The organism is Bradyrhizobium roseum (genome assembly GCF_030413175.1).
Classification (GTDB): Bacteria; Pseudomonadota; Alphaproteobacteria; order Rhizobiales; family Xanthobacteraceae; genus Bradyrhizobium; species Bradyrhizobium roseum.
Map to the genome: position 1 here is coordinate 3,007,814 of NZ_CP129212.1, position 55,864 is coordinate 3,063,677.

A 55,864-nucleotide genomic window follows, 5' to 3' on the forward strand; every position below is an offset into this window, starting at 1 on the left:
GCTCGAGGCTGGCGTAGAGCGCGGCCTGTCCGCCGCGCGAAAATCCCATCAGTACGATGCGATCAGGGTCGACACGCGGGTGTTTGGCGAGGATCTCCAGCGAGCGGTAGATGTCGACGATGAAATTGAGCCGGCCGAGCAGGGCCTGGTTGGGGCCGACCGCCGTCAGCCCGCGGCCGCTGAAACCGTCGATCACGAAGGTCGAAATCCCCATCGTATTGAAATGGCGCACCCAGGGATCCATACCGGCGCCGACACCGCTCGATCCGTGCATGAGCACCACCACGGGGAGTTTGCCGCTGCCCTGCGCGATGCGAAATTCGCCGGCCACCGTGACCTGTTTGCCGTTGGCGTCGCCGGTGAGGAATTGCTGGTCGGAAATCGTCAGCGACGGGATCGCATAGATTTCGGTGCGGGCCGCAACGTCCTTCGGCAACGACTGCGCATTGGTTTCGATGCAGGTGATCAATAGTCCGATGCAGAAGGCCGCAGCCGCGGCCGTAACGCGCCAATCCGTCAGCATTTTGTTTCCCCCATGTTTTCGTTTTGGGGAAATAGATCAAGCGCCGATGGGGCTGTCAAACGTCCGGCGCGCCGCACGAGCTGACGCCGCGGGGGCGGAATTCAGCGATCTTTAAGTAATTTGTTCAAAGAGTTTCAGTCCGGTCCCTGCTTTTGAATTCGACGATGGCTCTCAAATTCGAACCGCACTGGAAGATCAGGTCGCCCAGCCAGCTGGCGCTCGCGACCTATTGGGATCAACTCGCCGCCGGGCGGCGCTTTCCGGCCTTCACCGAGTTTCAACCGCCGCCCGGCCTACACGACCCGAAGCAGCTGGTGGCGTGGGGTATCGAGGGCTCGGGCCGGCTGCGCAAGTTTCGCGCGCTCTACCAGGGCGAAAGCATCGCCGACGTGTTCAACGCCGCCTGGGCCGGCAAGACCATGGAGCAGGTCGTTCCAATGTCGCTGCGGAAGATCACGCTGGAAGTCGCCAAGGAATGCGCCAACAGCGGCTGCATGGTCTATTCGATCTTTTCAACCATCGATGCCAGCGACACGCGGGTCGATTGCCATCGTATGCTGCTGCCGTTCGGACGCGACGGAACGCGGGTCGAACAGATGCTGGGCTCGCTGCAACTGACGGCGGTCCAGAACCGAAGCCGGGTGCTCAATCATTTCGACATGCAGACCGACGTGCAGTTCGTTGGCCGCATCAAGTCCGGCTTCACCCAGCCGAAGCCCGAGCCAGTCAGCGCCGCGCCGGTCGAGGACGACAAGCGCAAGATCGCCAGCCGCAAGGTCAAGCGGGCGGCCAAGATCAGCTTCGCCAAGCAGCATATCACCTGTACCGTCCGCAGCCTTTCGTCGACCGGCGCGGCCATCGAGGCGACGAACATTGCCGCCATCCCCGACCACTTCAACCTGCTGATGGAGATGGAATCGACGGCGCGACGCTGCGCGGTCGTGTGGCGTGAGCCGACCCAGATCGGTGTCGAGTTCAGGTAGGCAACGGGCTCGCTACTGCGGTTTGCCAATTCGTCCCAGATGGGTAAAGCCGAACCCGTCGGCGTATTTCAGGCCGTAGCCGAGCGCGCGGTCGAAGCCGATATGGGCCAGCCAGATCATGGCGAGCGAGAGAATGAGCGGCGAGGCGGTGCCAAAGCCTGTCGTCATCATCGCCATTGGTGCGAGGTAGCTGTGGGCGGCGTTGTAGATCATGGCGCCGAAACGCGGTCCCGACAGGTAGGCCGCAAAGCTCAGATCGGGCACGAAGAACAGCAGGGCGTAGACCAGCCAGTCGCCGTCCCAGATGTAATAAAGTGAGGTCGTCCCGATAAAGAGCGCCAATCCTTCGAGCCGAAGCACGGCGCGCACGCCCCCGGTAACGGCGCCTGGTATTCCGGCGCTGGCCGTATCGGTCATTCCATTCCCCTGATCAGGAGGGGCATATAGGGCCTGGCGGATGGCGGTACCAGAGGGCGGAAGGGGTGTTTCCTGTCCGGAAAATGCCGTGTTAGAAGGCCCTCAAATCGTTACCCAAAAGGCGGGCGGAAGCAGCATGAAGGACATCCTGGATACCCTCGAAGAACGGCGCGCCGGCGCCAAGCTCGGCGGCGGCGAAAAGCGCATCGAGGCGCAGCACGCCCGCGGCAAATTGACGGCGCGGGAGCGTATCGAACTGCTGCTCGACAAGGGCTCGTTCGAGGAATTCGACATGTTCGTCGAGCACCGCTCGACCGAATTCGGCATGGAAAAGACAAAAGTGCCGGGCGACGGCGTGGTGACCGGCTGGGGCACCGTGAACGGCCGCAAGACCTTCGTCTTCGCCAAGGACTTTACCGTATTCGGCGGCTCGTTGTCCGAGACCCACGCGCTGAAGATCACAAAGCTGCAGGACATGGCGATGAAGGCGAGGGCGCCGATCATCGGCCTCTACGACGCCGGCGGCGCGCGCATCCAGGAAGGCGTGGCCGCGCTGGCGGGCTATTCCTACGTGTTCCGCCGCAACGTCATTGCCTCGGGCGTGATCCCGCAGATCTCCGTCATCATGGGCCCGTGCGCCGGCGGCGACGTCTATTCGCCCGCGATGACCGACTTCATCTTCATGGTGAAGAACACCAGCTACATGTTCGTCACCGGCCCCGACGTGGTGAAGACCGTCACCAACGAGGTGGTCACGGCCGAAGAACTCGGCGGCGCCTCGGTGCACGCCACGCGCTCCTCGATCGCCGATGGCGCGTTCGAGAACGACGTCGAGACGCTGCTGCAGATGCGCCGGCTGATCGACTTCCTGCCGTCCAACAACACCGACGGCGTGCCGGAATGGCCGAGCTTTGACGACATCGAGCGCGTCGACATGTCGCTCGATACGCTGATCCCTGACAACCCGAACAAGCCCTACGACATGAAGGAATTGATCGGCAAGGTCGTGGACGAGGGCGACTTCTTCGAAATCTCCGAGACGTTTGCGAAAAATATCGTCACCGGCTTCGGCCGCATCGCCGGCCGCACGGTCGGCTTCGTTGCCAACCAGCCGATGGTGCTGGCCGGCGTGCTCGACAGCGATGCGTCACGGAAAGCCGCGCGCTTCGTCCGCTTCTGCGACGCCTTCAACATCCCGATCGTCACCTTCGTCGACGTGCCGGGCTTCCTGCCGGGCACCGCGCAGGAATATGGCGGCCTGATCAAGCACGGCGCAAAGCTGCTGTTTGCCTATTCGCAATGCACGGTGCCGCTGGTGACGGTCATTACCCGCAAGGCCTATGGCGGCGCGTTCGACGTCATGGCGTCCAAGGAAATCGGCGCCGACATGAACTACGCCTGGCCGACGGCGCAAATCGCTGTCATGGGCGCCAAGGGCGCGGTGGAAATCATCTTCCGCTCCGACATCGGCGACGCGGAGAAGATCGCCGCGCGCACGAAGGAATACGAAGACCGTTTCCTGTCGCCGTTCATCGCCGCCGAGCGCGGCTACATCGACGACGTCATCATGCCGCATTCGACCCGGAAGCGGATCGCCCGCGCGCTGGCGATGTTGCGGGACAAGAAGGTCGAGATGCCGGCGAAGAAGCACGACAATTTGCCGTTGTAGACGGTGCGCAGGGTGGGTTAGGCGAAGCCGTAACCCACCCTGCGAAACCAGCGCAACCCGGCAACGCGGTGGACCTTAAGCCGCCGAGCGCCTGGTCGCGCAGCGCGATGCGAGATTCAATCGCCGCAACAGATCGGTCCATCGGCTTGACGATCCGCATGCCCTTGCGTTGGCCGTGCGCCGCTTGGCGGGCATTTGCGCGTTGCTGTTTTGGGGCTTTCGGGCTGGCCGGGCGGCGGCTTCTGGCGGCTTGACCTCCGCCTTGGAGTCTTGCGCGGGTTTGCCGGCCATGGCCATGGCCACGGTCGTTGCCGGCGCAATCGGGTAGGGCGCGATCAGCGCATCGGCGGTGCGCGGCGAGGGCGATGTGCCGGCTTCGACAAGCCAGCGCGCCGGTGTCTCGGCTTTGGCAGCCGGCGGTGCGGCAGGCCTGGGCGGCACGTCATCGAGCATCGCCACGGGGACATCCGGCTCGGCCGGTTTCACGCTCGCAGCGAAGACGGGCTGCATCGCCTCCATGTGGGTCGCTGGCGCTGGCACGGGCGTCTCGGCCGTGGCCGCCGGTCCGAATGAATCGGCGGTGAACGAGAGGGTGATGCCAATCGCGAACAACAGCGCCAATGCCAGCCATATGACGGTTTGCTTCATCGCCGCTTCCCCCGAAGCAATCAATTAAAAAATCGCCGTATCCCCGAGCCCCGGGACCTGCGGCGCTTTGCAGCTTCAAAAGCAATTCGGGCTGGTTAGAGGCGGACTGATGGCGCTGGCGGGTCGACCTTGGGGCAGGCATCTTGCGGTTGAGGTAAGCGCATGACGGGTAAGGCATCCTGCGAAGCTTGATTCGCTTCCAGCAGCGGCACGAAATCGTATTCGCCGACGCCCCTGCATCAGCGTTGGGGACTACGGCCCCGCGGCGGCCTTCTCCCGCAATTCTTCCTTCTTGCGCTGTTCGCCTTCGCGCAGACGCTGCGCGATCGAGGCGCGTCGTCCGATCAGCGCGGCTTCGTCGGCCAATCGCTGCGCGAGATCAGCGTGATACTGCGTTACGACATCGAGTGCGGCTTCCCGGGCGAGCTTGCGGTGGTGCTCGGCCAGGAAGCGGTGCATGTCGACAAGCTCTTCGTCCATCGTCCTCACACCTTTGAAAGTACTACTTAAAATATATAGCAACCCGTTGATCTCGGGCCGGTCTTCACCTCACTTGGTTACCACCCAAGAATGGCGTCGCCGTGGCCTTCTCGGGTCCGCCGCATGGCCGAAGCGGCGGCCCACCATCGGCCGTTAACCGCCCGTTAACCATGCCGGCCTAGCCTGTGGTCATTGCCGACCTGTCGTCATTGCCAGTGAAAATAGCGGGTTACCGCCGGTTCGTTCGAGGAGAACAGCCGATGTGCGTAGAGAATCTGACCTACGGCGCCCTGGGCGCCCGTTTGAACATTTCGGCGGCGGCAGCCCGTTCGCTGGCCCGACGGCTCCAGTTGCCACGCTCGCGGTCGGAAGACGGCAAGGCGCTGGTGAGCGTCGACCTCACCCAGATCAGACACACGCCGCATCCGCCCGGCCGTCGCCAGGCAGGCGAACTCGCCGAGTTGACGGCACAGATCGCGGCACTGCGGGCGAACAATGTTCAGCTCGAAGCGATGTCGGCGGGTCATCGCGCCGACTTCGAGCGCGAACGCGAGCGCGCCGACCGGCTGGTGACCGAGCTGCTGCAGTCAAGATACGAAGTCACGTCCGCGCGGGAGACGGTGGCGCGGCTTGAAGGCGAGATCGCCTTCCTGCGCGCCCGCGCCCGCACCGACAGCTCGATCGACAATACGGAACGCCGGTTGGGGCAACTCGCCGCGACGTTGGTGGAATCCGACCGCAAGGCGGCGCGTAGGTAAGCTTTCCCAGTCTTCTCATCCGCCGCGCGGCGGAGCAATCGTGGGGCAACGATGACGGACATCACCGGTATTCGCGAACTGAAGGCGCGCATCGTCGTCTGTGGCGTCGGCGGCGCCGGCGGCAACGCCGTCAACAACATGATCGAGGCCGGGCTCGAGGGCGTCGAGTTCCTCGTCGCCAACACCGATGCCCAGGCGCTGACCAGTTCGAAAGCCGGGCGCGTCATCCAGATGGGCGTGCAGGTGACGGGCGGCCTCGGCGCCGGCGCGCAGCCCGATATCGGCCGCGCGGCGGCGGAAGAGGCCATCGAGGTGGTCCGCGATCAACTGGCCGGCGCCCACATGGCGTTCATCACTGCCGGCATGGGCGGCGGCACGGGCACCGGCGCAGCCCCCGTCATCGCCAGGGCCGCGCGCGAGCTCGGCATTCTCACCATCGGTGTCGTCACAAAACCGTTTCAGTTCGAGGGCCAGCGCCGCATGCGCTATGCCGAGGCAGGGATCGCTGACCTGCTGAAGGAAGTCGACACGCTTCTGATCATCCCGAACCAGAACCTGTTTCGCGTCGCCAACGAGAAGACCTCGTTTGCGGACGCGTTCGCCATGGCGGACCAGGTGCTCTATTCGGGCGTGGCCTGCATCTCCGACCTCATCGTCAAGGAAGGCCTGATCAATCTCGATTTCGCCGACGTCCTTTCGGTGATGCGCGAGAAGGGCAAGGCGATGATGGGCAGGGGCGAGGCTTCCGGTCCGAAGCGCGTGCTCAACGCCGCGGTGGCCGCGATTTCCAATCCGCTGATCGAGGATCCCTCCATCAAGCGCGCCAGCGGCCTGATCGTCTCCATCACCGGCGGCAGAGATCTGACGCTGTTCGAGGTCGACGAAGCCGCGACCCGGATCCGCGACGAGGCCGATCCGGACGCCAACATCATCGTCGGCGCCACCTTCGACGCCAGTCTCGACGGCGTGGTCCGCGTTTCCGTGGTGGCGACCGGCATCGACAATCTGGCCGCCACGCGCGAGAAGCAGCCGGCGGAAAGCTCGCTGACGGACCTCGCCGGCCGGCTCAGCAACGATCGGCGCCGCGTTCCCGACCGCGCACCGCCGCAACAGTATGTCAGCGCGCCGTCGCTGATCCCGACACGACAGGCAAGGCCGGTCGCGGACCATGCGCGCACCGTGGCGCCACAGCGCCTCGATCCGTTCGGCCGCGCCGCGCTGGTCCGCAACCCGGTCGAGGATAAGGTGCTCGACGTCCCGGTATTCCTGAATCGCAGGGCCAACTGAGCCGTCGACGGAAACCGGATTGCGCGTCGAGGTGCGGGGGGCGACGCGCAGAAGCGTCCTCGTGTTTCATTGGGATGCGGCGCGTCGCATATATTCGCCTTGCGCGGGATACATGGTTGCAGAAGCGTTAACTGCACGCCCGAGGAGCTGTGGCTGGCGTGCACGAATTTTGATCGATGCGCCAATCTGTCCCGCTCTTTGTTTGTAACAGTCGCGAGACGATGCGCTACGCTCCCTGAAAAATAGGGAGAGAATCATGTCCATGAAAGTCAATCGCCGTCACTTCATTGCCGCCGGTTCGGCGGCCGTTGCGACGCCGTTCCTGTTGCGCGGGGCCTCGGCGCAAGCCGCATGGCCGTCGCGCAATATCCGGATGGTGTGCAGCTACCCGGCCGGCGGGCAGACCGATTTGCTCGCGCGCGCGTTCGGCGATTTCATCACCCGGCAGGTGGGAAAGACCGTGGTCAACGAAAACAAGGCGGGCGCTTCAGGTTCGATCGGCGCGGCGGACGTTGCGCGCGCGGAGCCGGATGGCCATACGATCCTGTGCTCCATCTCCACCACCTATGTGATGAACCGGGTGATGATCAAGAATCCCGGCTACGACATGGACAAGGATCTGACGCTCGTCAGCGTCATTCCGGGCGCCGGACTGCTGCTGTGCGCGAGCCTGGCGTCGGGGGTCAAGACGCTGGAAGATTTCGTCGCTTTCGCGCGCAAGAAGGGCCAGGTGAACTTCGGCACCTATAGCGCGGGTTCGGCCCCGCACATGACCATCAATGAACTCAACAAGCAGTACGGCCTCAAGATCGAGCCGATCCACTACCGCGGCGAAGCACCGATGTGGACGGGATTGCTGGACGGTACGCTCGATGTTGCGATGGGCAGCTACACGGCCGCACAAACCGTCCTGCAGGGCGACAAGGCCGTCGTGTTCGCGGTGCATTCGAAGAAGGTCGACGCGATCCCAGAGATCAAGACCCTGCCCGAACAAGGTGCGACCTCGAAATTTTTTACCCTGAGCGGATTCTCCGGCTGGGCTGTGCCGAAGGCGACACCGCAGCCGATCGTCGATCGGCTGTCCGAACTCTGCGTGGCGGCCAACAGCGATCCCAAGGTGAAGGAAGTTCTCCGCACTTTTGCGCTGGAACCGGCAATCGGCTTCAAGGAAAGCAATGCGCTGTACCAGCGCGAATTGCCGACCTGGATCGAAACCGCGCAGGCGCTCGGCCTGGAGCCGGCCTAGCGCGAAAGGGGGATCGACGTGTAGGATGGGCAGAGCCAACGGGGCCAGCCTTGGGCCGGCTCCGTTGGCGCAACCGATCTTACGAGCCGCACTTGGTGTTCGATCTTGAATGTACTGGCTGAGGACGACCCGACCGACGACATCTCGCTGATCGAGGAGCGGCTCGAGAGGCTCGCCGAAGTCGCGGAGCGCTGCCGGAAGATCATCCTGGTTTCCAAGGCGGTTATCGCTGGCGGTTTCGCATTGCTGCTGGTGACCCTGCTCGGTCTGCTTGGCGCCAATCAGGCCGTGGCTCTCGGTTCGATCGCCGCGGTGCTGGGCGGCATCGTATCGCTTGGCTCGAATGTCAGTACGCTGCGACAGACGACGGACGCCATCAGCGCCGCCGAGGCGCTCCGTTCGAATCTGATCGGTCGGATCGATCTCCGTGTGGTAGGCGATGCGCCCTTGAAATTGATGTAAGGTGGCGATCACCAGATAAGCTGAAAGCGAGGTTGCCCCATGAGAAAGTCGCTGTTGCTGGTTGCGGCGATTCTCGTCGCCTTCACTCTCACCCCCGCCTTGGCCGACGAGACCGTCACCATCGGCGGCTCGCGCGCGGTGCTGATCAAACCCAAGGCGGCGCGCGGCAGCGTGATCCTGCTGCCGGGTGGCGACGGCGCCATCCGGGCCGGCGACAATGGCGATATCAACGGTCTGCGCGGCAACCAGTTGGTTCGGACGCGGCACGCTTATGCCGCGCGGGGACTCGCGGTGCTGGTCGCAGACGCCGGGACCGACCTGAAGAACGCTGTGGATTACATGGCAGCGATCAAGCGGCCGGTGACGGTGGTCGGCACCAGCCGCGGCACGCTCCGCGCCGCGGAAGGCATTGCGCGCGGCGTGCGGCCCGATGCGCTGGTGCTCACCTCGGGATTTCTCAGCCCGGACTCCGGTAGCGGCAGCAACGTGATGTCGATCCTGGGCTCATCGTCCGCGCTGCCGCGCACGCTCGTCATCCATCATCGCCAGGACGGCTGCAAGGTCACGTTGCCGGCCGGTGTCGATCCCTTCATCAAATGGTCCGCCGGTCGGGCGCGGGTCAGTTGGCTGACCGGCGGCGCAGACGAGGGCGATCCTTGCCAGGCAGCCGGCCACCACGGGTTTGCCGGCCTCGACGGGCAGGTCGTGGCGCTCGCGGCGGGTTTCCGGTGACGGTGGGTGGGTTAGCGCAGCGTAACCCACCGACTTCTCTATATCCGCACGTTCGGCTGGCGGGTTACGCTTCGGCTAACCCACCCGACGATTCCTCTCACTTCATCCCCATGCAACTCGCATAGAACGTCGTCGTGGCCGGCCAGTCCGAGAACATGGCGCGGATTCCGACCTGCTTTGCCAGCACATCCAGCACCGTCAGCGTATCGCCGTCGCGATCGATGGCCGATCTGATCGATTTGTGATAGAAACCACCGCCTTTGTGCAGCGGGCCGTCGCGCTCCAGCGACCAGCCGATCAGATCGAGGCCGGCTGCCTTCGCCGCCTTGGCGTATTCGGACGGCACGATTTCTCCTTTGTCGTTCAGCGTCAGCATGGTCCAGATCGGTGGGCCAAGGATCGCGACGCCCTGCGCCTTCAACTCCGCCATCGAGGGTTTCCAGGTCTCGGGCTTGCCGGGATCGAGGCCCTGCTTCTCGTAGCGCTCTTCGAGATAGACCGCGTGTTTGGCGAATTCCGGCTCGGTCTTCACCCAGTAGAGCACGTCGGCAAGATTGAAGCTTTGCGCGAACACGTCGGAGGGCGGAATGCCGGCCTTCTTGTAGGCGTCCAGCATCTGCGACGCGTACTTCTGCTGGGTGTAATCGCCGTCGAACGGCATCGGCACTTCGGGCGCCTTCAGCTCCGGCGTGAACTTGGCGCCGAGGCTTCTGATCAGCGCGATGCTTTCATCATGCGTCATCAGCGTGCCGGAATTGGCGTAGAGATCGGTGCGCCAGCGCGGCGTGCCGTTCTGGTATTCCTCCGGCGTCCTCGCATCGGCGTTGAATCCGTCCATCTTGGCGGTGAGCCGGCGGAACTCGGCAAGGGTGATGTCGGACGTGCAACATTTTGCCGACGCGGCATCGGCGGGGCTGAACGCCTGTGAGCATTTGGCAGCAAGCTCCGGCACGGTCAAAATGTTGGTCGTGGTGTGCAGGTCGCATTGTGAATGCCGACAGACCAGTTCGCGGTCTCTTGTGAACGTGACGTCGCATTCGATGATGCCGGCGCCCATCCGGGCCGCTGCTACGTAGGACTCTTTCGTGTGTTCGGGAAATTCCAGGGCGGCGCCGCGGTGGCCGATCGAAAAATCGGTCTTGCGAAACGGCCCGGTGCACTGGCTGAGCTGTTGCTTCAGCGGCCCGTCCTTCATCTTGTCGACCAGATGGAAAGGCCGCGGCCCGACCTGCGGCTCGCGCGGCATAACCATGTCTTGCGCCATTGCGGACATGGTTGCGGTCAGGAGGCCGAGCGCGGCGATCAGGGCGGAGCGATGGCGGGCAGACATGGGTGGCACCTCTAATAACGCATTGCACGCGCCCTTGATATCACGGAGCATGTGATAGTTTGAATAATGTGCATGGTGGACCGAACACAGCGGGCCCGCCATACAAGAAACAATCTTGGGGAGAGAAACATGCCAGCAGCCGTCTTCGTCGTCCGCGCCACCGTCACCGATCCCGCCAAGCGCGAGGCCTTCGGCACCTGGTATTCGCGCGAGCATCTGCCCGATGCGATGAAATCGTTCGGCGCCGTGAAGGCATGGCGCTACTGGAGCGCCACCGATCCGTCGCTGCACCATGCGATGTATCAGTTTACCGACAAGGCGGCGCTCGAGCGCGCGACCGGAGGGCCGGAGATGAAGCGTCTGGTCGACGACTTCAACCGCGACTGGCCGGATGTGACGCGGACGCGCGAGGTGCTGGTGCTGGCGGAAGAACTCGCCGCTTGACGCCATCGCTCCGAACGAAGCAGGCTGCGCGACGTCGCTCGCGCAGCGGAGCCCGATCGTTGCCAGCATGCGCGATGCAAAAAAGGCGCAGTCGCGATAATTGCTCAGCTGCACCGCGTCAGCCGGCGAAATAATTCCCGATCGGCGTCCCTCGCAACCAAGATGAACGCACAGTTCATCGCGCATTCATCCCGTCAACTCGAAACTCATCTCCTCACGCACAGCAGACGGAGGAGGAGATGTGATGGAACGCCGCCATTTTCTGAAACTCGCTTTTGGATTCGCCGCGGGGGGCATCGCGCTCGCAGCGAGCGCGCAGGCCGCACCGCTGATGCCAGCGCCGCTCGCCGACGACGCCAAGCTGCCCGTCAATCCGGATGCCCGGCCCGCCGTTACGTCAGGCGAGGAGGCCGATCGCCTCACGCCGGAAGAAGTGCGCTGGGGCCGCGGCCGTCATCGCGGCTGGGGCCGAGGGCGCTGGGGCTTTCGTCGCCGGCATGGGGGCTGGCGCCGCCGCCGCTTTCGTCGCCGGCACTGGGGCTGGCATCGCCGCCGTCGTTGGCGCCGCCGCTACTGGCGTCGTCGTTACTGGTGAGACTTCGGCCGTGACCATCCCGAAGGAATGAAAAAAGCCCCGCGCGAGCGGGGCTTTTGTCGTGACCTAGAAAAATCAGTAAGCGCGGCAGCGTCCATAGCGCCACACGGTGCCGTAGGGGCACACGCGGCCGGGGCGCACGACCACGACAGGCGGTGCGACGACGACCGGGGCCGGACGAACCACGACAGCCCTGCCGATGGGTCGGCATTTGCCATAGGGGCCGCGTGCCCAGCCGGGGCCGCATCCTTGTGCCGCTTCCGCCGCGCTGAAGCTGGCAACGGTGCCCAGGGCCAAAATTGCTGCGAAAAGGTACTTCATGATTTCTCCCGTTTTCAGCCGCAAGGGCGGCGCGGTTCCGAACCTATTCGCGGCAGCTGAATGGAACATGAATGCCGTGATCGTCATATCGGGGCTACGGCCGAGCCGCTGAGCACACCAATCGAATTAGTCTGAGCTGCCGCCGGATTGGTTCATTTCGGTTAAGCCGGCTGGCCTCCGAACAGCGCGGCAAAGCGTTTTTCGCCGGTGCGGGTGAAATTGACCACGCGGCTGCCCGCCGCGGAGTCGCGCGCCGCCCAGTTCAATTCGGTGAAACGGCTCATGACGGCGGCGCCCAGCGTGCCGGCGAGGTGGTGGCGGCGTTCGCTCCAGTCTAGACAGGCCTTGCAGACCGGCCGTCGCGGATGGGCCAGCGCTTCCGTGTCGATCTGCAGCGCCTCGGCCATGAAGCGTTTGCCCTCGCCGGTAAGTTCGATCGACTGTTTGGTTTGCCTCACCAGCCGCTGCGTGCGCAGGCTGTCGAGCATCTGCACGCCGAGGTCTCCGGCGAGATGATCGTAGCAGATCCGCGCCCGCCGCAGCGCAGGCTCTTTCGGCCCGGTGCGCACGCGGGTGTGGCCGGCGCGCTCGGCGAGGCCTGCGAGGCCTTCGAGCACATGGGCGACATCCGAACCAGTGAGGCGGTAGTAGCGGTGCCGGCCCTGCTTTTCCGGCTCGATCAGGCCGCCGGCCTCGAGCTTCGACAGATGCGAACTCGCGGTCTGCGGCGTGATGCCGGCCTGTTGCGCCAGTTCGCTCGCGGTCAGCGCGCGGCCGGTCATCAGCGCGGTCAGCATGTTGGCGCGCGCGGGGTCGCCGACCAGCGACGCGACCATAGCGATATCGGGACCTGCTTTCATGGTTCGATGGTAACCGAAGCATTGACGACAGACAAGCGGGCATTCTCACGGCTGCAAATACCGGAGCTCAACAATGACCATCACCGTTTTCATCCGCTACCAGATCGATCCGTTCAAGCGCGCCCAGTTCGAGCAGTATTCGAAAAACTGGCTTACCATCATCCCGAAATGCGGCGGCGACCTGATCGGCTACTGGATGCCGCATGAGGGCACCAACAACATCGCGTTCGCGCTGATCTCGTTCGAGAGTCTCGCCGCCTATGAAAGCTATCGCGCGCGGCTGCGCGCCGACAGCGAGGGCAGGGCCAATTTTAGTTTTGCCGAGGAGAACCGGTTCATCCTCGCCGAAGAGCGCACGTTCCTGCGCAGGGTCGTGGCGTGAGGCGTCTGGCGCAATGGACGCGGCGTCATTATGTTCGCGGCGCCGACAACCATCGAGGGGAGCGACCATGCTAACACTTGCTGACAAACGCGCCGCATTCAGAAAATTGCACGAGAGCGGCTGCTTCATCATTCCCAATCCCTTCGATGTCGGCAGCGCGGTCGCCCTGCAGCATCTCGGCTTCAAGGCGCTGGCGTCGACCAGCGCGGGCTTTGCCTGGACGCTGGCCAGGCCCGACAACCGCGTCACCGTCGACGACGTCTGCGCGCATCTCGCCGCGGTCTGCGCGGCGGTCGACATTCCCGTCAATGCCGACTTCGAAGACGGCTTTGCGCATGAGCCGGAAAAGATGGGAATCAATGTCGCGCGCGCGGTGAAGGCCGGCGTGTCCGGTCTGTCGATCGAGGACTATACCGGCGACAACGCCAAACCACTGTTCGATCGCGAACTGGCTGTGGATCGCATCCGCGCGGCGCGCCAGGCGATCGATGCCGACAATAGCGGCGTGCTGCTCACCGGCCGTTGCGAGGCGTTCCTGCGCGGGCAGAAGGATCTGAAGCTCGTGATCGACCGGCTCACGGCTTATGCGGAGGCCGGCGCCGACTGCCTTTACGCGCCGGGGATATCGACGCCTGAGGAAATTTCCGCGGTCGTGAAGGCGGTCGCGCCAAGACCCGTCAACCTGCTGGTCGGCGCGGCCGGTCCCTCGCTCAAGATCGCCGGCGATCTCGGCGTGCGCCGCATCAGCGTCGGCGGTGCGTTGGCGCGAATGGCGTGGACCGGCTTCATGAAGGCGGCAAAGGAGATGGCGGAGCAGGGTACGTTCACGGAATTCGCCAACGGCTATCCCGGCGGCGAGCTCAACAAGATGTTCAGCTGACCGCGAACTTGAAGCCATACGAAAGCAGCGGGCCGCTGGGCCCGCTGCGCGTCTTCTTCGCAAGTGTCGATGGTTACTGCTTGCTGGCCGGCGTGGTCTTGTTCATGTCGGTGTTAGCCGGCGGCGTCGGGCGGCTCGGCGCCGCGCCGGTGGTCGTGCCGCTTTCGGTGTTGGCGCGTGGCGTCACGTCACGCATGCCGGGAGGCGCGGTGGGAGTCGCCGGGTTCGTCTGCGCCGTCTGGCCGGCCGGCGTCGTGCCGGCCTGGTTCACAGTGGTGTTGTTCAGGCCATAGAACAGGGCGCCCATCACCAGCGCAATGGCGACCGCGAACATCGCGACCTTGGAGCCGCCTGAGCGACCCTCGGCCAGTTCGGGATCGGGTTGCAACTCGCTGTCGAGGCTATTGGGACGGGCCTGCGGACGAATTTCTTCATTGCTCAAGCCGGCGCGGTAGGGATCGTTCGGGTTGGGTTGGTATGCCATGAATGGGTCCTCCGTTAGCACCCCGCTGATAGGTGCGAGGACAATGGCTGGCGGCAGCGGATGTTCCGCGCCATGTTGCAACCCCGTAATGTGGAACCGATGATTCCCCGGGTTCCTGAGCGAGGTTGCGATGTGGAACTTGCCGCCCAGCGATACCGTGCTGCACTTGCTGACGTATGTAGCGCTCACGTCCAATGCGATGACCGCGGCGCTCGCCGCCGGCCGCCGCAGCATGGACTGGGCCGGCGTGTGCATGCTCGGCTGCATTACCGCGCTCGGCGGCGGCACCATCCGCGATGTGTTGCTCGGGCACTATCCGCTGGTCTGGGTGCAAAACCCGTCCTACCTGGCGCTGACGGCGATCGCCGCCTTCGTCACCATCCTGATCGCGCGGCATGTGCACCGGCTCAATACGGCGTTCCTGGTGCTCGACGCGATTGCGCTCGTCGTTTTCACCATGGCCGGCTGTGATGTCGCCTGGCAGATGAACGCCTCGCTGCCGATCGTGATCGTGGCGGGCATGATCACCGGCTGCGCCGGCGGCGTCCTGCGCGACATCCTCTGCAATGACGTGCCGCTATTGTTCCGCGCCGAACTCTACGCCAGCGTTTCGGTGGTGACCGGTTTGTTCTACGCCACCGCGTTCGGACTCAAGCTCCATGACGAGCTCTGGACCGCGCTGACCTTTGTATTCGGCTTGACGCTTCGGCTCTTGGCGATCCGCTTCAAATGGGAGATGCCGAAGTTTGTGTTTACAGGCGAACGTTGATTCATCAGTCTTGCCGTGCACCACTCCATCCCCGTCATTGCGAGGAGCGATAGCGACGAAGCAATACAGTGCTGCGTTTGCCGCGCTATGGATTGCTTCGCTTCGCTCGCAATGACGGGGATGGAACGACCCTTGCAGCCCATCCCCGTTCCACGGGGGACGCCGGCCGGTGCCGCTCGCTACGGCGCCGGCAAATCCTTCAGATAAACCGCCATGGCGCGGACGTCACTGTCACTCATCTTCGAGGTCGAGTTCGTCACCACCTCCGACATCAGGCGGCCGGCCTGCTTCTTGCCGTTTCGACCGTTCTGCAGATAGGCGGTGATGTCTTCCACGCTCCAAGATTTCAGTCCTTGCTCGGTGGCGTCCAGCCGCGGCGCAAGCGTGCCCTGCACGACACCGCCGGCGAACTTCGCGCCGCGCTTGTCCGCGCCGAAGAAATTCTTCGGCGTATGGCAGGCGCCGCAATGGGCGACGCCCTCGACCAGATAGCGACCGCGATTCCACTCCGCGCTCTTCATCTGGTCCGGCATCAGCAAGCCCGGCGTCAGGAACAGCCAGTTCCAGCCGCGCATCACAAAGCGCCAGTTGAACGGAAAGCGCAGTTCGGCTGCGCGCGGCGGGTTGCTCACCGGGGACAGCGTCGCCAGATGGGCGCGGATGGCGAGAATGTCCTGGCGGGTCAGCCGGGTGAAATGCGGGTAGGGAAAGGCCGGGTAATAACGCGAGCCATCGCGTCCCACGCCGAGCCGCAGCGCGCGCAAGAAATCGTCATCGCTCCAGGCGCCAAGGCCGGTCTCGCGGTCCGGCGTCAGATTGGCCGAGTAGATGCCGCCGAACGGTGAATCGATGCGTTTGCCGCCGGCGAACGGTCTGGATGGATCAGCGGTGTGGCAGCCGGCGCAGTCGCCGGCCTCGGTCAGCGCCTTGCCGCGCGCGACGTCCGCTTCGGTCGGTTCATAGGCCGGTTCGATTCTGGACTGCGCATGGGCGCCGCCAACGGCCAGCGCGGTGCACAATAACATTCCGGCGAGAATCGTCCGCATCGTTGCTGCACCATTCGGGTTCCTGGAACAGGATACCCGAAACCAGGAGCACGTCATCCCGTTTCGCCCCGGGGCTTCCGGACGACACAAACCGAAAAGGGGCGGCGTTATTGCCGGCACGAAATTGCGATCTTTGAAGGCGAGGGACGATTGCCAAGATTTGTGGTGCGCCGCTTGGAATATCCGACATAGACTGGTTCTAATCGGTTCAGATGACTAGCTAAAATTCCGGCATCTCGCGGCGGCAAAGAGGGCTTAGATGGGAATCAATCAGGGTCCGATCAGTCTCGATCAGAAATACACCCAGGATAAAGGTCACATCTTCCTGACCGGTATCCAGGCGCTGGTCCGCCTGCCGATGGCGCAGATCCGCCGTGACCGCGCCGCCGGACTGAACACCGCGGGCTTCATTTCCGGCTACCGCGGCTCGCCGCTCGGCGGCTATGACCAGCAGCTCGTCGCCGCGCGAAAACACCTCGAACAGTACAACATCAAGTTTCAGCCCGGCGTGAACGAGGATCTGGCGGCGACCGCGGTCTGGGGCTCGCAGCAGCTCAACCTGTCGCCCGGCGCCAAATATGACGGGGTAGTCGGCATCTGGTACGGCAAGGGCCCCGGCGTCGACCGCTGCGGCGACGTGTTCCGGCATGGCAATACCGCGGGCTCGGCCAAGAACGGCGGCGTGCTCGTTCTCGCCGGCGATGACCACGGCGCGAAATCCTCCACCGTCCCGCATCAGTCCGACCACGCCTTCATCTCCGCGCTGATGCCCTATCTCTATCCCTCCAGCATCCATGAAATGATCGAGATGGGCCTGCTGGGTATTGCGATGTCGCGCTACTCCGGGTGCTGGGTCGGCATGAAGGTGATCACCGAGACGGTGGAGACCACGGCCGAGATCGACCTCGCCGACGAGATGAAGCCCTTCAACATTCCGACCGATTTCGAGATGCCGCCGGGCGGCCTCAACCTGCGCTGGCCCGACGACCGCTTTGCGCAGGATTTGCGGCTGCAGGACCACAAGGGCTACGCCGCGATCGCCTTTGCCCGCGCCAACAACATCAACCGCGTCACCATGGATTCGCCGAACGCCCGCTACGGCATCATGGCGTCGGGCAAGAGCTACGAGGACATCCGCCAGGCGCTGCGCGAGTTGGGGATCACCGAGGAGGTTGCGGCCAAGATCGGCTTGCGGCTTTACAAGATCGGCATGCCCTGGCCGCTGGAGCCGGAAGGAGTGCGCAAATTCGCCGTCGGTCTCGAAGAGATCTTTATCGTCGAAGAGCGCCGCGAGATCGTCGAAAACCAGGTCAAGCAGGAGCTGTTCAACTGGCGCGACGACGTCCGCCCGCGCATCGTCGGCAAGATGGACGATCACGACAAGCGCTTTCTCACTTTCGCTGCCGAACTTTCCGTCGCCTCGCTCGCCAGTTCGCTAACCGAACGGCTGCTTCGACTCAATCTCAACCCCGAAATCGCCGCGATGCTGCGCGCCAAGGCCGACTGGTTCAACGGCCGGCAGGCGACGCAGATGCAGGCGGTGGCGCCCGTCACCCGCACGCCGTATTTCTGCTCGGGCTGTCCGCACAACACCTCGACCAAGGTGCCGGAAGGCAGCCGCGCCTTCGCCGGCATCGGCTGTCACTTCATGGCGCTGTGGATGGACCGCTCGACCGAGACCTACACCCACATGGGAGGCGAGGGCGTGCCGTGGGTCGGCGTCGCACCTTTCACCAAGGAAGAGCACGTGTTCGCCAATCTCGGCGACGGCACCTACTTCCACTCCGGCAGCCTCGCGATCCGGCAGGCGGTCGCCTCCGGCGCCAACATCACCTACAAGCTGCTCTACAACGATGCGACCGCGATGACCGGCGGCCAGCATGTCGACGGCGAATTGTCGCCGCAGCAGATCACCTTCCAGATGCACGCCGAAGGCATCCGGAATATCTACCTCGTCTCTGAAACCCCCGAGGCCTATCCGTCGTCCGACATCGCGCCCGGCGTCAAGGTCGCGCATCGCGACGAGCTCGACGCGGTGCAAAAGACCTGCCGTACGCTGAAGGGTACCTCGGCGATCGTGTTCGTGCAGACCTGTGCCGCCGAAAAGCGCCGCCGCCGCAAGCGCGGCCTCATGGAAGATCCGGCGCGCCGCGTCATGATCAATCCGGCGGTCTGCGAAGGCTGCGGCGATTGCTCGGTGCAGTCGAACTGCATTTCGGTCGAGCCGCTGGAAACCGAGATGGGCCGCAAGCGCACCATCAACCAGTCGACCTGCAACAAGGACTATTCTTGCATCAAGGGCTTCTGCCCGTCCTTCGTCACCATCGACGGCGGCAAGCCGCGCCGCCGTGCGCCGGCCAGTCTCGGCGACATCGGCGATCTGCCCGAGCCGGCCTCGTTCCCGACGCTGGAGCGGCCCTACAACATTGCGGTCGGCGGCGTCGGCGGCACCGGCGTGCTGACCATCGGCGCACTGCTCGGCATGGCGGCGCACATCGAGGGCAAGGCGAGCATGATCCTCGACATGTCCGGCCTCGCGCAGAAGGGCGGCGCGGTGCTGAGCCACGTCCGGCTTTCCGAGCACACCGCCGACGTCACCTGTTCGCGCATCGTCACCGGGACTGCCGATCTCGTGATGGCCGCCGACGAGGTGGTGGCCGCCGCCAAGGACACGATCACGCTCTGTGAGTCGACGCGCACCGTCGGCATCATCAACACCCATCTGATCCCGACTGCCGACTTCATCCTCAATCGCGACTTCAATTTCCAGAGCCGCAAGGTCAACCACGTGCTGGAGACGGAGCTGCGCAAGGACTCCGCGTTCTACGATTTCACCAAGCCCGCCGAAGCGCTGCTCGGGGATTCCATCGCCACCAACATCATGATGATGGGCTACGCCTGGCAGAAGGGCCTGCTGCCGCTGTCGGAAAAGGCGATCCTGCAGGCGATCGAGGTCAACGGCGTTTCGATCAAGATGAACACGCAGGCCTTCCAGCTCGGCCGTCTCGCGGCTGCCGACCCGGCGCGGCTCGAAGCCATGATGAAAGGCAAGGACGAGGTGGTTGCGCCGAAGACGCTGGATGCGATGACACTCGATGAGGTCATCGCCCATCGCAGCGACTTCCTGACCGCCTATCAGGGGCGCGGACTCGCCAAACGCTACCAGAGCCTCGTCAAGCGCGTTCGCGATGCCGCCATCGACGGCGGCTACGGCGAGGCGCTGCCGCGCGCGGTTGCAATCAACTACGCCAAGCTGCTCGCCTACAAGGACGAATACGAAGTCGCGCGGTTGTTCACTGACGGCCGCTTCGAAAAACAGCTCCGCGACCAGTTCGAGGGCGAGTTCAAGTTCAATTTCAATCTGGCGCCACCCATCCTGGGCGGCGGCCTCGATGCTCTCGGCCGCCCCAAGAAGCGCGCCTTCGGCCCCTGGATGCTGTCGGTGTTCCGCACGCTGGCAAAACTCCGCTTCCTGCGCGGCACGCCGCTCGACTTTTTCGGCTACAGCCCCGACCGCAAGCTTGAGCGCGACCTGATCGCAGGCTACGAGAAGGACGTCGCCACCGTGCTCGGCCTGCTGTCGCCGGTCACGCACGACACCGCGGTCGAAATTCTCTCGCTGCCCGACCGCATCCGCGGTTACGGTCCGGTGAAAGAGAAGGCGGTCGCGGACGCCAAGGCGCGCTACGCGCAGTTGGCCGCCGACCTCGCCAACCCGCCGCCGGCGCCGCGGCAGATCGCAGCGGAGTAATTGCGTAGGGGTGCGCAAAGACGCGAAGCGTCGTGCCCACCATCGCTCAACGATTGCGGTGCCAATAGTGGCGCGGTTCGCTTTGCTCGCCCTACATTGAACTCGGTCACGGTTACTGTGTCGCCGTTGACGGTCGCGAACCGCCTGCTTGCAGGGTCGAAGGCCATGGGAGGTGGCTTCGCATCGCCATCGAGGTGTGAGCTGCTGTCGGTTTGAGTTCGAAAGCTTCGACTCCTGTCATTTCTGCAATTTGTACCGACCAATATACCTATCGGCAGCGGTAGTCAGGAGCCTGGCAAATTCGCGGTGGCGCATTTCGGTCGGGACTGCGATGGCAATTGCCACGATGTTGGCGATCAGAACCATAATCGCGAAGATATAGAAATTACGTTCGGGCCGGATCAGGAACACGGCGAACATGATCGAGTAATGAACGAGATAAAGTGTGAACGAGTAATCGGCCATGAATTTAATGAAACGGGCGACCGGCTTTGACGTGAGCAACCTACTGGACTGCGAGGCCGCGAGCACCGCGAACAGAAAAATTACCACGGTGGCATAAGTGAGAATATTATATTCCAGACGCGCCTTGGTGACCAGAAAGAAGCAAACGGCCGCACCGAGCGCGAGGGTCAGCGATGCCCAATAGGGCAACTGTACCATCCTCAGCGTGAGAAGAACGAAAGTGCCGGCGAGCCAAAGCGAGAAAAGTCCCATGCCAACGCCGTCCTGCTGATAAGCGCCTCGTAGATAGTGGAGCGGGACTTGGCAGAAGATGATGGCGACGATGATCATAATCAGGCGCTGGCGCGGTCGAGCCCATATGAAGAAGACGGCAGCAACAAATATGTAAATGTGCCATTCGATCGCGAGCGTCCATAGCGGGCTCGCCGAGCCAAAAGGAGGCCATCGCAGATAGCTGGAAAGCACGCCGCGATATGCTTCGAGCATGAACAGGTTCGCGACGAAGGTCTTCCCGGAGTAAAAAGCCGCGAAAGCTCTTTCGTTGAAAACGTAGATGACGATGCCATCCACAATGACCACGAACAGCAGCGCAGGAATGAGCCCGGAATATATTCTGGCGAACCGATCCAGCAGGAACGTTCCAAATCCGTACGACGGCTGTTTCGATCGTTCGATCAGGGTAAAGCTGATCAGAAAACCCGACAGCACAAAGAAAATTAGAACCCCGACGTTCTGCATGAGTGGCAGTTCGGACGGACGCCACGGCGGCATAAAGAAAGCGATGCCGTGACCCACGCAAACCATCTGTGCCGCAACGACACGGAGCAGGTCGAGCGTCACGGAAGTATCGTTTTTCGAACTGTCGAGGATAAACATTCGAATACAGCTAGCATTACTCCGGCTTGCGGAACAACGGCAGATAGAAGCTGTTAGCGCAAATGGTTGTGGGCATTGCGGGCTGCTGCACACGATGCTGCTGGATGTCCGGCTCTGGGCAATTCGCCTCGATCTTTGCGTCAGGTATGTTCAGTTTGTAGCTGCGTAGGGTGGGCAAAGGCGCAAGGCGCCGTGCCCACCATTCCATCAGCGTTCGTGGTGCTAACGGTGGGCACGCCTCGCTTTGCCCACCCCACAAAAGCTGGATCGCACCCACGTCGTTCATTGGTTGAATTACGGATCGGCGACCCCGATCGACGTCGCGCGACCGCAATAGCCGCGGTGGACGCAATCGACGAGATCCGGCCGCGCCTGCTGCGTCACCGCGTCAGTGGCCTGCGCTAACTCCGACATCACGATCGCCACAGCGACCGTGAACGTTGTCCAAGCTCGCGTCATACGCGACTCCAATATCAACCAAAGATAGCGAAGACTGGTAACGCGCCCTTAGATGCAATGACCAGATCGGTTGCGTCGGGCGGTCGAAATGAAATTGTGGATATGGCAGGGGGCGGCGATGCAGCGGAAAGCTCGCGATCCGATTTCGGAAAAATCGGCGACGGCGCGGGCCAGCGAACTGTCCTGTCGAATCAAAGCCTTGTCTCCAGAGCTTCGATGGGCTGTAGTCGTCATCAGCTCGTCACTGCGTTGACGCATGGCCTGCTTCACACCAGCAACGGGTTAGTGGATGGATCAGGCCCTCGCCGACATCGGCATCATTTCCGCCTACCGCTTCGCCGGCGACGGTTCTGCGACCAAGCTCGATGTGGCCAATCTCGACGCGGAACTTGCCGATCCGCAGGGCTGGCTGTGGCTGCATTTCAATCTGGCCAACCGCCGTTGCCACGACTGGCTCGCCAGGACGACCTCGCTATCCGATGTCGCGCGCGAAACCCTGCTCGATGCCGACGAGCATATCCGCCCCGATATCTTCAATGAGGAGATCGCCGGCGTTCTGCCCGACCTGCACCAGGAGTTCATGGAGGAGGGCGACGATCTCCTGCGGGTGCACTTTGCGATATCGTCGAAGCTGATGATCACCGCGCGGCGCAAGCCGCTGCGCGCGATCGAACTGACACGGCGTGCGCTCGACAGCGGCCGCAAGTTTCCAACGCCGGTGTCGCTGTTCGATGCGATCGTCGACCAGTTCGCCGATGTGATCGGACGTCTTTCGGCGGGCCTCGGCGACGAGCTCGACGTCGTCGAGAATCATGTGCTGCACGACGAGATCGACGATGAGCGATTGCGGCTCGGCCGCGTGCGCCTGCAGGCGATCCGCACGCGGCGGCAGCTGTCGCAGATCCGGGCCCTGTTTCATCGCATGGAGACGCGTGAGGACGTCGCGTCCGATACCCTGCGGTCGGCGATGCGCAAGCTCGCGCAGAAGTTCGATGCGCTCGACTACGAATTCAGCGCGCTCTATGAGCGCGCGCGGCTGCTGCAGGACGAGATCGCCGGCCGAATGACGGCGATCACCAACCGCCGCCTGTTCACGCTGTCGGTCCTGACCGCGTGCATGCTGCCCTCGACGCTGGTCACCGGCTTCTTCGGCATGAACACCAAGGACATGCCGTTCCAGGCCGGCGACGGCGGCACCTGGTACGCGCTTCTGCTGGTGATCGCCGCGGGAGCACTGACCTGGTGGCTGCTGAGGCGGACCAAGGCGCTGTAGGTGGCAAACGACGAGCTACAACTGGGGCGCGTCACGCCGCGGGAGTGCGTTGGTATACCGGCGCCTGCGGTCTAACCCAGCCTGTTACGATTTCCTCCGATAATCATCCCGACTTGAGTCCAGTCGCTGCCTGTCTCGCCCTGCGGAATATCTCGGTGCTTGCCAAGGCTGCCCCGACAGGTCAGAAAAAAGCCGGAAGAAGAAACGCCAACGGAGAACGATTTGACCATTAAGGGCAAAGCCTACATTGCCGGGATCTACGAGCATCCCACCCGGCACGCACCCGACAAATCCACCGCGCAGCTGCATGCCGAGGTCGCCAAGGGCGCGATCGAGGATGCCGGGCTGACCAAAGCCGACATCGACGGCTATTTCTGCGCCGGCGACGCCCCCGGGGGCGCCTGGCCGATGGTCGATTATCTCGGGTTGAAGGTCCGTCACGTCGATTCCACCGAGACCGGCGGCTGTTCCTATTTGATCCATCTCGGCCACGCCGCCGAGGCCATCGCCGCTGGCAAGTGCTCGATCGCGCTGGTGACGCTGGCCGGCAAGCCGCGCACCGGCGTGATGCCACCGCGCGCCTCAGGCGCCGAGGCCGATTTCGAGGCAGCCTACGGGGCCACCACCCACAATGCCTACGGCATGTGTGCCATGCGCCATATGCACGACTACGGCACCACCAGCGAACAGCTCGCCTGGATCAAGGTCGCGGCCTCCCATCACGCCCAGTACAACCCGCACGCGATGCTGAAAGAGGTCGTGACCGTCGAGGACGTGCTGAACTCGCCGATGATTTCCGATCCCTTGCACCGGATGGATTGCTGCGTCGTCACCGACGGCGGCGGCGCGATGATCGTGACCACGCCCGAGATCGCCAAAAGCCTGAAGAAGCCGCTGGTGCGGCTGATCGGCCATGGCGAGGCCATGAAAGGTCCGCGCGGCGGCAAGGATCTCGACCTGACGTATTCGGCCGGCGTCTGGTCCGGACCGCGCGCCTTCGAAGAAGCCGGCGTCACGCCGAAGGATATCAAATACGCCTCGATCTATGACAGCTTCACCATCACCGTGCTGATGCAGCTCGAAGACCTCGGCTTCTGCAAGAAGGGCGAAGGCGGCAAGTTCGTCTCCGACGGCAACCTGATCTCGGGCGTCGGCAAGCTGCCGTTCAACACCGACGGCGGCGGCCTCTGCAGCAACCATCCCGTCAACCGCGGCGGCATGACCAAAATCCTCGAGGCGGTCCGCCAGTTGCGCGGCGAAGCCCATCCGAAAGTGCAGGTGCCGAACTGCGATCTCGCCATCGCCCACGGCACCGGCGGACTTCTCGGCGTGCGCCACGCCGCCTCAACCTGCATTCTGGAGCGCGTGTGATGGCTGAAGCCAAGAAATATCCGACCCCGGTGACCAATCCCGAGACCGCGCCGTTCTGGGAAGCGGCCAAGTCCGGCAAGTTCATGATCAAGCGCTGCACCGCCTGCGGCGAGCCGCATTACTTTCCGCGCTCGATCTGCCCGTTCTGCTTCTCCGACAAGACGGTGTGGGAAGAAAGCTCGGGCGAGGCCACGATCTACACCTATAGCCTGATGCGCAAATCGCCGACCGGTCCTTATGCGATCGCTTACGTCACGCTGAAGGAGGGCCCGTCGCTGCAGACCAACATCGTCGACTGCGATCTGGAGAAGCTAAAGATCGGCCAGAAGGTGAAGCTGGTGTGGAAGCCGACAGATGGCGCGCCATTGCCGTTCTTCACCGCGGCCTGACGTCTTTCCTTCTCCCCTCATGTCCGCCGAAGCCTTTGGCGAAGGCGGATGTGGGAGAAGGTGGCGCGAAGCGCCGGATGAGGGGTTCTCTCCGCGAGCACTGGGTTTGCGGCGTGAACCCCTCACCCAAATGAGTTTGACGCGCCGCCGGTGATGCCCTCTCCCACAAGGGGAGAGGGCGCTGCAATTGGCACCGCGAAGAAAAGGTTCGGGAGAGAAACCAAATGCCGATCAACTACGAACAACTGATGGCCCTGAAAAATCTCGGCCAGCAATACGCCTATACCGACCGCGACGTGATGCTTTACGCTTACGGAATCGGCCTCGGCGCCGACCCCATGGACGAGAACGAGCTCGCCTATGTCAACGAAGGCACCTTCACCCCGCGGCCGCTCAAGGTGGTGCCGACCTTCGCGTCGGTGGCGGCGTGGGGTGCCGGTCCCGGCGAGATGAACCTCAACCGCGTCATGGTGGTCGATGGCGAGCGCGACATCACCTTCCACAAGCCGCTGCCGGCTGCTGCAAAGATCACGGCCGACTCGACCGTGCTCGACGTCTTCGACAAGGGCAAGGACAAGGGCGCCGTCATTCGCCACCAGACCGTGCTGAAGGACGAGAACGGCGACAAGCTCGCCACGCTGGTGGCCTCGCGCTTTGCCCGTGGCGACGGCGGTTTTGGCGGACCGTCCGAAGGCCAGCCCGAGCCGCACAAGGTGCCGGGCAGGGCGCCCGACAAGATCGTCGACATCACGACGCGGCCGGACCAGGCGTTGGTCTATCGCCTCTGCGGCGACCGCAACCCGCTGCACTCCGATCCGGAATTCGCCAAGAAGGCCGGCTTTCCGCGGCCTATCCTGCACGGCATGTGCACCTACGGCATCACCTGCCGCGGCGTCCTGCAGACCTATGCCGACTACGATCCCTCCGCCTTCAGGCAGCACGTCGCACGCTTCTCGTCGCCGGTGTTCCCCGGCGAGACCGTGACGATGGAGCTCTGGAAGGACGGCAACGTGGTGTCGTTCGAAGCCAAGGTGAAGGCGAGGGGCGTGACGGTGATCAAGAGCGGCAAGACAGTGCTGGGCTAGAAGGGGCGAAGGCGGTGCGCTCCCTCGCCCCGCTCTTGCGGGGAGAGGGCCGGGGTGAGGGGACTATCCGCGAGTCCGGTCTCGCCGGATGGACCTGTACCCCCTCACCCGAAATTCGCTGACGCGAATTCCGACCTCTCCCCGCAAGCGGGGCGAGGTAAGAACAAGAGCGATAAACGGAGAAAACATCATGGGATTACTCGACGGCAAGGTCGCGATCATCACCGGCGCGGGCGGTGGGCTCGGTGAGGCCTACGCAAAGCTGTTCGCGCGCGAGGGCGCGGCGGTCGTGGTCAACGACCTCGGCGGGCCGCGCGATGGCTCCGGCGCCGACGTGTCGATGGCGCAGAAGGTGGTCAACGCCATCAAGGAAGAGGGCGGCCGCGCGGTCGCCAACGGCGCCGACATCTCGACCATGGCCGGCGGGCAGTCGGTGTTCGACGACGCCATCAAGAATTTCGGCCGCGCCGACATCCTGGTGAACAACGCCGGCATCCTGCTCGACGAGACCTTTGCCAAGGCCAAGGAAGCCAACTGGGACCGGGTGATCAAGGTGCACCTCAAGGGCACCTTCTGCTGCACCCAGCCGGTGTTCAAATGGATGCGCGAGAATGGCGGCGGCGTCATCGTCAACACCTCCTCGACCTCGGGCCTGATCGGCAATTTCGGACAGACCAACTACGGCGCCGCCAAGGGCGGTATCTGGGGACTGTCCAACGTGCTGGCGATTGAGGGCCGCAAATACAACATCCGGATCTGGACGCTGGCCCCGGGCGCGCTGACCCGCATGACCGCCGACCTGCCGCGCTACAAGGAGAACCCAGGCGCCGCGCTGGGCCCGGACGGCATCGCGCCGGCCGTGCTATACATGGTCAGCGACCTCTCCGGCGACCAGACCGGCAAGGTGCTCGGCGTTTCCGGCCCCCGTGGGGTCCGCGAGATGCGGATGATGGAAATGGAAGGCTGGACGCCGCCGTTTACGGGGTGGAAGGCCGAGGATATCGTGACCCACGCCAACGAAATCTTCTTCTCCGAGGAAGAAATCAAGAAGTCGGCGCGGCGATTCAAGTAGACGTAGACGTCATTCCGGGTTCGTGCTTCGCATGCCCAGGAATGACGAAAGAGGATAGAGGCACAGATGACCAAGCTCACCGCCCAGGCCGCAGGCACGTTCGCGATCGCGCCGACGCCGTTTCACGATGACGGCCGCATCGACGAGAAATCGATCGACCGGCTGACCGACTTCTACGCCGAAGTCGGCTGCGACGGTGTCACCGTGCTCGGTATCCTGGGCGAGGCGCCGAAGCTCGACGCCGCTGAGGCGGAACAGGTCGCGATCCGCTTCGTCAAGCGCGCCAAGAGCATGCAGATCATCGTCGGCGTCTCGGCGCCGGGCTTTGCCTCGATGCGGTCGCTGGCGAAGGCCTCGATGGACGCCGGCGCCGCCGGCGTGATGATCGCGCCGCCGCCGCATCTGCGCACCGACGATCAGATCACGGGCTATTTCAAGCAGGCCCAGGAAGCGATCGGCGACGAGATTCCCTGGGTGCTGCAGGACTATCCGCTGACGCTCAACGTCGTTTTCACGCCGGCCGTGATCCGCAAGATCGTAATGGACTCGCCGTCCTGCGTCATGCTCAAGCACGAGGACTGGCCGGGCCTGGAGAAGATCACCGCGCTGCGCAACTTCCAGAAAGACGGCTCGCTGAAGCCGATGTCTATACTCGTCGGCAATGGCGGCCTGTTCCTCGATTTCGAAATGGAGCGCGGCGCCGACGGCGCCATGACCGGCTACGCCTTTCCGGAACTGCTGATCGATGTCGTGAAGCTGCAAAAGGCCGGCAAGCGCGACGCCGCGCATGACCTGTTCGACGCCCATCTGCCGCTGATCCGCTACGAGCAGCAGCCCGGCGCGGGCCTGGCGGTGCGCAAATACGTGCTGCAGAAGCGCGGCATCATTTCGTCCAGCGCGCAGCGCAAGCCGGGTACGACGATCACGGCGACCGCCAAGGCCGAAGTAGAGTACCTGTTGTCGCGGGTGGCGCGCGTCGACCGTCGCGCCAACCTGCAACCGCAATCCAGCGCCGCGGGCTAGCCGCTCCTCATGGTGAGGAGCCGCGAAGCGGCGTCTCGAACCATGAGGCCCCGATGCTTCCAAGTCATCCTTCGAGACGCGGCCTGACGGCCGCTCCTCAGGATGAGGTTCCGAGGAGTTGAGCCCTATGGCCGAAGCTGTCGCCCCGCGTAATGCATCCACTATCCTGCTGCTGCGCGACAGCGCTGCCGCAAAAGAAATCGAAGTCTTCATGATGGTTCGCCATTATGAAATCGACTTCAATTCCGGCGCGCTGGTGTTTCCCGGCGGCAGCGTCGACAAGGGCGACAAGGAGATCATCGCAGCATCGGAGCTTTACTCGGGCGGCGAGGGGCTCGACGAGACCACGCTGAGTTTCCGCATCGCTGCGATCCGCGAAACCTTCGAGGAGAGCGGCATCCTGCTGGCACGGCCAAACGGGGCAAATGCACTGGTCGATGCCAAGCGCGCGAGCGAAATCGAGGCCGCGCATCGCGCCGATCTCTGCGACGGCAAGATCAGCTTCCTGAAGGTGCTGGCCGACAACGGCATGGTGCTGGCGCTCGACGAACTCGTGCCCTATGCGCACTGGATCACGCCGGAAGGCATGCCAAAGCGCTTCGACACCTGGTTCTTCCTCGCCGCAGCACCCCCCGAACAGGTCGGCGCCCATGACGGCAAGGAATCCACCGACTCGATCTGGGTGTCGCCGCGCGAGGCGCTGGAAGGCGGCGAGACCGGGCGCTTCAAGCTGCCGTTCCCGACCACGCGCAATCTTATCAAGCTCGGCAAGCAGCCAAATGTGAAGGCGGCGCTCGACGATTCCAGAGGCAAGTCCGTCGTCGCCGTGACGCCGGTGATGACCCGGGTTAATGGTGGCCGTCAGCTCCGCATTCCGCTGGAGGCGGGCTATGACGGCGAGCTGTTCGAGGTCGGCTCGGCCGGCTGAACAGTGTTTCCACACTTCGGTGGTTAGCGAAGTATCCTGGCGCCTGCCGCGCGTAATGTCTGACCCTGACTTGAAACGAAACGGGTGACAGACATGGGCGAGGCCCAACAGAAGCATCCCACGATCGTGAGCGAGCTGGCGCTGCTGCTGGTGCTCGCGACGCTGTGGGGGGCGTCCTACACCTTCCTGAAGGTCGCGGTGGCGACGATTCCGCCGGTGACGCTGATCGCGGGCCGCACGCTGATCGCAGGCCTGTTGCTGCTCGCGATCATGCAATGGCGTGGGATCAAGATGCCGGCGGATGCCGCGAACTGGCGGCGCTTCCTGTTCCAGGCCTGCCTCAACAGCGTCATCCCGTGGACGATGGTGGCCTGGGGTACGCGAGCGGTCGATGCCGGAGTCGCCACCATCCTCAATTCGACGGCGCCGATCTTCACGTTTTTTCTGACGCTCGCGATCACCCGCCATGAGGCGGCGTCGTTCCGAAAGCTGGTCGGCGTCGTCGCCGGCATGGCAGGCATCTGTTTGATCGTCGGCATGCAGGCGCTGTCCGGGCTGGGTGAGCAATTGGCGGCGCAGATCGTGCTGCTGCTCGCCGCCGTCTGCTACGCCGGCGCGGCGATCTTCGGCCGCGCCTTCAAGAATCTCGATCCCATGGCGCCGGCGGCAGGATCGCTGCTTTGCGGTGCCGCGATCCTGATCCCGCTGAGCCTGGTGGTCGACCAGCCGTGGACGCTGGCGCCGTCGATGAATTCGCTGCTGGCGCTGATCGGGCTCGCGGTATTTTCAACAGCGTTCGCCTTCGTAATCTATTTCCGCCTGATCCAGACGCTGGGATCGATCGGCGCCACCGCGCAGGCCTATTTGCGCGTGCCGATCGGGGTCGCCGCAAGCGTGGTCGTCCTCGGCGAGCAGTTGAGTTCGACGGTGTGGATCGGGCTGGCCTGCGTCGTCGTCGGTGTGGCCGCGATGACGATACCGGAGCGCAGAGCAAGATCGCTCAGCAAGGCCGCATGAAGGCGCGGCTGAGAGCGGTTTCGCGTGACGAAACGCCCCGAGGCTTGCTGCAGCCGGGATTATCGGCATCCTGCCGGTCAAGAACGGGGCGGCGTCGGCCCCCCAAGAAAAACGGGCCGCGGGCCAAGGCGGTGGAGACTGGAATCATCGCTGACCGAGGACGAAGCCCGCGCGACTTTGGCCAGGTTATCCTGTTCCAAAATGGTATTCATCGCCGGGCCGCTGTGGCGGGTGGTCCTTAAGCTGTGCGACGGGGCCAATTTTGTCCGTTCTGCCGCTTTTTCGGCATGTTCCCCCCGGCCCGGAATACATCGTATATTGCCGCCGACTGGAGCCCGGCCCGACCCTCATGACCGCCGAAACGCCGCCGAATTCGCTGCCGCCGCGATCGTTCTCGCTTTCGATCGGGCAACTGACGTTCGGCAGTTTCATGCTTGTGCTGGCCGTGATCATCATCACCTCGACCGCCAGCGTCATCGCCATCCGCCACATCGACCAGACCTTCACCGAGCTACAGCGGCTGCAGAGCGTCGGCGACCTGGCCGAGGACATCGACCGCCGCATGAACGAATTGCGGCTTGCGGCGCGGGATTTCGTCACCGATCCCGGCAACCAGTCGCTTCAGGTGAGCGAAGCCGCCACGGCGCTCGGTGAGGTTCTAAAGAAAACCCGGCTGGAGCTTGCCCCCGAGCAGCAGGATATGATCGACGGCGTCACCGAGCGCCTGTCGACCTATCGCAGCGGGATCGAGCGCATCTCCTCGCTGATCAATCGCCGCGCTGATCTGATCGTTACCCTGCCTCCGCTGCGCGAGCGATTCGACAACGCGATTGCCGGAGCGCTCGATCCTGCGATCGCATCGTCCTTGCTGCAGGACCAGAGCCGGATCACCTCGGCCCTGCTGGCGCATAACCCGTCGGCGGCCGAGCAGGCGGCGCGAAGGATGCGCTCGTTGACGATCACGGATTCTAACCTGCGTGCAACCGTCGACGATTATGCGCTGGCGATCGCCAATATCTCGACCAGCGAACTGGAGATTTCGGATATCGACAGGGAAGTGCTGGGCGCCGAGGGCAGGCTGATCCAGCGGGTGACGGAATTGTTGCGCGAGGTCAGCGAACGGCGGGGCCGTATCCTGGCCCGCGATTTTGCGCGGACGCTGACGGAAGCCAAATGGCAGAGCATCGTGCTCGGGACCGCGGGCGTTCTGATCGGGCTGTTCGCCTCGCTATTGGTGGTTCGCCGCACCGTGCGTCCGCTCGCCGCCATCGCGGCCTCGATCCGCGCGGTGGCCCGTGGCGAAAAGAACGCCTCGATCCCGGCGACCGATGTCGACAACGAGATCGGCGACATCGCCCGCGCCGCCGAAGTCTTCCGGCAGACGCTGGTCGATGCCGATACGGCGCGCGAGGCGGCGGTTCACGCGCTCGCCGAACAGCGGCTCGCCGAGGAAAGCTATCGCAAGCTGTTCGAGTCCTCGGTCGACGGAATTTATGTCACGACGCCAAGCGGCTCGCTGCTGAACGCTAATCCGGCACTGGCGCGGATGATGGGCTATGCGACGCCGCAGGATCTGATCAGCGCCATCGGTAACATTGCACACAGCATTTATGTCGATCCCGATGCGCGCGCGAATTTTACGCGGCTGATGAAGCGCGACGGCATCGTGCGCGAATTCGAATACCAGGTTTATACCCGCAGCGGTTCGGTGGTGTGGCTGTCCGACAGCGCCAGCGCCGTCCACAACGAGGCCGGGGTCATTGTCCGCTACGAGGGAACGGTGCGCGATATCACCGACCAGAAGCGGGCCGAGGACGCCATCGCCGAAGGCCGCCGGCTGTTGCAAATGGTGATCGACACCGTTCCCGCCGTCATCAACGTCAAGGACAAAAATCTCCGCTACGTGCTGATGAACCGCTACATGGCCGGCATTTTCAACGTCGAGCCGGCTGATGCGATCGGCCGCACCACCGCCGAATTGATGTCGCGCTACGGTGCCGAAAAGACCAATGAGCCCGACAAACGGGTGTTGGCGGTGGGCAAGGAACTCGGCTTCTACGAGGAGGAATACAAGGATGCGTCGGGCCAGATGCGGCAATGGCTGGTCAACAAGCTGCCGATCCTGGATACGGCCGGTGAGATCGAGAACATCGTGACCGTTGCGCTCGACATCGGCGAGCGCAAGCGCGTCGAATCCGAGATGCGCAAGGCCAAGGACGCCGCGGAGAGTGCGCTACGCAATTTGCGTGAGACGCAGAATTCGCTGATCGAAGCGGAAAAGCTCGCCGCTCTCGGACGGCTGGTGGCGGGCGTTGCCCATGAGGTGAACAACCCCGTCGGCATCAGCCTGACGGTCGCCTCCGCGCTGGAGCGCAAGACGTCGAACTTCGCAGCCGAGGTCTCGCGCGGCGAACTGCGGCGCTCCAGTTTGAACGAATTTCTCGCCACCAGCCGTGATGCGTCGTCGCAACTGGTCGCCAACCTCAACCGCGCCGCCGAACTGATCCAGTCGTTCAAGCAGGTTGCCGCCGACCGCAACTATTCCGACCAGCGCTCCTTCGACCTCGGCGACCTGACCGAGCAGGTGGTGATGAGCCTGCGGCCCGGCCTGCGCAAACACAACCTGACACTCAATGTCGAGTGCCAGCCCAATCTGATGATGAACAGCTACCCCGGTCCCTACGGACAGGTGCTGACCAACCTGTTCCTCAATTCGGTCGCGCACGCATTTCCGGACGGCAAGGCCGGGACGGTCGATATCCAGGTGCGCGAATCCGGAAAGGACAATGTCGAGATCATCTTCTCGGACAACGGTATCGGCATGAGTCTCGACGTCCGTCGCCGCGCCTTCGATCCGTTCTTCACAACGCGGCGCGATCAGGGCGGTACCGGGCTCGGGCTGCACATCGTCTACAGCATCGTGACGACGCGGCTCGGCGGCCGGCTCGATCTGGATTCCCAGCCAGGCGGCGGCACGCGCATCCAGATGATCCTGCCGCGCACGGCGCCGCTGGAGCAGGCGGCGGAATAAGGGGGCTATGATGTCCGGTGCAATCGATCTGTCAGAAAAGCTGTCCTCGTTTTCCGCGCACTGGTCACCCCACACGGTGACACAGTTTAACGACTGTGACGTCATGGTCGTGAAAGTGAAGGGCGAGTTTGTCTGGCACAAGCACGACGACACGGACGATTTCTTTCTCGTCCTGAAGGGTTTGCTGGATATTCAACTTCGCGATCGAACCATCACGCTCGGTCCGGGACAGATGTACGTGGTACCCAAGGGCGTCGAGCATCGGCCGGTCGCGAGGGAAGAGGCGCACCTGTTGTTGATCGAGCCGACCGGCACGCCAAACACTGGTGATGCTGCGACAGCCGCACCACGCAGCACTGTGTGATATCCAGCAGTGATCGGCGGACGCGCTAATTGATATCCGCCAGCTTGTGCAGCGTGGCGTTGAAAATCTGGCTGGCTTTGCCGACGAGCGCCGTCCCGTTCATGTTGCCGCGGGTGTCGGTGAAGGTTCCGGATACGCCGATGCCGACCGGACTGGGGCCACCGAACAGCGGATTGTCATTGTCGCGCGGCGTCGTATGGCGCTGCACCAGCACCTCGCCTTTGAAATTGTCACCCTTCACGGTGTAGCTGCCGGTGTAAAACAGGTAGGCGTCGCCACCGAGGATCTGGCCGTCGCGGAACAAAATGACCCCGCTGCCCTTGCCGATGCGCCCATCGAGCAGGGTGACGTGGATCGAATAGAGCCCGTTCTTCATGATGTCCCAGATGCCGGCCGCCGCGCCCACGGAAGCCGGTCGAAGCATCATGCCAAAGCGTGGCCGGTAGCGTCAACACGTCAGGTGCCCGAGGCTTCTAGCTCAGGAAGCAGCTGACAATGATGCGACTACAGCGCGACGTCTCGATGACGCGCGGGCAGGGCGCGAATCAAGTTGGCCCATGAAATGCATGGTTTGGTCTGGCACCGGCCGGCGGGTGCTGGAGCAAGAGAACAGTGACCCAATGGATCAGATCCGGCGGCCACGTGCCGCCCCGACATGAAGAGAACGGCAACCCTGGAAACTTCGGCTGTCATCGCGCCGGCCGCTGGAAAACGCCGCTGATCGCGGGCGGGGTGTTGCTGATGTTGCCGCTGGCCGCCGGTCCGGGCGCAGCCCGCGATCCCGACGGCCGCTACGCAAACTCGCCGCTGAAGCAGTGGTTCGACAGTCTGAAAAGCGGCAAGGGACCATGTTGCTCCGACGCGGACGGATATGCGCTGAGCGACGTCGATTGGCAGTCCGGCAACGGACATTACCGCGTCCGGATCGAGGGCGAATGGTATGACGTGCCCGAAGATGCTGTGATCACAGAACCAAATCGCGTCGGCCGAACCATGGTCTGGCCCATTCGCGGTTATCAGGGAATGACCATCCGGTGCTTCATGCCGGGCAGCATGACGTAGCAGTGCCGCTCCTCATCGTAGGGATAAGCGCAGCAGTGCTTATCCCTACGGGGCCGCTCGCCTATGCGGATCGGATGGCGCGTCAGACGTATTTCTTGTCGCGTTCGAGCAGCTCGATCGAAATGCCCTGCGGACCGCGGATGAAGCAGATGCGAACGCCGGGGCGGATGGTGGTCGGCTCCTTCGTGAATTCCACGCCCTTGGCCTTCATCTCAGCGGCAACCGCGTCGATGTCCTTCACGCTCAGGCCGAAATGGTCGAGCCCCTGATAGGGCGTCACCGGCGGGGTGTTGACGCCGTCGCCGGCGGTAACGGGCGCGATGAACACATTGGCGCCGCCGAGCCTCACGTCGATCCGCTCGGGACCGCGGATGATCTCGCCACCGAGAATGTTTTCCAGCCAGGCGGCTGTGGCTTCGGGATCAGGGCTGCGCAGGTGGACGTGATCCCAGGTAACGGTCGGCATTCGGACTCCCCATTGTTCTTGTTGCGGCGCTCAAGGCCGGTTGCAACGCGGCCAATGTAGCCGCCGCGCTTTTCGAATGCCATCCCGCGCGTGCTGTCGCCGCCGGAGACCGTAGCTGCCCGGTCGCCGCTCGACGGTCTGAAAATTACCTCTCAGTCATGGCGAAGGGGCGGGCTGGGTTCGAAAACGCTGGCGACGTTCACGCTTCGCAACGCCAACGAATTCGCAGCGAAGGAGATCGCGAGCGACTTTGCCCGCCCTGACGGCAGCCATCTGACGTACCGCAGGCGTATCATCCCCGACACCGTTAGTATGAAGAGCCGGAAGCGCTGCGCCGGCATGCCGGTGGGGTTCGTCACGTCAATGCGAACAAGACGAAATGTTCGGTGGTAGCGGCCAACCGCACTTAACCTTGCCATTTAACCCTGCTTGGCTAAATCGCGGTTCCGCCCCCGAAGATGTGATCGCCGGACTTGAACCTCACCGGTGGGTCGGGAACTAACTGCAGTATCGCTAGTTGAGCGATGGAACCGCACGGTACTCGTGCGTGGGGAGCTGGATTGATGCCCGTAGCGCGCTATTTCATGTTTGTCGGCGGAATTTTGCTGGCGCTTTTGTTGGCGATCGATGCCTTTTTCCCGCAGCAGGCCGTCGTCGCCAGTCAGGCCGCACCTTCGGTCGACAAGACAGTGGTACGCATTCGCTCCGACCAGAAGCCCCCGGAGCGGGTGGTTTATGATACCACCCTTCCGACCATTGTTCCGCCAACGGTGGCGGTTCAGGCGGCGGCTCCCGTCGTGCCTCCATCCCCGGTCGCTTCAGCAGTCGCTATCGATGCCAGCGCTCAGGCCCGCGCCCGGGAGACATTCGCCCAGCTTGTTCCGTCAGACGCAAAAAAGCCCGAGGCGCAGGTTCAGCGCAAACGTAAGGTCGCCAGGAACCGCCCGGTGCCGGTGCAAGGTGCACAGCCGCAAATGCGGGTTGCGCAGCAGTCGCACTATGGCTTTTTCGGCGGTTCGAACTGGAACAGCACCTGGTAATGTTCCCGCCCAATCTAATCTAGCGGGGCAGCTTGGGAATCTTGTCGGCAAAACCGTTGAAGCAGGTCAGCCGCTCGTCTTCTTCCTTCAGGAAACGGCAGTCGCTGACTGACTTTGCGGCCGGCGCTTTCGGCTTAGGCTGCGGCTTGTAGATTGCGTCGTAGCAATTGAGCCTTTCCTTGGTTGCATCGTCGATGTCCTGACAGGCCTGCAGCTTCTGGGCCGGCGACAGGGGCTTTTCTGCTCCCTTTTTGGCCGATCCCGATTTCTTCGACCCGACCACAACCAGCGGTTTTCCGCCAACGGTCGGAGGATCGGCGGGCGCTGCACCTTGGGCCAGCGCCGCCGCCGGATACAGGATCGCCAGCGTCAGGATGATCTTTCTCATATGGAATGTCCGAAATAGCCGTAAGCCAAACAAGTGCGCCCGGATCAAAACTCCAACCTCGCGGAATCGCAACCCCGCCGCGCTTCCGTTCTCTAGCACCATCCCCAAGCATCTGTCTAACCTCTTGATTTAATGGCTGTTCGGTTGAACCCTGACCGGGCCCGCAGGGCATCCCCGAGCCTGGGTCGACGGCTCGCAGGCTGGGCTGAATCTGCTCGTGATCGGCATTCCCGTGGCTGCTTTGGAAAAGGCGGGTGCGCGCCGCTTGGGCGCGCTGGCCCACAGAAGAGGCCGCCGCGGCGGTCAACGTTACCTTGTTCGGCGTATGGGCCGCTATCACAGCGAGCGACTGCAGAAGGTGACCTCGGCTGCATTCCGCAGGGCTGCGGAGAAACTCGATCGAAATGCCGGCAGCCGGCCTTTGCGAATGTTGAACGTTTGGAAAATTCCTGGATCGTGTGGTGTTCATCGCTCGCAAAGACGCGGCGTGAAAGCTGTGTGCGATCCTCAAGAGTCCAATTAGCGAAGCCGATAGGCATCGAAGGCATGGGCGAGGAATACGCCGATGCTGATGAAGACGAGCAGCGCCGTCACAACTTCCGTCATAGCCTTCCTCCCTGTGTTGCCATGCCAGAAAGGGCACGCCTGAGAAATTCGCGGTAGATGAGATTAAGCACCGATACCAACATGATCTCACGCCCTTCGTTTCACGCGTATGAACGGTATCCAGCGTTTGTTTCCGGAGCGCTTCGCGGGCGGGAAAAACGGTTTCGTTGAAAAGAGTCAGGATCACGTAATCGCGACGGACCGGAACCGCAGATGGCACAGGGCCCGCCCTTTTCTCGCCATCCTAGTTCGGGAGACCTGCGACCGTGCTTGGCTGTGTAGGCCGTTCCCGAAGGTTCCATTTGTGATCCGACATCCGCCGCAATACGAGACCGTTGCGTCCCGCCGCACATTGCTGCGCGGGATAGCGTCTTCCGCCGGCGTGCTCGCGCTCGGCGGTTGTGCGAGCCTTGGCGCGACCGGTGCACGTTACGACGCTTCGTCGCTCGCGCTAGAGCCGACCTTGCTGGTCGCCACCACGCGCAAGCCGGTCAACGGCGGACGAGCTAAACCGTGGTTCGGGCCGGAGCGCGCAACACGCATGACGGTTGCACGGGCCAAACTGGTGGCGCCGGACGACAGCCGCTTCTCGCTCGCCGCAGCCGGACTCGGAGATTGGCGTCTTGACGCGGTCGAGCCTGTCGCGGCGGAGGTCGGTGACCTTCTCGGGCAAACCAGCGGCGGTGGCTCCGACGTGCTGATCTATGTCCATGGCTTCAAGCAGACATTCGAAACCGCGGCGCTCGATGCCGCGCATCTCGCCGACGGAATCAAATTCCGTGGTCAGACGATGGTGTTCTCCTGGCCGTCGAAAGCGGGACTGTTCGATTATGCCTATGATCGCGAAAGCGCGATGTGGTCCCGCGATGAATTCGAACGCGTGCTCAATTCCGTCGCCACCAGCCCCGCCGCCGGCCGCATGCACATCGTTGCGCACAGCATGGGCACCATGCTGACTCTCGAAAGCCTGCGCCAGCTCTATGCGAGATCTGGCGACGGCGTTGCGGACCGGATCGGCGCCGTGGTGTTTGCTTCGCCCGACATCGACATGGACGTGTTTTCGTCGGCGGTCGTCCGCATCGGACCCGTCGGGCGGAAGATCACCGTCGTCGCTGCGACAAACGACCGCGCGCTGGCGCTGTCGGGGCGATTGGCCGGCGGGATAACGCGGGTCGGAGCCGCCGAGAAGGCGGCCATCGAGCGGCTCGGCGTGCGGGTTATCGATGCGTCCGATGCCGGCTGGGGGGTTATCAATCATGATTTGTTCCTCTCCAATGCAGAGGTGCGGCGGGTGATCCGCCGCTCGATCGATACCTCGGCCGCTTGACCTGCTCCTCAGACGCGGCCTTCGGCATATTGCCAGCCGGTTAATCGGCCGCTTGCGTGAGCGGGCCGGCAGGGCATCGTTGTTTAAGGGTTTTGCGGCACGGTCTGTCGGGTTGGGGTCCTGATTGGTTGTCTCATGAACGCTATTGCAAACCTGTTTCGGATTGATGCCGAGAATCGCGAGCTGATGGAAGCGCAGCTCGCGGCATTTTCGCGCCAGGTCCCGTTGCTTTATTTTATTCTGAGCGTGAATTCGGTTGCGCTGGCGTTCACTCACTATGGCGTCGCGCCGATAAGTCTCACGGTTGTGCTCCCGGGCCTTCTCGTCGGCGCTTGCGCGATCCGTTGCCTGATCTGGTTAAGGCGTCGTGGGCGTGCTGTCGAGCCGAAGGAGGCGGCGCGGACATTGCGAACGACCGTGGTGCTCGGCGGCATCTTGGGATTTGCTTTCCTGTCCTGGGCGCTCAGCCTGTTTCCTTATGGCGACACGGCCCGCCACGACCACGTCCTGTTTTTCGTCGGTATCACGGTCGTGAGCTGCATCTTCTGCCTGATGCATGTGCGGCCGGCGGCACTCATGCTGACCGGCATGGTTGTCGCGCCCTTCGTGATTTTCCTGATTGCCAGCGGCGACACGGTTCAGATCGCCATCGGGCTGAACCTGCTGCTGGTGACCTTCGCGATGGTCTACATCTTGACCATCTGCTCCCGGCAGTTCGCCGCCATGGTCAATGGCGAGGTCGAGACGAGGCGCCTGAGCAACGAAAACTTTCGTCTCGCCAATGTCGACAGCCTCACCAATTTGCCGAACCGGCGCCAGTTCTTCCATCGGCTGACGCTTCTTGCGGAGCAAGCGCGAACGGAAAACCGCAGGTTCGTCGTCGGCGTGCTCGATCTCGACGGCTTCAAGGCGGTCAACGATCTCTATGGACATGGGGTTGGCGATCGGGTGCTCCAGGCAGCCGGCCAGCGTCTCATGTCGTTTTCCGACGACACGCATTTCATCGCCCGCCTCGGCGGCGACGAGTTTGGAATCATCATCGATGCCGACCTCGATTCCGAGACCATTCTCGCGGCCGGCACGAGAGTCTGCTCGGCTCTGGACGCACCGTTTTCTGTCGCCGGGATCGTCGCACAGATCGGCGGTTCGGTCGGCTTTGCATTGGCGCCGGATGCCGGTACGACGGCGGAATTGCTCTACGAGCGCGCCGATTATGCGCTGTACCATGCCAAGGCGAAATGCCGTGGCCAGCCGGTGATTTTCTCCCACGAGCACGAAGTCGAAATCCGCAGGCTCAGCACCATCGAGCACACGTTGCGGACGATCAACCTCGAGGCGGAACTTTCACTGCACTTTCAGCCGATCGTCAATGTCGGAACCGGGCGTCTGATCGGCTTCGAAGCGCTGGCGCGATGGCATAATTCGGAACTCGGCAATGTTCCTCCCGACGTGTTCATTGCAGTGGCGGAGCGTACCGAGCTGATCGGAACGATCACGCAGGTGCTGTTGCGCAAGGCTCTGGTAGCCGCCAGAAGCTGGCCGGAAGATCTGATACTGTCCTTCAATCTTTCCATGTGCGATCTGGTCTCGCACGCCACCATCCTGCGGATCGTCTCAATGATCAGAGGCAGCGACATCAATCCTCACCGCATCATCGTCGAGGTCACCGAGACGGCGTTGATGCAGGATTACGAACAGGTGCAGGATTCACTGAGGATTTTGCGGGCGTTGGGGCTGAAAGTGGCGCTGGACGATTTCGGATCGGGACAATCCAGCCTGAGCTATGTCCATCAATTGTCGCTCGACAAGATCAAGATCGACCGCGGCTTCATCCGCAATATCGCAACGCAGGAGAATGCTCGCAACATCGTCAAGACGGTGATCGATCTGTGCCGCAACCTGAAATTCGAGTGCGTGGTCGAGGGTGTCGAGACGGCGGAGCAGGCGGAGATCATCGGCCTGCTTGGCTGCTCGACCATGCAGGGGTATTTCTTCGCGAAGCCGATGCCGCAGAGCGAGGTCGAGGCGTTCATTGCCAATCATTGCCTTCAGGACAATCGGCGGCCGGTCGCCGCGGCCGGGTGAGATGCGACCGGCACCCGGCGCGGCAGCGCCGTTGCAGCTTCGTGCAGCAAAAGCCGAACTCGACATGATGGCGACAAGCGGTTGCCCATGAACGGACGCTGCCATGTCGTCGCGTCGTCACCCTTAATCTCGCCAAATTGACCGAACACTTATTCGTCGCTGGCACGATGGGTGTCCGGCCTCGCCTCGAACCGCTCAACGCTTGAATCGTTCAACGTCCGCACCGCCGGCCGATCGTTGGCGCGCGACGCTTTGCGACCCGATCGTAGGCTACAGGCGACGCCGGACGCTCGATACGATCTCCGATTGTCCGGTTGCCTGAGAGGAGCGAATATCATGCGTCAAGCAACATCGACGGCCGCGGCAGGCGCGCGCACCAACCCGCCGGCAGGTGCTGTCGCTCGCGGCGGGCGTCGTGCTCGCGGGCGTCACCACGGCTCATGCGAAGAGCGCCGGGATCGCGGCCTGAAATGATTTCCTGATTCCTTGACGGCTAGCGGGCTCGGTCGGCGGCTGTTAACCTTCTGTTAACTATAACGGCCCAGCATCGTCTCTACACAATGGCGCCACGAATCTGGTTCGAAGGCGCCATTGATCGTTCAACTTGGGGGCGGGCAGAAGGCCCGCGGGGGCTCCAAGGAGTAGCGTAATGACGTCATCCGGCGTACGAAACCGCAGCCTGCTGTCCGAGTTCATTGCGGCGATTGTCGGCGCGATTGGTCTGGGGGTTCCGATAGCAATTGCGATCATCTGGATTTGTTCGTGATCGTCACGACGTCTGGCGGCAAGGGGAAATAGCCGGCTTCCGCCTATGTGGCGGATGCGATCATTCCGACCCGCATATCCCGGGCGAGGAAGACACGGACGCCATCCGCGAATACGCTGCCGTCGGCGATTCCAAGCGCCAGCCGGCCGCGCCGGACCTGGCGCATGTTGACCTCGTAGCGCACGCGCTTGATGTCCGGCTTGACGGCGCCCTGGAGGGTCACCTCGCCGACGCCGACCGCGCGACCCTTGCCGGGCGAGCCTGACCAGCCGAGCCAGTAGCCGATGATCTGCCACATGGCGTCGAGGCCGAGAGAGCCCGGCATCACCGGATCGCCGTTAAAGTAACAGTCGAAGAACCACAGGCGCGGCTCGATATCCAACTCACCGACGACATGTCCTTTGCCGAACGCGCCGCCGTCCAGGCTGATCTCGGTGATGCGGTCGATCATCAGCATGGGCGGCGCGGGCAGTTGCGCATTGCCAGGGCCGAAATAACCGCCCTCGCTTGATTTGAGCAGATCCTCCTTGGTGTAGGATGACTGCGGGGCGTGGAAATCGCGAGGATTGGACAAGGCAAACTCCTTCGGCATTTGGCTGCGGCGGCTTCGGCTTCCCTTGCGCTGGGGCAACCGACGCCCTACGTCTGGCATCATCGCTGCGGCAACCGGCCGGCCTTCAGGCCCCGATAAGCGCGTGAGTACCCGGATTGTACCGGCCAAGGCCGTGCGGTAAAGTTCCGAATGGCCCGCTAAGGTCCTGGGGCGGGAAGGGATTTCGGACGCCGCCGAAAACAACCAGACGCCTTGAAGCCGTGATGGCTCGATTGGTGCTGAATGCCGCGATGAAGCCGCCGTCAAGACAGATCAAGCGAGGAGTTCGGCGCATCCGCCAGGTATCGGCGTGGATTGTTCCGCCGGGCCGCGATGCGTTTGAATGTCAGGTGATGGATATCTCGGCCAACGGCGCCAAGATCATATCGGCGATGCCATCGCAGGTGCCGGACCGTTTCGAGCTGGCGTTCACGAAGGACGATGGCAAGCATCGGCTTTGCGAGGTCGTCTGGCGGCGCGGAAAGATGATCGGCGTTCAGTTCGGGTAGGGTAAGTCGCGGCTTAGAAAACGGCATGGTCGCCACGCTCGGGCGCTATGTCGCCGCCGACAAGTCTTGCGTAGAAGTCGAAGAGCGTCTCGGTACCGGTTGAGGGGGTCGCATCGGGGTCATAGCGACCCGTCTCGGGGTTGAGCAAAAGCATCGATTCCGTGGCGTAGTAGCGGCCGATGCGTGCGAACTCCGCCTTTTTCGCCAGCGATGGCACCATTCGCCCCGCAGTCCCCAGAACGCCAATAATCGCGTCGAGCATTGCGACCGGCACCTGCCGGAATCGCTGCGGACGACAGAACAGCTCAAACAAGTGCTCGCCTTGTTGCCGCGGTGTTACCGCGCTGCCCGGTCCCCCGATAGGCAGTACCCGGTTCCAGCGGCGTTCATCGTCCAGGCACTCGACCAGATAGGTGGCGAGATCATCGTCGCTGATAGGTTTGCAGGCTGTCAGCGTTCCGTCCCCAAATATCAGGAATGGCTTACCCCGCCTCACTCGCTCGACCTGTCCCGACAGCGATTTGAAAAAAGCTGTCGGGCGTATAATCGAGTAATTCATGCCGGATTCGGTCAGCACTTTTTCGAACGCCAACTTGGCAAACTGAAACGCCAAAAGCGGCTTCTGAACGCAGATTGCCGACAGGAGTACAAACTGCGAAACGCCGGAATCCCGCGCCACCCCGAGTGCATTGATGTGTGCCCGGTGATCGATTGCCCATGCATCCTCCGGCTCGCCGGTTCGCGAGGCCATGCACGACAACACAGCGTTGAAGCGCTCGCCCCGGAATCCGTCGCGAGCGAGCGAGGCGGGATCTCCGACGTCGCCGAACCGTACCGTGACTCCTGCAAGCCGCCTGACGCTGACATCGGACGCCGAATCCCAGCGACCGCCAGCGCGCGGGCGCACGAAGCAAACGACTTCATGGCCCTGCCGGACAAGGGCGCACACCGTCGCACGACCGATGGTGCCGGTCGCTCCGAGCATGAAGATGCGTCTGGTACTCAGCAAACGCTCCGCTTTGGCCTGTGAAACGCATTGGAAGGCGGGCTTACCCTCAGTGCCAAATGGTGTACGCATAAGGGCCGAGGCGCAAGACCTCGGGATTTTGGTATTCCAGCGACCAGCGTCGCGAGCGCGTTGTATCGATCTGCAGGGACAAGGATGTTCAGGAACTTGCCTGGCAGTCCTAGATGAACAAGGAAATGGTTCGCTCGAAGCCAACCGCGCATGTTCGGATCTTCTTCAAGGATCTGGGACATCTGGTGGGATTGGGCGCGCGCTCCTCGCCGCTTCAAACGCAAAAACGGAGGGTTCTGGCGTTCCCAGTCTTGTACCGAAGTGGCGCGCTCGGAGAGATTCGAACTCCCGACCCTCGGAATCGAAATCCGATGCTCTATCCAGCTGAGCTACGAGCGCGTGCGACGGGTCGATTAGCAGACTTGGCCGGGCAGGGCCAGCGGCGGAGCTAGTAGCAGGGATGCCGCTTTCGGTCCTGGCCGATATAGGCGGCCGCGCTCTGGCGGCAGAGGATGGTGGAGGGGCCATCGTAAAAGGCGAAGGTGCCGGGCTGCGGGCCGGGGCCGTAATTGTGCAGATAGCTGATCGGGTAGGGCAGCCCCCAATTGTGCAGGTGGCGGTGATGGCGATTGTGCCGGGCATCGGCCAGTCCGGGAATCAGGGTCGCGGTGGACAGCAGGGCGGCGGCGATCAGAAACTTGGCTTTGGTCATGTCGATTCTCCCGAACGCATCGTCGGAAACTATAGCGATTTCGAACCGGGCGGATAGCGGCTTGTGCGAAGGAGGAAGACACGTAAAATCAACAAGATATGAGGTGGGCTTGCGATTTCCTGAAACCCGGCCTCGCTGGGCTTGGCCAATCTGGTTTCGCATGCCAGGTAGGACAGGTGGAAAAGCAGCGGAAAACCGCTCCAACGCGCCCATTTTTGGCCCCATGGAATGCTTAACGAATTTCCAACACTGTCCGGCCAGAGTTCGGCTGTCTTGTCCTCATTTGCGGACCGCCTGTCCGGCGTCCAACATGGCTATCCGGTTCTCTTTCGATCCATGCGCATCACGTCCCTTGCCCTGCTGTTTCTCTCGGTGCTGGTCGCGACGCCGGCGCGCGCCGACCTGCGTATCACGCGCGATCACGGCGGCTATGTCGAGGAGTACAAGGCCAAGTACCAGCGTATCCGCGACCGCAAGGAGCGCGTCATCATCGACGGCATCTGCAACTCGGCCTGCACGCTGGTGTTCGGCATCGTGCCGATGAACAAGATCTGCGTGACGCCGAGGGCGAGCCTCGGTTTCCACCAGGCCTATTACGACAAGGCTTTTACCTTCGGAATCAAGGTGACCAGTGCGGAAGGCACCTCGGATCTGATGTCCTATTACCCCAATACGGTAAAGGACTGGATCAGCCGCAATGGCGGGCTTACCACCGAGATGAAGAAGATCAAGAACGGCAGCGAGCTCTGGAAGATCGTCGATCCCTGCCCGGAGGAGTGGCGCTGATCGCTGCCCCGACGCGGCTCGGCACTCGTTCAGCCGGCGGCATCGGGACAACGTGAGTGCGCCCTAGAACGTCACCACACCCCTGATCGACTCGCCACGCTTCATCAGCTCGAACGCGTTGTTGATCTCGTTGAGCGGCATCACATGCGTGATCATCGGGTCGATCTGGATCTTGCCCTGCATGTACCAGTCGACGATCTTCGGCACGTCGGTGCGGCCCCGCGCGCCGCCGAACGCACTGCCTTTCCATACCCGGCCGGTGACGAGCTGAAACGGCCGCGTCGCGATCTCGGCGCCGGCCGGCGCCACGCCGATCACGATCGACTGGCCCCAGCCGCGGTGGCAGGCTTCCAGCGCCTGCCGCATCACGGTGACATTGCCGGTGCAGTCGAACGTGTAGTCGGCGCCGCCGATCTGGTCCGCGCCTGATTTGGTCATGTCGACCAAGTGAGGGACGAGGTCCTTGCCGAGTTCCTTCGGGTTGACGAAGTGCGTCATGCCGAAGCGTTCGCCCCACGCCTTGCGGTCATTGTTGATGTCGACGCCGATGATCATGTCGGCGCCGGCGAGCCGCAGCCCCTGCAGCACGTTGAGCCCGATGCCGCCGAGCCCGAACACGATCGCTTTCGCGCCTTCCTCGACCTTGGCGGTGTTGATGACGGCGCCGATGCCGGTCGTCACGCCGCAGCCGATGTAGCAGACCTTGTCGAACGGCGCGTCCTCGCGGATCTTTGCCACTGCGATCTCCGGCAGCACCGTGTAGTTCGCAAACGTCGACGTGCCCATGTAGTGATGAACCGGCTTGCCGCCGATCGAGAAGCGCGAGGTGCCGTCGGGCATCAGGCCCTGGCCTTGCGTGGAGCGGATCGCGGTGCAGAGGTTGGTCTTGCGCGACAGGCAGGACGGACACTGCCGGCATTCCGGCGTGTACAGCGGAATGACGTGATCGCCCTTCTTGACGCTGGTGACGCCCTTGCCGATGTCGACCACGACGCCTGCGCCTTCATGGCCGAGGATCGCCGGAAACAGTCCTTCCGGATCGGCGCCGGACAATGTGAACTCGTCGGTGTGACAGATGCCTGTCGCCTTGATCTCGACCAGTACTTCGCCCTCGCGCGGTCCCTCGAGCTGAACGGTCGTTACTTCCAGCGGCTTTCCAGCAGCGACGGCGACGGCGGCGCGAACATCCATGGCATTCCTCGTTCGAGATATCAGGCTCAAATATGTAAGATCGCGCAGGTCTGCCGGCGCGATCGGTTCTTGCCGCTTAGCATATGATCGGGCAACAGGGGCGGCAAATGAAACAGGATTTTGACAAATTCGCCGCCCGCACGGCCCCGGCGATCTTCGTGCTGCTGTGGAGCACCGGCTTCATCGGCACCAAATACGTCATCAACAATGCCGATCCCTTGACCTATCTGGCGATCCGCATGGCCCTCGTCGTGGTGCTGATGGCCGTTATTTGCGCCGTCGTCCGGCCGGTCTGGCCCAACCGCGCCGAGATCGGGCACAGCATCGTTGCCGGCATTCTGGTGCATGGCGTCTATCTCGGCGGCACCGCGATCGCGATCTCGCTCTCGATACCTGCGGGCCTGTCGGCGCTGATCCCGGGCCTGCAGCCGATCCTGACGTCCACCATCGCCAACCGCTGGCTCGGCGAGCGGGTGACCGCGGTGCAATGGGGCGGGCTGTTGATCGGGCTTGCCGGCGTGGCGTTGATCCTGCACGACCGCCCGATGGGCGGGGAGGCCGGCTGGGGCTGGATCGCATCGGCGGTATCTCTGGTCAGCATCACGCTCGGCACGCTCTACCAGCGGCGCTATTGCGGCGGCATTGACTGGCGCAGCGGCAATCTCGTGCAATACATCGCGGTGACCGTGTTCTTTGCGATCGGCGCCTTCCTGTTCGAGCAGCGCGTGGTGCACTGGACCGCCGAATTCATTCTCGCCTTGGCTTGGCTCGCGGTGGTGCTGTCGATCGGCTCGATCGGCCTGCTGTACTGGCTGATCCGGCACCAGGCTGCGACATCGGTGGCGAGCCTGTTCTATCTGGTGCCGGCCGTGACGGCGCTGATGGCCTTCGTGCTGTTCGACGAGCGGCTCGATGCCATCGCGATAACGGGCATGATCGCATGCGCCGCCGCCGTGCTGCTGGTCAATCGCAGCGCAAGGGCCTAGCCTCCGCGGATCGTGGCGTAGGCGGCCAGTGCGCGTTCGCGGCCCGCCTTGTGATCGATGATTGGATGCGGATAAGTCTTTCCGAGTTCGATGCCGGCGCTGCCCAGTTCGAGCGGCGTTGCCGTCCACGGCTGATGGATCAGCTTGTCGGGTAAAGCCGCCAGCTCCGGCACCCAGCGTCTGACATAAACCCCGTCGGGGTCGAACTTCTCGCTCTGCAAGATCGGATTGAAGATGCGGAAGTAGGGCGCGGCGTCGGCGCCCGAGCCCGCCACCCATTGCCAGTTCGCCGGATTGCTCCCGGCATCGGCATCGACGAGCGTATCCCAGAACCATTGCTCGCCTTCGCGCCAGTCGATCAGCAGATGCTTGACCAGGAACGACGCTACCACCATCCGTACGCGGTTGTGCATCACCCCGGTGTGCCAGAGCTCGCGCATGCCGGCATCGACAATGGGATAGCCGGTCTGCCCAAGCTGCCATGCCTTCAACCCCTTCGCGTCCTGCTTCCAGGGAAAGCCGTCGAAATGAGGTTGAAGATTGCGCGTCGCGAGATCGGGGATGTCGAACAACAGGTGGCGGCAGAACTCGCGCCAGCCGAGTTCGCTGAGAAACTTTTCGATGTCGCTGGATAGGCGAGGGTGTTCGGCCGCAGCGAAGCGCGCCGCATGCCAGATCTGGCGCGGGCTGATTTCACCGAAACGAAGATGCGGCGAAAGTCGCGAGGTGCCGTCGCGGTCGGGCCGGTCGCGGTCGCTGGAATATCCGGCGATCGCGCCATCGAGGAACGCCTTGAGACTGGCTTGTGCAGAGGCCTCGCCCGGCTCCCAGGTGTCGCGAAGGCCGCCGGCCCAATCCGGCCGGGTGGGTTCGAGGTCCCAGTCCTCGAGCCTGTCGCCGGCGATGTCCGTCACGTCCTGCAGCGTCTTCGGCGCAGGCAGCGGCTTTGGCGGATCGCCCAGCGCCTGCACCCGCCGCCAGAACGGCGTGAACACGCGCAAGCCCCGGTTCTCCTTGTTGCGGATCTCGCCCGGCGAAGCCAGCAGGTCGCCGGAGAAGCGGTGAACGGCGATGCCGGTCTCGGTCAGCGCGGTCGCCACCTGATCTTCCACAGCGCGGTGCGGCGCCTGGGCGATCTCGTTCCAGTAGACGGCCTCGGCGCCGATCTCGCGGGCAAGCGCGGCGATGACGGCGGGCGCCGATCCCTTGCGCAATACCAGCGATGCGCCCCGTTCACGCAGGCTCGCCTGCAAGGCGCGCAACGACCGCGCCAGCCACCATCGCGCCGCGCCGCCCGGCGGCCGAATGCCCGGCGCCTTGTCGTCGAGCACGTAAATAAATGCAACTTTCGAGTGTGATTTGACGGCTGCGGACAGCGCCAGGTGATCGGAGATGCGAAGGTCGTCGCGGTACCAGACGAGGGCGGTCATGCGCGCATAGGTTCCATTGAATTTCCAAGCCTTTGTCAAGGGTTGTGCCCATTAATGCGATCGTAAGCAAAAAAGATCAGATTGGGCCCAATTTTGGGGGATTTTTCGTTATGGGCACGCTATCGATTGGAAAGTTCCTGCCGAAACTCAATCTTCGGCTTGGGACCAAGACCGTCATCTGTGCGATATTCTTGATCGCCGTAAATACCGCTCTGGTTGTAGGAGCCGCGCATTGGTCGCTCACGTCGGAATTCGGCGATCGGGCGCTGCGGGACATCGAAGTCAATTTGCGCACGCTTGGCCTGGCGTTTGCCGAAACTTACGGCGACGCCAAGATCACGATCAAGGACGGGGCCGTCGTCCGCGCTGAACTTCCGAAGATGCCGGAATTCAAGGACCATGCGATCGTCGACCGCGCGGTAGGCTATACCGGCGGCAACGCGACGCTGTTCGTCCATGATGAGGCCTCCAACCAGTTCGTTCGCCGCAGCACCAACGTCAAGAAGGAAAACGGCGACCGCGCCGTCGGCACTCAACTCGCGGCCGATCATCCCGGCCAGGCGCCTCTGCGGCGCGGCGAGGCCTACAAGGGTCCGGCGACGCTGTTCGGCAAGACGTTCATGACGGCGTATTACCCGGTCATGAATTCGGCCGGCAAGGTCATCGGTATCCTCTATGTCGGAATCCCGATGGCGCACTACGAGACCATGCTGTCGCACGCGATCCAGAACATGGCGATCGCGGCTGGCATTGCCGCGCTGCTCGTCATGCTGCTGACCACGCTGATCGTGCGACGAGTGACCAAGCCGCTGACTTCGGTCACGGCCTCGCTGACCGCGATTGCCGACGGCAAGGCCGATGTTTCGATCGATTGCGAGGATCGCATGGACGAGATCGGCGAGATTGCGCGTACGCTTGCGGTATTCAAGAACAATTCGGCCGAACGCCGCCGGATGCGCGAGGAGCAGACCGCGGCTGCTGCCGCTGCCGTCGAACAGCGCAAATCCGAGCTGCGCGGTTTCGTTGACGAGTTCCAGACCAGCGTGGGCAGCATCCTCAACAAGGTGCTGACTTCCTCCGGTGAATTCGAGCGCGTCGCGCAACAATTGACCGAGACTGCGCGGACCACCGCCAGCCTCTCCGGCACGTCGGCAAGCGCGTCCGAGACCGCCTCCGAACATGTCCGCACCGCCGCAGCCGCCTCCGACGAACTCTCCAGTTCGATCGCCGAAATCACCCGCCGTGTCCAGGAATCGAACGGGATTGCGGCCGACGCCGTCAAGCAGGCCGCCGCCACCGATCAGCGCATCAACGAATTGTCGGAAGCGGGCTCCCGCATCGGCGACGTGGTGAAACTGATCACCTCAATCGCCGAGCAGACTAACCTGCTGGCGCTTAACGCCACCATCGAGGCGGCGCGGGCAGGCGATGCCGGCCGCGGCTTTGCCGTGGTGGCGCAGGAGGTCAAGAGCCTCGCCGGCCAGACCGCGAAGGCTACTGAGGAGATCTCCAGCCAGATCGGCAACATGCAGCTTGCGACCGAAGAGTCGGTCAGCGCCATCAAGGCGATCGGCCAGACCATCGAACGCATCAGCGATATCGCCAACTCGATATCCTCGGCGGTCGACCAGCAGCGCGGCGCTACCCAGAACATCGCCCAGAGCGTTCGCGCGGCGGCCAGCGGCACGGCTGACGTTGCGGCCAACATCCGCAACGCCGCGCAGGGCGCCGACGAAACCGGTGAGACCTCGAGCCGGATGTTTGCTTCCGCGCAGCATCTGTCGAGCGAAAGCCTGCAGTTGAAGGGCGAGGTCGAAAAGTTCCTCGACCGCGTTCGCGCCGCCTGAGCGAACAGCCACGGGCGGCGGAACCCGCTGCCCGTGAAACCGTAAGCCTCTACATACGTAATTGCTTTGTATGATTGCCCTCGTTTTCCGGGCTGGAGGCCATCGTGAACCGATACGTCGTACTTTACCTGGTAACGCTGCTCGTTATCGTCCCGATCGATTTGCTGTTCCTCGGTTTCGTGGCCAAGGGGCTCTTTACGTCGCAGATCGGCCATCACCTGGGCGAGATAAAGCTCGCACCAGCAGTCCTGTTCTACCTGCTCTATGTCAGCGGCACTGTGATCTTCGTCAGCGGAGCCGCAGGCGCGACCTGGCAGACGACGCTGCTCTATGGCGCCCTGTTCGGCCTGTTCTGCTATGCGACCTTCGAGCTCACCTCGATGTCGATGCTCAAGGATTGGAGCTGGACGGTGGTCGTGGTCGATATCGCCTGGGGCTCGTTCGTGACGGCGGTGTCGTCGACCGCCGGGCTTCTCGTGGCGAATTGGATGGGAGCGAAGGGGTAGCGCAACATGACGGCGCCGTACTGTGGGCAGAGCATGGCGTGCCCACCACTACTTGCGCCGCCCCCTGATGGGGCGCGCTACGCTTTCTCCACGCTACGAAGCTCGGGATGAGCGTTCCGTCGTCACTTCGGCTGCGGCACGATCCGGATGTACGGCTTCGGCGATTTCCATCCGGCCGGATAGATCGTCTTGGCTTCGTCGTCGCTGACCGAGCCCGCGATGATGACGTCCTCGCCCTGCTTCCAGTCGGCCGGCGTCGCGACGCGGTGCTTGGCGGTCATCTGCAGCGAGTCGATCACGCGCAGAATTTCAGCAAAATTGCGGCCCGTGGTCATCGGATAGACCAGCACCAGCTTGATCTTCTTGTCCGGCCCGATGACGAAGACGTTGCGCACGGTCATGTTGTCGGCCGCCGTACGCGTGGCAACATCGCCCGAGGTTGAGGCGGGCAGCATGTCATAGAGCTTGGAGACGTTGAAATCGGTGTCGCCGATCATCGGATAGTTCGGCGCGGCGCCTTGTGTCTCCTTGATGTCCTCCGACCATTTCGCATGCCTGTCGACGGGATCGACGCTCAAGCCCATCAGCTTGACGCCGCGCTTGTCGAATTCCGGCTTCAACTTTGCGAGAGCGCCGAGCTCGGTCGTACACACCGGCGTGAAGTCTTTCGGGTGCGAGAACAGCAACGCCCAGCTGTTGCCGATCCAGTCGTGGAATTTGATCTTGCCCTCGGTGGTCTGGGCTTCGAAATCGGGGGCGGTGGCGCCAATCTGGAGTGCCATGATCTCACCTCATCATATTCTAGCTAAAAGGGAATTCGTTGCAGCCAATGTAGTCTCCGGCGGTAGCTAAAGGAACCTGTTCACGTAAATTGTGAGATTCTTCTCTCCAGCCCCAGTGTCCTAGCATCATATTTGCATCAGCGCGTCTGCCGTGAAAGGAACCCATCGCCGCAAATGTCCGGGGTTGCCATGACATAGACTTGTATGTTCCTCCTCCCGCCTTCGCGGGGTTGCAATCTGAACCGTGACCGATGTCACAGCGACCATTTGGCAACGGTCTAAATATCTCGGAATGACAGTTTCGATTCGTTAACCGCTCGTTCATTCCGGGTGTGGAAATGCTGGACTGGAATAGAAATTGAGAAGTGCCACAATGCCTGCCTCGACTACTGAACCATCTGCTGAAACATTAGACGTTCCGCAACCGTCCTGCCGGCAGACCGCAGCCCATGCGCTCACCATCGTGCGCGACGGCGTGATCACCGGCGAGGGGCCCACAACCAGGGGCCGTATCCATTTCTCCCGCGCGCTCGATGCCGATGACGCCGCCTGGTGCGCGCGCATCCTGACGGTGAGCGCGGTCGAGCATCAGCCGGTGAGCCGCGCTGAAGTCGAGGCGCTGTTTGAAATCAACGACGCTGCTGCCGAGCGCACCGACGACGGACGTTTCGACGATCTCCTGGCCAAGGCGGTTGCCCATCATGCGGCGTCCGAATCCGGTCTGCCGGTGCCGCCGCGCACGGTTGCGCTGTCGCCCGACACCGACATCGAGAGCTGGGCGCCGACAAAGGCCGCCAACATCGACACCAAGGTGCTGGAATGGCTCGCTGCCCAGATGCGCGGCAAGCGCCGCGTCAACCATCGCCTCACGGCGCTGGTCGCCACGCTGGTCGGCGCCGCCGCGCTGCCGCTCGCGCAGCTGCCGGGCATGATGGATATGGGAATGCTGTAAATTCGTCCGGCGATCAATCGGTTTCGAAAAACGGCGGGGCGTGGCTCCGCCGTTTTTTTTCAGGTTCGCAGGATGCCTGGAGCGAACCTTCGCAACTGGAGGTCAGTCGCGCAAATCCCCGGAGCGAAGTTCCTTTCGTTCAGGGGTTTCATTCCTGCTCCAGCGTCCCCATATAAACGTGATGGCACAATGGAAATCGTCGACGACGCGACAACCTCCGATGACGAAGGATGAGTTGCGCATGATGCTTGCCGAGGCAGTCCGCAACACGCAGCCCGCCACCGCGCACAGCTCGAAAATCTCTCAAAAAGCTGAGGAAGAGCAGTAGCGCCTTTCTGGTTCTGTTGAATCAGAGTTGGAGTCTGTGCGCTGTGTTGCGCGCTTTCTCGCGGAAGCCGCTGCAGCCTCGACAGGCCTTTTTACCGATTCCGAAATAGAGCAGGCGGGCGATTGACCTTGATCCCGCAATCCGGCGTATTGTCGCCAAGAAGGAGCGCCACACGCTCGCAACGGGAAGCCTTGAGGATTGCCGGCGCAAACTCGCCGTGGCCTCGCAGCTCTCGATAAACGCCAGTTTTGGAATGCAGGACCAGTTATGCTGAAAGATCGCGAGAATATCCTGAATGCGCTGCGCGAGAAGCCGCAGAAGGCCTACCAGCTCATGCGGCGCGCCAATTTACCGAATGAGGAAGCCTGCCAATCACTGCTTCTGAAGATGCGCGAGGAAGGCCTCGTGAAGTTCGACATTCATAAGGGGCTATGGCAGATCGGATAAATGCGTGCGGCGGATTATTTCCCCGCCGTCTTCGACGAAGAGGCCGCTGACGTCATCCTGTTCCAGCAGCGCCTTGATGGTGCGGTCCGCGAACTGGCGATCCTTCCCGTTGCGAATGCTTCTATCTCTGTTGAGCGCGCCATCGCAGAAAGTCGTTGTAAGCCTTGGATGTCTCTTGCGGTGAAGCGTTTACGCCACCGTTTTTCTGGGCGAGGAAGGCGCGGAATTCCTCGGCCGTTGTCGCGGTCGGCGCCAGTTGCGTTGCTGCCGCTGCCGGCTGGGCTTTGTCGAGCCAGTCCTGAGCGGGCTTGAAACGCTCCAGTCCGACGACGTTGATCGATATTCCGGTGTCTTTCCATTTCGGATGACGTGGAGGCTGCTGCAATTGGCCGATCTTGCCGAACAACGCATCGACGAAGCGCGATACCCTCCGGTAGCGTTCGCTATCGGCGGGCCAGTTGTACACCATCAGCACGGTTGGAACGGCTAGGGCATAGACCTTGGTGTCCTTTGACACGAGGTTGGGGTACTCCTCGGACGAGAAGGACGAGGGCAGATAGATATCCTGCAGCGCCTTCGCGTAGGGGATCTCCAGCAGATGGAATTTCCCTGCATCATTCTTGATGTTCTTGATGACTGGAGCGCCCTTCGAAACGCTCGCGACCCACGCGTCCCGCTCGCCGCTAAGCAGCTTTTGCAGGCCGCCGTCAGGATCGGTTTGGGCATCGATGTCCGCCTCGATGCCCATGCGGCGGAAGATGAGGCGGGCCGCCGGCAAGCCGATGCTCCGTTCGGCAAAAACCTTCTTTCCCTGCAGATCCTGCAGGCTCCGGATCTCCTTCCGCGCCACGATGTGGATATCGTTGTGGAACAGACGGGTGATGTACCGGACGCGCTTCGGTATGTCGGGAATGTTGTATTCGGTCTTGGCGAACTCCAGCGCGTCGGTGGTGACGAAGCCCATATCGATATTCTTCAGGCGCAGGATATCGACGAGATTCTGGACTGAGCCCTTGCCGAGGATTGGCAGTACCCGGAGCTTGTCGGCGTCGTCGAGTACCGAGGCCATGTCCGAGCCCATGATCGACATCGGGCCGCCGATCGGCGCCGTGATCACCGTGACGGTACCGGCATTGAGAAGGTCCCGCTCGGGGAGCTCGTTGGTTTGAGCCGGGGAGCGCTGCTGCGCACCGGCGGCGCTTGCGAAAAGAGCCCACAACAAGCAAACGGCAACGGCAGAAATCGCGCGCATGAAATCCCCCTCAGCAATTTTATTTTCGGCAATAATTGAGCAAGGCTAAAAGGCAAATGATGGCCGAATTGCGTATCGCAACAGCCCGCTTTTTCAGCACGATAACCCGAATTCATCACGCCTGAGTTTACGTTACTTCAGTTGGCAATCGCAGATCATTATCCCATCCATCGCAATGGACGCAGGCAGCGTGAACGATGATTTCCACCTTACGATGCGCAGTTTGCAAGTGGCCCGCGCGCCGACGGGCGGCTGGGGCGCGATTAGGTACCACCGCGCAAGCGGCGGCCTCAATGGAGGACACCACGGCTGACAAAGATCTCAACGAACGTTTCTGGATCCGCTCAAGGACATCGGCTACGCCGAAAAGCAGATCCTGAAAGCCTTGCCGAAGATGGCGAAGGCCGCCGGCGTAAATCCGAAGCCGACCGGCGGCGCTGCCGTCCCGATGGCAAGCGCTGTCGCATCTGCTTGCGGAGCGACGTGCAAGATCGCCAATTCGTCGGTCTGATCTGTTACCTATGTCCGGTCGCTCAAAGGAAGCGCCGCCGCGAAACGTGCGTCAGGGTAGTGGTTATTTGCCATGGGGTCGTAGTTCTACCAGGTAGAACAAATATATGCGTCGGCACCCGCCAGCGTAAGCAAACGTTTAGCCGCTGACCGTAAAATACCGGCACGATTTCCGCTTTTAACGCCTGGTTAGTCATGCGCCTTCTGCCAATGAAAGAGCCGGAGAGATCCTGGCGGTCGATCAAGGGCCAGTGGAAGAAAGATGCCGAAAGCGTCGGCGAGGACTTCTCGACGTTTACGACGGGAAGCTATTCCGCCTATGACGCCATGACCAAGGACGGCAACAGCCCCAACCTCTACTGCCTGTCCGATGGCGAGCAGGTCCATGCGGCCTGCCAGGTCAGCCGCCTGATGATGAGCAAGTTTCCCAATCCCATCCTGCGCGCCCGCTTCATCGTGGTGTCACCGATCTATGAACTGGGGATCGCGAACGCGGACCAGTACGCCCAGATGATGGTGGCGCTGTTCTCCGGCATCGTATGGCTGTCGCGGGATACCATGACCGCCAGCCACATCCGCTTCTTTCTGAAGAGCCCCGGCGACGCGCAGTTCTTCGCGCCGCTCAAGGTCACAACCGACGGGTCATTGTTCACCGAATTTTCGATCGGCGGCTCGCTGATCGAATGCAGCCTCAAGGAAGCAGTAACGGAAGCGGACGCAGAACTGGCGGAAGCCCAAACCGCCTGATGCCGCTGCGGCGTTAACCTGCCGATAACTCAATTTGCTGACGCCAGTTTGGAGTGTGCTCCCTACAGCAGGCGCCTGCAGCGCCTTCCGTTCGACAACGATCGAGATC

General features: G+C 62.8%; 56 protein-coding genes, 1 tRNA gene and 3 pseudogenes (2 of these 60 cut by a window edge). 38 read left to right on the forward strand and 22 right to left on the reverse strand.

The genetic code is table 11. The features are described 5' to 3' along the window. Positions 1-523, reverse strand: the 5' portion of a protein-coding gene (locus QUH67_RS14235) for a dienelactone hydrolase family protein (RefSeq protein ID WP_300947316.1). The gene continues 479 nt to the left of window position 1, outside the view; only the first 523 of its 1,002 coding nucleotides appear in the window; the start codon lies at positions 521-523; the stop codon falls past the left edge of the window. Positions 524-687: 164 nt separating this feature from the next. On the opposite strand from QUH67_RS14235, the gene QUH67_RS14240 reads away from it, so the two are divergent. Then, on the forward strand, positions 688-1,506 hold the full coding sequence (locus QUH67_RS14240) for a PilZ domain-containing protein (RefSeq protein WP_300947317.1): 819 nt from the start codon (positions 688-690) through the stop codon (positions 1,504-1,506). Between the two features lie 12 nt (positions 1,507-1,518). Here QUH67_RS14240 and QUH67_RS14245 read toward each other — a convergent pair whose 3' ends face one another. Beyond that, positions 1,519-1,923 carry a DUF4260 domain-containing protein gene (locus QUH67_RS14245; protein WP_300947318.1) on the reverse strand — a complete coding sequence of 135 codons (405 nt, stop codon included), beginning with the start codon at positions 1,921-1,923 and terminating at the stop codon, positions 1,519-1,521. Between the two features lie 136 nt (positions 1,924-2,059). On the opposite strand from QUH67_RS14245, the gene QUH67_RS14250 reads away from it, so the two are divergent. After that, a complete protein-coding gene (locus tag QUH67_RS14250; protein ID WP_300947319.1) occupies positions 2,060-3,592 on the forward strand; it encodes an acyl-CoA carboxylase subunit beta in 1,533 nt (510 codons plus the stop codon). Between the two features lie 75 nt (positions 3,593-3,667). Here QUH67_RS14250 and QUH67_RS14255 read toward each other — a convergent pair whose 3' ends face one another. Then, positions 3,668-4,240, reverse strand: a complete 573-nt coding sequence (locus tag QUH67_RS14255; protein ID WP_300947320.1) for a hypothetical protein — start codon at positions 4,238-4,240, stop codon at positions 3,668-3,670. A 252-nt stretch (positions 4,241-4,492) separates the two neighbouring features. Beyond that, a complete protein-coding gene (locus tag QUH67_RS14260) occupies positions 4,493-4,720 on the reverse strand; it encodes a hypothetical protein (RefSeq protein ID WP_300947321.1) in 228 nt (75 codons plus the stop codon). Between the two features lie 185 nt (positions 4,721-4,905). On the opposite strand from QUH67_RS14260, the gene QUH67_RS14265 reads away from it, so the two are divergent. The 5 genes from QUH67_RS14265 (at position 4,906) to QUH67_RS14285 (ending at position 9,205) form a co-directional block, all read left to right on the forward strand. Then, positions 4,906-5,478 carry a hypothetical protein gene (locus QUH67_RS14265; RefSeq protein ID WP_300947322.1) on the forward strand — a complete coding sequence of 191 codons (573 nt, stop codon included), beginning with the start codon at positions 4,906-4,908 and terminating at the stop codon, positions 5,476-5,478. A gap of 51 nt (positions 5,479-5,529) precedes the next feature. Further along, entirely contained in the window at positions 5,530-6,765 is a 1,236-nt protein-coding gene (gene ftsZ, locus QUH67_RS14270; protein ID WP_320416142.1) for a cell division protein FtsZ, read from the forward strand. A gap of 256 nt (positions 6,766-7,021) precedes the next feature. Then, positions 7,022-8,011 (forward strand): Bug family tripartite tricarboxylate transporter substrate binding protein, encoded by a 990-nt coding sequence (locus tag QUH67_RS14275; protein ID WP_300947323.1) that lies wholly within the window; start codon positions 7,022-7,024, stop codon positions 8,009-8,011. 114 nt (positions 8,012-8,125) lie between these two features. Next, positions 8,126-8,473 (forward strand): hypothetical protein, encoded by a 348-nt coding sequence (locus QUH67_RS14280; protein WP_300948043.1) that lies wholly within the window; start codon positions 8,126-8,128, stop codon positions 8,471-8,473. A gap of 39 nt (positions 8,474-8,512) precedes the next feature. After that, positions 8,513-9,205 carry an alpha/beta hydrolase gene (locus tag QUH67_RS14285; RefSeq protein ID WP_300947324.1) on the forward strand — a complete coding sequence of 231 codons (693 nt, stop codon included), beginning with the start codon at positions 8,513-8,515 and terminating at the stop codon, positions 9,203-9,205. A gap of 97 nt (positions 9,206-9,302) precedes the next feature. Here QUH67_RS14285 and QUH67_RS14290 read toward each other — a convergent pair whose 3' ends face one another. Beyond that, positions 9,303-10,535, reverse strand: a complete 1,233-nt coding sequence (locus tag QUH67_RS14290; RefSeq protein WP_407080431.1) for a glycerophosphodiester phosphodiesterase family protein — start codon at positions 10,533-10,535, stop codon at positions 9,303-9,305. Positions 10,536-10,664: 129 nt separating this feature from the next. Between QUH67_RS14290 and QUH67_RS14295 the strand changes: the two genes are divergently transcribed. Continuing rightward, positions 10,665-10,979 (forward strand): hypothetical protein, encoded by a 315-nt coding sequence (locus QUH67_RS14295; protein WP_300947325.1) that lies wholly within the window; start codon positions 10,665-10,667, stop codon positions 10,977-10,979. Between the two features lie 244 nt (positions 10,980-11,223). After that, positions 11,224-11,574, forward strand: a complete 351-nt coding sequence (locus QUH67_RS14300) for a twin-arginine translocation signal domain-containing protein (protein ID WP_300947326.1) — start codon at positions 11,224-11,226, stop codon at positions 11,572-11,574. Positions 11,575-11,649: 75 nt separating this feature from the next. Here QUH67_RS14300 and QUH67_RS14305 read toward each other — a convergent pair whose 3' ends face one another. Both QUH67_RS14305 and QUH67_RS14310 read right to left on the reverse strand, forming a co-directional pair. Next, positions 11,650-11,895, reverse strand: coding sequence for a GCG_CRPN prefix-to-repeats domain-containing protein (locus tag QUH67_RS14305; protein WP_300947327.1), 246 nt, complete (start codon positions 11,893-11,895; stop codon positions 11,650-11,652). 161 nt (positions 11,896-12,056) lie between these two features. Next, a complete protein-coding gene (locus QUH67_RS14310) occupies positions 12,057-12,755 on the reverse strand; it encodes an ArsR/SmtB family transcription factor (RefSeq protein WP_300947328.1) in 699 nt (232 codons plus the stop codon). Positions 12,756-12,828: 73 nt separating this feature from the next. On the opposite strand from QUH67_RS14310, the gene QUH67_RS14315 reads away from it, so the two are divergent. Together QUH67_RS14315 and QUH67_RS14320 are read left to right on the forward strand one after the other, a co-directional pair. Further along, complete coding sequence (locus QUH67_RS14315) at positions 12,829-13,137, forward strand: NIPSNAP family protein (protein WP_300947329.1); 309 nt, start codon at positions 12,829-12,831, stop codon at positions 13,135-13,137. A 67-nt stretch (positions 13,138-13,204) separates the two neighbouring features. Further along, positions 13,205-14,017 carry an isocitrate lyase/PEP mutase family protein gene (locus tag QUH67_RS14320; protein WP_300947330.1) on the forward strand — a complete coding sequence of 271 codons (813 nt, stop codon included), beginning with the start codon at positions 13,205-13,207 and terminating at the stop codon, positions 14,015-14,017. A gap of 73 nt (positions 14,018-14,090) precedes the next feature. Here the strand turns inward: QUH67_RS14320 and QUH67_RS14325 are convergent, their stop codons facing one another. Continuing rightward, positions 14,091-14,501 carry a hypothetical protein gene (locus QUH67_RS14325; RefSeq protein WP_300947331.1) on the reverse strand — a complete coding sequence of 137 codons (411 nt, stop codon included), beginning with the start codon at positions 14,499-14,501 and terminating at the stop codon, positions 14,091-14,093. A 130-nt stretch (positions 14,502-14,631) separates the two neighbouring features. On the opposite strand from QUH67_RS14325, the gene QUH67_RS14330 reads away from it, so the two are divergent. Beyond that, on the forward strand, positions 14,632-15,270 hold the full coding sequence (locus tag QUH67_RS14330; protein WP_300947332.1) for a trimeric intracellular cation channel family protein: 639 nt from the start codon (positions 14,632-14,634) through the stop codon (positions 15,268-15,270). Between the two features lie 188 nt (positions 15,271-15,458). On the opposite strand, the pseudogene QUH67_RS14335 reads toward QUH67_RS14330, so the two are convergent. Further along, positions 15,459-16,316 (reverse strand): annotated as a pseudogene (locus QUH67_RS14335) (c-type cytochrome); the annotation flags it as partial. A 259-nt stretch (positions 16,317-16,575) separates the two neighbouring features. On the opposite strand from QUH67_RS14335, the gene QUH67_RS14340 reads away from it, so the two are divergent. Beyond that, entirely contained in the window at positions 16,576-20,067 is a 3,492-nt protein-coding gene (locus QUH67_RS14340; protein WP_300947333.1) for an indolepyruvate ferredoxin oxidoreductase family protein, read from the forward strand. A gap of 237 nt (positions 20,068-20,304) precedes the next feature. Here QUH67_RS14340 and QUH67_RS14345 read toward each other — a convergent pair whose 3' ends face one another. Further along, a complete protein-coding gene (locus QUH67_RS14345; protein WP_300947334.1) occupies positions 20,305-21,372 on the reverse strand; it encodes an acyltransferase family protein in 1,068 nt (355 codons plus the stop codon). A 330-nt stretch (positions 21,373-21,702) separates the two neighbouring features. Beyond that, positions 21,703-21,867, reverse strand: coding sequence for a hypothetical protein (locus QUH67_RS14350; protein WP_300947335.1), 165 nt, complete (start codon positions 21,865-21,867; stop codon positions 21,703-21,705). A gap of 289 nt (positions 21,868-22,156) precedes the next feature. On the opposite strand from QUH67_RS14350, the gene QUH67_RS14355 reads away from it, so the two are divergent. The 10 genes from QUH67_RS14355 (at position 22,157) to QUH67_RS14400 (ending at position 33,420) form a co-directional block, all read left to right on the forward strand. Next, positions 22,157-23,140: a transporter gene (locus QUH67_RS14355; RefSeq protein WP_300947336.1), complete on the forward strand. Its 984-nt coding sequence runs from the start codon at positions 22,157-22,159 to the stop codon at positions 23,138-23,140. 222 nt (positions 23,141-23,362) lie between these two features. Beyond that, the gene (locus tag QUH67_RS14360; protein WP_300947337.1) at positions 23,363-24,511 is read left to right on the forward strand and encodes a thiolase domain-containing protein; all 1,149 of its coding nucleotides are present in this window, start codon (positions 23,363-23,365) and stop codon (positions 24,509-24,511) included. Next, complete coding sequence (locus QUH67_RS14365) at positions 24,511-24,900, forward strand: Zn-ribbon domain-containing OB-fold protein (RefSeq protein WP_300947338.1); 390 nt, start codon at positions 24,511-24,513, stop codon at positions 24,898-24,900. The genes QUH67_RS14360 and QUH67_RS14365 overlap by 1 nt, the downstream gene beginning before the upstream one ends. A 224-nt stretch (positions 24,901-25,124) precedes the next feature. Continuing rightward, entirely contained in the window at positions 25,125-25,985 is an 861-nt protein-coding gene (locus tag QUH67_RS14370) for a MaoC/PaaZ C-terminal domain-containing protein (protein ID WP_300947339.1), read from the forward strand. A gap of 190 nt (positions 25,986-26,175) precedes the next feature. After that, positions 26,176-27,057 (forward strand): SDR family oxidoreductase, encoded by an 882-nt coding sequence (locus QUH67_RS14375; protein WP_300947340.1) that lies wholly within the window; start codon positions 26,176-26,178, stop codon positions 27,055-27,057. A 66-nt stretch (positions 27,058-27,123) separates the two neighbouring features. Next, entirely contained in the window at positions 27,124-28,080 is a 957-nt protein-coding gene (locus tag QUH67_RS14380; RefSeq protein WP_300947341.1) for a dihydrodipicolinate synthase family protein, read from the forward strand. Positions 28,081-28,207: 127 nt separating this feature from the next. Beyond that, positions 28,208-29,008 carry an NUDIX hydrolase gene (locus QUH67_RS14385; RefSeq protein ID WP_300947342.1) on the forward strand — a complete coding sequence of 267 codons (801 nt, stop codon included), beginning with the start codon at positions 28,208-28,210 and terminating at the stop codon, positions 29,006-29,008. 93 nt (positions 29,009-29,101) lie between these two features. Beyond that, complete coding sequence (locus QUH67_RS14390; RefSeq protein ID WP_300947343.1) at positions 29,102-30,025, forward strand: DMT family transporter; 924 nt, start codon at positions 29,102-29,104, stop codon at positions 30,023-30,025. 349 nt (positions 30,026-30,374) lie between these two features. Further along, positions 30,375-33,056, forward strand: coding sequence for a PAS domain S-box protein (locus QUH67_RS14395; RefSeq protein ID WP_300947344.1), 2,682 nt, complete (start codon positions 30,375-30,377; stop codon positions 33,054-33,056). A gap of 10 nt (positions 33,057-33,066) precedes the next feature. Beyond that, positions 33,067-33,420 (forward strand): cupin domain-containing protein, encoded by a 354-nt coding sequence (locus QUH67_RS14400; protein ID WP_300947345.1) that lies wholly within the window; start codon positions 33,067-33,069, stop codon positions 33,418-33,420. A 25-nt stretch (positions 33,421-33,445) separates the two neighbouring features. Here the strand turns inward: QUH67_RS14400 and QUH67_RS14405 are convergent, their stop codons facing one another. Further along, positions 33,446-33,796: a GrlR family regulatory protein gene (locus QUH67_RS14405; protein ID WP_300948045.1), complete on the reverse strand. Its 351-nt coding sequence runs from the start codon at positions 33,794-33,796 to the stop codon at positions 33,446-33,448. Between the two features lie 236 nt (positions 33,797-34,032). Between QUH67_RS14405 and QUH67_RS14410 the strand changes: the two genes are divergently transcribed. Continuing rightward, a complete protein-coding gene (locus QUH67_RS14410; protein ID WP_407080432.1) occupies positions 34,033-34,482 on the forward strand; it encodes a hypothetical protein in 450 nt (149 codons plus the stop codon). An 82-nt stretch (positions 34,483-34,564) separates the two neighbouring features. Here QUH67_RS14410 and QUH67_RS14415 read toward each other — a convergent pair whose 3' ends face one another. After that, positions 34,565-34,948 carry a VOC family protein gene (locus tag QUH67_RS14415; RefSeq protein WP_300947347.1) on the reverse strand — a complete coding sequence of 128 codons (384 nt, stop codon included), beginning with the start codon at positions 34,946-34,948 and terminating at the stop codon, positions 34,565-34,567. A 563-nt stretch (positions 34,949-35,511) separates the two neighbouring features. Between QUH67_RS14415 and QUH67_RS14420 the strand changes: the two genes are divergently transcribed. Further along, positions 35,512-35,988, forward strand: a complete 477-nt coding sequence (locus QUH67_RS14420; RefSeq protein WP_300947348.1) for a hypothetical protein — start codon at positions 35,512-35,514, stop codon at positions 35,986-35,988. 19 nt (positions 35,989-36,007) lie between these two features. On the opposite strand, the gene QUH67_RS14425 is transcribed toward QUH67_RS14420, so the two are convergent. Next, positions 36,008-36,376: a hypothetical protein gene (locus QUH67_RS14425; RefSeq protein WP_300947349.1), complete on the reverse strand. Its 369-nt coding sequence runs from the start codon at positions 36,374-36,376 to the stop codon at positions 36,008-36,010. 958 nt (positions 36,377-37,334) lie between these two features. Between QUH67_RS14425 and QUH67_RS14430 the strand changes: the two genes are divergently transcribed. Beyond that, positions 37,335-38,309, forward strand: coding sequence for an alpha/beta hydrolase (locus QUH67_RS14430; protein ID WP_300948046.1), 975 nt, complete (start codon positions 37,335-37,337; stop codon positions 38,307-38,309). Between the two features lie 135 nt (positions 38,310-38,444). Then, entirely contained in the window at positions 38,445-40,394 is a 1,950-nt protein-coding gene (locus QUH67_RS14435) for a putative bifunctional diguanylate cyclase/phosphodiesterase (RefSeq protein WP_300947350.1), read from the forward strand. Between the two features lie 809 nt (positions 40,395-41,203). Here QUH67_RS14435 and fabA read toward each other — a convergent pair. Beyond that, positions 41,204-41,734 carry a bifunctional 3-hydroxydecanoyl-ACP dehydratase/trans-2-decenoyl-ACP isomerase gene (gene fabA / locus QUH67_RS14440; protein ID WP_300947351.1) on the reverse strand — a complete coding sequence of 177 codons (531 nt, stop codon included), beginning with the start codon at positions 41,732-41,734 and terminating at the stop codon, positions 41,204-41,206. Positions 41,735-41,976: 242 nt separating this feature from the next. Between fabA and QUH67_RS14445 the strand changes: the two genes are divergently transcribed. Continuing rightward, positions 41,977-42,261, forward strand: a complete 285-nt coding sequence (locus QUH67_RS14445) for a PilZ domain-containing protein (RefSeq protein WP_300947352.1) — start codon at positions 41,977-41,979, stop codon at positions 42,259-42,261. 13 nt (positions 42,262-42,274) lie between these two features. Here QUH67_RS14445 and QUH67_RS14450 read toward each other — a convergent pair whose 3' ends face one another. Continuing rightward, positions 42,275-43,270, reverse strand: a complete 996-nt coding sequence (locus tag QUH67_RS14450; protein WP_455423969.1) for an NAD(P)H-binding protein — start codon at positions 43,268-43,270, stop codon at positions 42,275-42,277. A gap of 95 nt (positions 43,271-43,365) precedes the next feature. Here QUH67_RS14450 and QUH67_RS14455 point away from each other — a divergent pair. Beyond that, positions 43,366-43,533, forward strand: a pseudogene (locus QUH67_RS14455) (geranylgeranyl diphosphate reductase); the annotation flags it as partial. Positions 43,534-43,601: 68 nt separating this feature from the next. Here QUH67_RS14455 and QUH67_RS14460 read toward each other — a convergent pair. Beyond that, a tRNA-Arg gene (locus QUH67_RS14460) sits at positions 43,602-43,678 on the reverse strand. A 49-nt stretch (positions 43,679-43,727) separates the two neighbouring features. After that, positions 43,728-43,991, reverse strand: a complete 264-nt coding sequence (locus QUH67_RS14465; protein WP_300947353.1) for a hypothetical protein — start codon at positions 43,989-43,991, stop codon at positions 43,728-43,730. 336 nt (positions 43,992-44,327) lie between these two features. Between QUH67_RS14465 and QUH67_RS14470 the strand changes: the two genes are divergently transcribed. Then, positions 44,328-44,777: a hypothetical protein gene (locus tag QUH67_RS14470; RefSeq protein ID WP_300947354.1), complete on the forward strand. Its 450-nt coding sequence runs from the start codon at positions 44,328-44,330 to the stop codon at positions 44,775-44,777. Positions 44,778-44,840: 63 nt separating this feature from the next. Here QUH67_RS14470 and QUH67_RS14475 read toward each other — a convergent pair whose 3' ends face one another. After that, the gene (locus tag QUH67_RS14475; RefSeq protein WP_300947355.1) at positions 44,841-45,968 is read right to left on the reverse strand and encodes an S-(hydroxymethyl)glutathione dehydrogenase/class III alcohol dehydrogenase; all 1,128 of its coding nucleotides are present in this window, start codon (positions 45,966-45,968) and stop codon (positions 44,841-44,843) included. Positions 45,969-46,075: 107 nt separating this feature from the next. On the opposite strand from QUH67_RS14475, the gene QUH67_RS14480 reads away from it, so the two are divergent. After that, on the forward strand, positions 46,076-46,954 hold the full coding sequence (locus QUH67_RS14480) for a DMT family transporter (protein WP_300947356.1): 879 nt from the start codon (positions 46,076-46,078) through the stop codon (positions 46,952-46,954). Here QUH67_RS14480 and QUH67_RS14485 read toward each other — a convergent pair. Then, on the reverse strand, positions 46,951-48,384 hold the full coding sequence (locus QUH67_RS14485) for a cryptochrome/photolyase family protein (RefSeq protein WP_300947357.1): 1,434 nt from the start codon (positions 48,382-48,384) through the stop codon (positions 46,951-46,953). The two genes, QUH67_RS14480 and QUH67_RS14485, sit on opposite strands and share 4 nt — an antisense overlap. Positions 48,385-48,494: 110 nt before the next feature. Here QUH67_RS14485 and QUH67_RS14490 point away from each other — a divergent pair, with 110 nt between their 5' ends. Together QUH67_RS14490 and QUH67_RS14495 are read left to right on the forward strand one after the other, a co-directional pair. Then, positions 48,495-50,231 carry a methyl-accepting chemotaxis protein gene (locus tag QUH67_RS14490; protein ID WP_300947358.1) on the forward strand — a complete coding sequence of 579 codons (1,737 nt, stop codon included), beginning with the start codon at positions 48,495-48,497 and terminating at the stop codon, positions 50,229-50,231. A 104-nt stretch (positions 50,232-50,335) separates the two neighbouring features. Next, positions 50,336-50,737, forward strand: a complete 402-nt coding sequence (locus tag QUH67_RS14495; protein WP_300947359.1) for a DUF2177 family protein — start codon at positions 50,336-50,338, stop codon at positions 50,735-50,737. Positions 50,738-50,859: 122 nt separating this feature from the next. Here the strand turns inward: QUH67_RS14495 and QUH67_RS14500 are convergent, their stop codons facing one another. Beyond that, the gene (locus QUH67_RS14500) at positions 50,860-51,519 is read right to left on the reverse strand and encodes a peroxiredoxin (protein ID WP_300947360.1); all 660 of its coding nucleotides are present in this window, start codon (positions 51,517-51,519) and stop codon (positions 50,860-50,862) included. A 373-nt stretch (positions 51,520-51,892) separates the two neighbouring features. Here QUH67_RS14500 and QUH67_RS14505 point away from each other — a divergent pair, with 373 nt between their 5' ends. Together QUH67_RS14505 and QUH67_RS14510 are read left to right on the forward strand one after the other, a co-directional pair. Then, a complete protein-coding gene (locus QUH67_RS14505) occupies positions 51,893-52,471 on the forward strand; it encodes a hypothetical protein (RefSeq protein WP_300947361.1) in 579 nt (192 codons plus the stop codon). A 595-nt stretch (positions 52,472-53,066) separates the two neighbouring features. Then, on the forward strand, positions 53,067-53,246 hold the full coding sequence (locus QUH67_RS14510; protein WP_300947362.1) for a hypothetical protein: 180 nt from the start codon (positions 53,067-53,069) through the stop codon (positions 53,244-53,246). 121 nt (positions 53,247-53,367) lie between these two features. Here QUH67_RS14510 and QUH67_RS14515 read toward each other — a convergent pair whose 3' ends face one another. After that, the gene (locus QUH67_RS14515) at positions 53,368-54,498 is read right to left on the reverse strand and encodes a TAXI family TRAP transporter solute-binding subunit (RefSeq protein WP_300947363.1); all 1,131 of its coding nucleotides are present in this window, start codon (positions 54,496-54,498) and stop codon (positions 53,368-53,370) included. A 293-nt stretch (positions 54,499-54,791) separates the two neighbouring features. On the opposite strand from QUH67_RS14515, the pseudogene QUH67_RS14520 reads away from it, so the two are divergent. The 3 genes and pseudogenes from QUH67_RS14520 to QUH67_RS14530 all read left to right on the forward strand — a co-directional run. Next, a pseudogene (locus QUH67_RS14520) lies at positions 54,792-54,907 on the forward strand (DUF892 family protein); the annotation flags it as partial. A 296-nt stretch (positions 54,908-55,203) separates the two neighbouring features. Further along, positions 55,204-55,755, forward strand: a complete 552-nt coding sequence (locus QUH67_RS14525) for a hypothetical protein (RefSeq protein ID WP_300947364.1) — start codon at positions 55,204-55,206, stop codon at positions 55,753-55,755. Positions 55,756-55,810: 55 nt separating this feature from the next. Further along, positions 55,811-55,864, forward strand: the beginning of a protein-coding gene (locus tag QUH67_RS14530; RefSeq protein ID WP_300947365.1) for an EAL domain-containing protein. The gene runs 249 nt beyond the window's last position; only the first 54 of its 303 coding nucleotides appear in the window; the start codon lies at positions 55,811-55,813; its stop codon lies beyond the right edge, outside the window.

Coding starts and splice junctions, on each gene's coding strand:
- QUH67_RS14420 (WP_300947348.1), top strand. CDS start 35,512: ATGCCCGTAGCGCGCTATTTCATGTTTGTCGGCGGAATTTTGCTGGCG.
- QUH67_RS14465 (WP_300947353.1), bottom strand. CDS start 43,991: ATGACCAAAGCCAAGTTTCTGATCGCCGCCGCCCTGCTGTCCACCGCG.
- QUH67_RS14525 (WP_300947364.1), top strand. CDS start 55,204: ATGCGCCTTCTGCCAATGAAAGAGCCGGAGAGATCCTGGCGGTCGATC.
- QUH67_RS14290 (WP_407080431.1), bottom strand. CDS start 10,535: ATGTCTGCCCGCCATCGCTCCGCCCTGATCGCCGCGCTCGGCCTCCTG.
- QUH67_RS14480 (WP_300947356.1), top strand. CDS start 46,076: ATGAAACAGGATTTTGACAAATTCGCCGCCCGCACGGCCCCGGCGATC.
- QUH67_RS14385 (WP_300947342.1), top strand. CDS start 28,208: ATGGCCGAAGCTGTCGCCCCGCGTAATGCATCCACTATCCTGCTGCTG.
- QUH67_RS14435 (WP_300947350.1), top strand. CDS start 38,445: ATGAACGCTATTGCAAACCTGTTTCGGATTGATGCCGAGAATCGCGAG.
- QUH67_RS14355 (WP_300947336.1), top strand. CDS start 22,157: ATGGATCAGGCCCTCGCCGACATCGGCATCATTTCCGCCTACCGCTTC.
- QUH67_RS14375 (WP_300947340.1), top strand. CDS start 26,176: ATGGGATTACTCGACGGCAAGGTCGCGATCATCACCGGCGCGGGCGGT.
- QUH67_RS14295 (WP_300947325.1), top strand. CDS start 10,665: ATGCCAGCAGCCGTCTTCGTCGTCCGCGCCACCGTCACCGATCCCGCC.
- QUH67_RS14330 (WP_300947332.1), top strand. CDS start 14,632: ATGTGGAACTTGCCGCCCAGCGATACCGTGCTGCACTTGCTGACGTAT.
- QUH67_RS14315 (WP_300947329.1), top strand. CDS start 12,829: ATGACCATCACCGTTTTCATCCGCTACCAGATCGATCCGTTCAAGCGC.
- QUH67_RS14405 (WP_300948045.1), bottom strand. CDS start 33,796: ATGAAGAACGGGCTCTATTCGATCCACGTCACCCTGCTCGATGGGCGC.
- QUH67_RS14485 (WP_300947357.1), bottom strand. CDS start 48,384: ATGACCGCCCTCGTCTGGTACCGCGACGACCTTCGCATCTCCGATCAC.
- QUH67_RS14370 (WP_300947339.1), top strand. CDS start 25,125: ATGCCGATCAACTACGAACAACTGATGGCCCTGAAAAATCTCGGCCAG.
- QUH67_RS14260 (WP_300947321.1), bottom strand. CDS start 4,720: ATGGACGAAGAGCTTGTCGACATGCACCGCTTCCTGGCCGAGCACCAC.
- QUH67_RS14445 (WP_300947352.1), top strand. CDS start 41,977: ATGGCTCGATTGGTGCTGAATGCCGCGATGAAGCCGCCGTCAAGACAG.
- QUH67_RS14390 (WP_300947343.1), top strand. CDS start 29,102: ATGGGCGAGGCCCAACAGAAGCATCCCACGATCGTGAGCGAGCTGGCG.
- QUH67_RS14380 (WP_300947341.1), top strand. CDS start 27,124: ATGACCAAGCTCACCGCCCAGGCCGCAGGCACGTTCGCGATCGCGCCG.
- QUH67_RS14340 (WP_300947333.1), top strand. CDS start 16,576: ATGGGAATCAATCAGGGTCCGATCAGTCTCGATCAGAAATACACCCAG.
- QUH67_RS14300 (WP_300947326.1), top strand. CDS start 11,224: ATGGAACGCCGCCATTTTCTGAAACTCGCTTTTGGATTCGCCGCGGGG.
- QUH67_RS14305 (WP_300947327.1), bottom strand. CDS start 11,895: ATGAAGTACCTTTTCGCAGCAATTTTGGCCCTGGGCACCGTTGCCAGC.
- QUH67_RS14310 (WP_300947328.1), bottom strand. CDS start 12,755: ATGAAAGCAGGTCCCGATATCGCTATGGTCGCGTCGCTGGTCGGCGAC.
- QUH67_RS14490 (WP_300947358.1), top strand. CDS start 48,495: ATGGGCACGCTATCGATTGGAAAGTTCCTGCCGAAACTCAATCTTCGG.
- QUH67_RS14500 (WP_300947360.1), bottom strand. CDS start 51,519: ATGGCACTCCAGATTGGCGCCACCGCCCCCGATTTCGAAGCCCAGACC.
- QUH67_RS14350 (WP_300947335.1), bottom strand. CDS start 21,867: ATGACGCGAGCTTGGACAACGTTCACGGTCGCTGTGGCGATCGTGATG.
- QUH67_RS14475 (WP_300947355.1), bottom strand. CDS start 45,968: ATGGATGTTCGCGCCGCCGTCGCCGTCGCTGCTGGAAAGCCGCTGGAA.
- QUH67_RS14395 (WP_300947344.1), top strand. CDS start 30,375: ATGACCGCCGAAACGCCGCCGAATTCGCTGCCGCCGCGATCGTTCTCG.
- QUH67_RS14275 (WP_300947323.1), top strand. CDS start 7,022: ATGTCCATGAAAGTCAATCGCCGTCACTTCATTGCCGCCGGTTCGGCG.
- QUH67_RS14415 (WP_300947347.1), bottom strand. CDS start 34,948: ATGCCGACCGTTACCTGGGATCACGTCCACCTGCGCAGCCCTGATCCC.
- QUH67_RS14510 (WP_300947362.1), top strand. CDS start 53,067: ATGCTGAAAGATCGCGAGAATATCCTGAATGCGCTGCGCGAGAAGCCG.
- QUH67_RS14400 (WP_300947345.1), top strand. CDS start 33,067: ATGTCCGGTGCAATCGATCTGTCAGAAAAGCTGTCCTCGTTTTCCGCG.
- ftsZ (WP_320416142.1), top strand. CDS start 5,530: ATGACGGACATCACCGGTATTCGCGAACTGAAGGCGCGCATCGTCGTC.
- QUH67_RS14320 (WP_300947330.1), top strand. CDS start 13,205: ATGCTAACACTTGCTGACAAACGCGCCGCATTCAGAAAATTGCACGAG.
- QUH67_RS14470 (WP_300947354.1), top strand. CDS start 44,328: ATGCGCATCACGTCCCTTGCCCTGCTGTTTCTCTCGGTGCTGGTCGCG.
- QUH67_RS14245 (WP_300947318.1), bottom strand. CDS start 1,923: ATGACCGATACGGCCAGCGCCGGAATACCAGGCGCCGTTACCGGGGGC.
- QUH67_RS14285 (WP_300947324.1), top strand. CDS start 8,513: ATGAGAAAGTCGCTGTTGCTGGTTGCGGCGATTCTCGTCGCCTTCACT.
- QUH67_RS14325 (WP_300947331.1), bottom strand. CDS start 14,501: ATGGCATACCAACCCAACCCGAACGATCCCTACCGCGCCGGCTTGAGC.
- QUH67_RS14505 (WP_300947361.1), top strand. CDS start 51,893: ATGCCTGCCTCGACTACTGAACCATCTGCTGAAACATTAGACGTTCCG.
- QUH67_RS14515 (WP_300947363.1), bottom strand. CDS start 54,498: ATGCGCGCGATTTCTGCCGTTGCCGTTTGCTTGTTGTGGGCTCTTTTC.
- QUH67_RS14240 (WP_300947317.1), top strand. CDS start 688: ATGGCTCTCAAATTCGAACCGCACTGGAAGATCAGGTCGCCCAGCCAG.
- QUH67_RS14255 (WP_300947320.1), bottom strand. CDS start 4,240: ATGAAGCAAACCGTCATATGGCTGGCATTGGCGCTGTTGTTCGCGATT.
- QUH67_RS14365 (WP_300947338.1), top strand. CDS start 24,511: ATGGCTGAAGCCAAGAAATATCCGACCCCGGTGACCAATCCCGAGACC.
- QUH67_RS14250 (WP_300947319.1), top strand. CDS start 2,060: ATGAAGGACATCCTGGATACCCTCGAAGAACGGCGCGCCGGCGCCAAG.
- QUH67_RS14425 (WP_300947349.1), bottom strand. CDS start 36,376: ATGAGAAAGATCATCCTGACGCTGGCGATCCTGTATCCGGCGGCGGCG.